The 41748-nt window shown below is 32.4% G+C and carries 45 protein-coding genes, 1 pseudogene and 1 other annotated feature; of the genes and pseudogenes, 3 read left to right on the top strand and 43 right to left on the bottom strand.

Annotated elements, in window-relative coordinates:
- Positions 1 to 156: 156 nt before the first annotated feature.
- The 24 genes from BN350_RS05945 to BN350_RS06060 all read right to left on the bottom strand — a co-directional run bounded on the left by BN350_RS05945 (position 157) and on the right by BN350_RS06060 (position 25158).
- The gene (locus tag BN350_RS05945; RefSeq protein WP_028042768.1) at positions 157 to 465 is read right to left on the bottom strand and encodes a PTS sugar transporter subunit IIA; all 309 of its coding nucleotides are present in this window, start codon (positions 463 to 465) and stop codon (positions 157 to 159) included.
- A gap of 109 nt (positions 466 to 574) precedes the next feature.
- Positions 575 to 1366, bottom strand: a complete 792-nt coding sequence (locus BN350_RS05950; protein WP_028042769.1) for a Cof-type HAD-IIB family hydrolase — start codon at positions 1364 to 1366, stop codon at positions 575 to 577.
- A gap of 88 nt (positions 1367 to 1454) precedes the next feature.
- Entirely contained in the window at positions 1455 to 2639 is a 1185-nt protein-coding gene (gene tuf, locus BN350_RS05955) for an elongation factor Tu (RefSeq protein WP_028042770.1), read from the bottom strand.
- Between the two features lie 93 nt (positions 2640 to 2732).
- On the bottom strand, positions 2733 to 4811 hold the full coding sequence (gene fusA / locus BN350_RS05960) for an elongation factor G (protein ID WP_028042771.1): 2079 nt from the start codon (positions 4809 to 4811) through the stop codon (positions 2733 to 2735).
- Between the two features lie 30 nt (positions 4812 to 4841).
- Positions 4842 to 5312: a 30S ribosomal protein S7 gene (rpsG, locus tag BN350_RS05965; protein ID WP_028042772.1), complete on the bottom strand. Its 471-nt coding sequence runs from the start codon at positions 5310 to 5312 to the stop codon at positions 4842 to 4844.
- A gap of 19 nt (positions 5313 to 5331) precedes the next feature.
- Positions 5332 to 5745 carry a 30S ribosomal protein S12 gene (rpsL, locus tag BN350_RS05970; RefSeq protein ID WP_028042773.1) on the bottom strand — a complete coding sequence of 138 codons (414 nt, stop codon included), beginning with the start codon at positions 5743 to 5745 and terminating at the stop codon, positions 5332 to 5334.
- Positions 5746 to 5936: 191 nt separating this feature from the next.
- The gene (gene rpoC, locus BN350_RS05975; protein WP_028042774.1) at positions 5937 to 9632 is read right to left on the bottom strand and encodes a DNA-directed RNA polymerase subunit beta'; all 3696 of its coding nucleotides are present in this window, start codon (positions 9630 to 9632) and stop codon (positions 5937 to 5939) included.
- 13 nt (positions 9633 to 9645) lie between these two features.
- Positions 9646 to 13308: a DNA-directed RNA polymerase subunit beta gene (rpoB, locus tag BN350_RS05980; protein WP_028042775.1), complete on the bottom strand. Its 3663-nt coding sequence runs from the start codon at positions 13306 to 13308 to the stop codon at positions 9646 to 9648.
- A gap of 167 nt (positions 13309 to 13475) precedes the next feature.
- Positions 13476 to 14069, bottom strand: coding sequence for a class I SAM-dependent methyltransferase (locus tag BN350_RS05985; protein ID WP_028042776.1), 594 nt, complete (start codon positions 14067 to 14069; stop codon positions 13476 to 13478).
- Between the two features lie 54 nt (positions 14070 to 14123).
- A complete protein-coding gene (gene rplL / locus BN350_RS05990; RefSeq protein WP_028042777.1) occupies positions 14124 to 14498 on the bottom strand; it encodes a 50S ribosomal protein L7/L12 in 375 nt (124 codons plus the stop codon).
- A gap of 31 nt (positions 14499 to 14529) precedes the next feature.
- On the bottom strand, positions 14530 to 15048 hold the full coding sequence (gene rplJ, locus BN350_RS05995) for a 50S ribosomal protein L10 (RefSeq protein ID WP_028042778.1): 519 nt from the start codon (positions 15046 to 15048) through the stop codon (positions 14530 to 14532).
- A 39-nt stretch (positions 15049 to 15087) separates the two neighbouring features.
- Positions 15088 to 15208: a sequence feature (ribosomal protein L10 leader region), on the bottom strand.
- A gap of 12 nt (positions 15209 to 15220) precedes the next feature.
- Positions 15221 to 15901, bottom strand: coding sequence for a 50S ribosomal protein L1 (gene rplA, locus BN350_RS06000; protein WP_028042779.1), 681 nt, complete (start codon positions 15899 to 15901; stop codon positions 15221 to 15223).
- 23 nt (positions 15902 to 15924) lie between these two features.
- Positions 15925 to 16344 (bottom strand): 50S ribosomal protein L11, encoded by a 420-nt coding sequence (gene rplK, locus BN350_RS06005; protein ID WP_028042780.1) that lies wholly within the window; start codon positions 16342 to 16344, stop codon positions 15925 to 15927.
- A 205-nt stretch (positions 16345 to 16549) separates the two neighbouring features.
- The gene (gene nusG / locus BN350_RS06010) at positions 16550 to 17107 is read right to left on the bottom strand and encodes a transcription termination/antitermination protein NusG (protein WP_028042781.1); all 558 of its coding nucleotides are present in this window, start codon (positions 17105 to 17107) and stop codon (positions 16550 to 16552) included.
- A gap of 1 nt (position 17108) precedes the next feature.
- A complete protein-coding gene (gene secE / locus BN350_RS06015) occupies positions 17109 to 17297 on the bottom strand; it encodes a preprotein translocase subunit SecE (RefSeq protein ID WP_028042782.1) in 189 nt (62 codons plus the stop codon).
- A 10-nt stretch (positions 17298 to 17307) separates the two neighbouring features.
- Complete coding sequence (gene rpmG / locus BN350_RS06020; RefSeq protein WP_028042783.1) at positions 17308 to 17457, bottom strand: 50S ribosomal protein L33; 150 nt, start codon at positions 17455 to 17457, stop codon at positions 17308 to 17310.
- 37 nt (positions 17458 to 17494) lie between these two features.
- Complete coding sequence (locus BN350_RS06025) at positions 17495 to 18106, bottom strand: LuxR C-terminal-related transcriptional regulator (RefSeq protein WP_028042784.1); 612 nt, start codon at positions 18104 to 18106, stop codon at positions 17495 to 17497.
- Positions 18107 to 18118: 12 nt separating this feature from the next.
- Positions 18119 to 18850 (bottom strand): 23S rRNA (guanosine(2251)-2'-O)-methyltransferase RlmB, encoded by a 732-nt coding sequence (gene rlmB, locus BN350_RS06030; RefSeq protein WP_028042785.1) that lies wholly within the window; start codon positions 18848 to 18850, stop codon positions 18119 to 18121.
- Between the two features lie 42 nt (positions 18851 to 18892).
- Positions 18893 to 19285, bottom strand: a complete 393-nt coding sequence (locus tag BN350_RS06035) for a Mini-ribonuclease 3 (RefSeq protein ID WP_028042786.1) — start codon at positions 19283 to 19285, stop codon at positions 18893 to 18895.
- A 1-nt stretch (position 19286) separates the two neighbouring features.
- Positions 19287 to 20624, bottom strand: coding sequence for a cysteine--tRNA ligase (cysS, locus tag BN350_RS06040; protein WP_028042787.1), 1338 nt, complete (start codon positions 20622 to 20624; stop codon positions 19287 to 19289).
- 244 nt (positions 20625 to 20868) lie between these two features.
- Positions 20869 to 21384 (bottom strand): hypothetical protein, encoded by a 516-nt coding sequence (locus tag BN350_RS06045; RefSeq protein WP_028042788.1) that lies wholly within the window; start codon positions 21382 to 21384, stop codon positions 20869 to 20871.
- A 100-nt stretch (positions 21385 to 21484) separates the two neighbouring features.
- Entirely contained in the window at positions 21485 to 22912 is a 1428-nt protein-coding gene (glgA, locus tag BN350_RS06050) for a glycogen synthase GlgA (RefSeq protein ID WP_028042789.1), read from the bottom strand.
- Positions 22912 to 24018 (bottom strand): glucose-1-phosphate adenylyltransferase subunit GlgD, encoded by a 1107-nt coding sequence (gene glgD / locus BN350_RS06055; protein ID WP_028042790.1) that lies wholly within the window; start codon positions 24016 to 24018, stop codon positions 22912 to 22914. The genes glgA and glgD overlap by 1 nt, the downstream gene beginning before the upstream one ends.
- Before the next feature lie 12 nt (positions 24019 to 24030).
- Positions 24031 to 25158: a glucose-1-phosphate adenylyltransferase gene (locus tag BN350_RS06060; protein WP_028042791.1), complete on the bottom strand. Its 1128-nt coding sequence runs from the start codon at positions 25156 to 25158 to the stop codon at positions 24031 to 24033.
- Between the two features lie 203 nt (positions 25159 to 25361).
- Here BN350_RS06060 and BN350_RS06065 point away from each other — a divergent pair, with 203 nt between their 5' ends.
- Both BN350_RS06065 and gerQ read left to right on the top strand, forming a co-directional pair.
- Positions 25362 to 25790 (top strand): cell wall hydrolase, encoded by a 429-nt coding sequence (locus BN350_RS06065; protein ID WP_044600165.1) that lies wholly within the window; start codon positions 25362 to 25364, stop codon positions 25788 to 25790.
- Between the two features lie 8 nt (positions 25791 to 25798).
- Positions 25799 to 26101 carry a spore coat protein GerQ gene (gene gerQ / locus BN350_RS06070; protein ID WP_028042793.1) on the top strand — a complete coding sequence of 101 codons (303 nt, stop codon included), beginning with the start codon at positions 25799 to 25801 and terminating at the stop codon, positions 26099 to 26101.
- A 97-nt stretch (positions 26102 to 26198) separates the two neighbouring features.
- Here the strand turns inward: gerQ and BN350_RS06080 are convergent, their stop codons facing one another.
- The 11 genes from BN350_RS06080 to BN350_RS06130 form a co-directional block, all read right to left on the bottom strand.
- The gene (locus tag BN350_RS06080; protein ID WP_028042794.1) at positions 26199 to 27413 is read right to left on the bottom strand and encodes a bifunctional folylpolyglutamate synthase/dihydrofolate synthase; all 1215 of its coding nucleotides are present in this window, start codon (positions 27411 to 27413) and stop codon (positions 26199 to 26201) included.
- A gap of 2 nt (positions 27414 to 27415) precedes the next feature.
- Positions 27416 to 28066, bottom strand: coding sequence for a uracil-DNA glycosylase (locus BN350_RS06085; RefSeq protein WP_028042795.1), 651 nt, complete (start codon positions 28064 to 28066; stop codon positions 27416 to 27418).
- 2 nt (positions 28067 to 28068) lie between these two features.
- Positions 28069 to 28887, bottom strand: coding sequence for a Cof-type HAD-IIB family hydrolase (locus BN350_RS06090; RefSeq protein ID WP_028042796.1), 819 nt, complete (start codon positions 28885 to 28887; stop codon positions 28069 to 28071).
- A gap of 1 nt (position 28888) precedes the next feature.
- On the bottom strand, positions 28889 to 29710 hold the full coding sequence (locus BN350_RS06095; protein ID WP_028042797.1) for a Cof-type HAD-IIB family hydrolase: 822 nt from the start codon (positions 29708 to 29710) through the stop codon (positions 28889 to 28891).
- 12 nt (positions 29711 to 29722) lie between these two features.
- Positions 29723 to 30499: an alpha/beta hydrolase gene (locus BN350_RS06100; protein WP_028042798.1), complete on the bottom strand. Its 777-nt coding sequence runs from the start codon at positions 30497 to 30499 to the stop codon at positions 29723 to 29725.
- 42 nt (positions 30500 to 30541) lie between these two features.
- Positions 30542 to 30835 (bottom strand): FtsB family cell division protein, encoded by a 294-nt coding sequence (locus tag BN350_RS06105; protein WP_028042799.1) that lies wholly within the window; start codon positions 30833 to 30835, stop codon positions 30542 to 30544.
- On the bottom strand, positions 30796 to 31218 hold the full coding sequence (gene yabQ / locus BN350_RS06110; protein ID WP_028042800.1) for a spore cortex biosynthesis protein YabQ: 423 nt from the start codon (positions 31216 to 31218) through the stop codon (positions 30796 to 30798). The genes BN350_RS06105 and yabQ overlap by 40 nt, the downstream gene beginning before the upstream one ends.
- Positions 31218 to 31514, bottom strand: coding sequence for a sporulation protein YabP (gene yabP / locus BN350_RS06115; protein WP_028042801.1), 297 nt, complete (start codon positions 31512 to 31514; stop codon positions 31218 to 31220). The genes yabQ and yabP overlap by 1 nt, the downstream gene beginning before the upstream one ends.
- Before the next feature lie 76 nt (positions 31515 to 31590).
- Positions 31591 to 31854: an RNA-binding S4 domain-containing protein gene (locus BN350_RS06120; protein WP_028042802.1), complete on the bottom strand. Its 264-nt coding sequence runs from the start codon at positions 31852 to 31854 to the stop codon at positions 31591 to 31593.
- Positions 31845 to 32363 (bottom strand): AbrB/MazE/SpoVT family DNA-binding domain-containing protein, encoded by a 519-nt coding sequence (locus BN350_RS06125; RefSeq protein WP_028042803.1) that lies wholly within the window; start codon positions 32361 to 32363, stop codon positions 31845 to 31847. The genes BN350_RS06120 and BN350_RS06125 overlap by 10 nt, the downstream gene beginning before the upstream one ends.
- A gap of 9 nt (positions 32364 to 32372) precedes the next feature.
- Complete coding sequence (locus tag BN350_RS06130; protein ID WP_044600166.1) at positions 32373 to 33062, bottom strand: glycerophosphodiester phosphodiesterase family protein; 690 nt, start codon at positions 33060 to 33062, stop codon at positions 32373 to 32375.
- 56 nt (positions 33063 to 33118) lie between these two features.
- Here BN350_RS06130 and BN350_RS06135 point away from each other — a divergent pair, with 56 nt between their 5' ends.
- The gene (locus BN350_RS06135) at positions 33119 to 33907 is read left to right on the top strand and encodes a Cof-type HAD-IIB family hydrolase (protein ID WP_028042805.1); all 789 of its coding nucleotides are present in this window, start codon (positions 33119 to 33121) and stop codon (positions 33905 to 33907) included.
- Positions 33908 to 33938: 31 nt separating this feature from the next.
- Here the strand turns inward: BN350_RS06135 and BN350_RS06140 are convergent, their stop codons facing one another.
- The 8 genes and pseudogenes from BN350_RS06140 to BN350_RS18620 all read right to left on the bottom strand — a co-directional run.
- Positions 33939 to 35579, bottom strand: coding sequence for a putative manganese-dependent inorganic diphosphatase (locus tag BN350_RS06140; RefSeq protein WP_028042806.1), 1641 nt, complete (start codon positions 35577 to 35579; stop codon positions 33939 to 33941).
- 10 nt (positions 35580 to 35589) lie between these two features.
- Positions 35590 to 36249, bottom strand: coding sequence for a helix-turn-helix transcriptional regulator (locus BN350_RS06145; protein WP_028042807.1), 660 nt, complete (start codon positions 36247 to 36249; stop codon positions 35590 to 35592).
- Between the two features lie 128 nt (positions 36250 to 36377).
- On the bottom strand, positions 36378 to 36743 hold the full coding sequence (locus BN350_RS06150) for a DUF2085 domain-containing protein (protein WP_028042808.1): 366 nt from the start codon (positions 36741 to 36743) through the stop codon (positions 36378 to 36380).
- Complete coding sequence (locus BN350_RS06155; protein WP_028042809.1) at positions 36736 to 37125, bottom strand: zinc ribbon domain-containing protein; 390 nt, start codon at positions 37123 to 37125, stop codon at positions 36736 to 36738. The genes BN350_RS06150 and BN350_RS06155 overlap by 8 nt, the downstream gene beginning before the upstream one ends.
- 92 nt (positions 37126 to 37217) lie before the next feature.
- Positions 37218 to 38498 (bottom strand): galactokinase, encoded by a 1281-nt coding sequence (locus tag BN350_RS06160; protein ID WP_028042810.1) that lies wholly within the window; start codon positions 38496 to 38498, stop codon positions 37218 to 37220.
- Positions 38498 to 39511 (bottom strand): aldose epimerase family protein, encoded by a 1014-nt coding sequence (locus tag BN350_RS06165; RefSeq protein WP_028042811.1) that lies wholly within the window; start codon positions 39509 to 39511, stop codon positions 38498 to 38500. The genes BN350_RS06160 and BN350_RS06165 overlap by 1 nt, the downstream gene beginning before the upstream one ends.
- 12 nt (positions 39512 to 39523) lie before the next feature.
- Positions 39524 to 41026: a UDP-glucose--hexose-1-phosphate uridylyltransferase gene (locus tag BN350_RS06170; RefSeq protein ID WP_044600167.1), complete on the bottom strand. Its 1503-nt coding sequence runs from the start codon at positions 41024 to 41026 to the stop codon at positions 39524 to 39526.
- A 178-nt stretch (positions 41027 to 41204) separates the two neighbouring features.
- A pseudogene (locus BN350_RS18620) lies at positions 41205 to 41748 on the bottom strand (hypothetical protein); the annotation flags it as partial.

The following is a 41748-nucleotide window of genomic DNA, read 5'->3' on the forward strand; positions in this document are numbered from 1 at the left end:
TGTCGAATCTCTCTTGAGCCGACTTCCATAGTTTACACAATTCCAAGAAAATTGTCAACAACTTTTTTAAAAAAATTTCAAAATTATATTTATATCTATAATAAATAAAAAAGGAATTTCCATTATGGAAACTCCTTTATTAAAATTTGTTAGAAATTAACCAACTTTTTTGTATAAGTCTACAAATTCTTGAGCTAAATCAATTACAACTAATGCAGTCATTAAATGGTCTTGAGCATGTACCATTAATAAATTTAATGGAGCTTTTTCTCCTCTAATTTCTGCTTGAATTAATTCAGTTTGTGCATGATGTGCTTCATTAACAGTTTCTTTAGCATTTTGTAAAGATTCTTCTGCCTTATCTAAGTCTCCAGCTTTTGCATATTGAATAGCTTCAATTGCAGAACTACGAGCGCTACCACTGTTTACGATAAGGTTAATTACAACTTGTTCTTGTTCATCCATTTTTTATTTCTCCTTTGATAAGCAAAATTCAGATTTCATCTGTATCTATATTCTACCAAATTGACACCAAAATTTCAACAACTATCATTAAATAATCACTTTATCTTGTTTATATCAGAGAAAAATGATGAAGGGCTTTCACAATACCATCCTTATCTACATCATCAGTCACATATTGAGCAACCTCTTTTGCCTCTATGGCAGCATTTCCCATCGCAATAGATAATCCTACATGAGAAAGCATTTCTATATCATTTCTTCCATCACCAAAAGCAATAGTATCTTTCATATCTTTTCCAAGTGCTTCAACTAATTTCTCAATTCCTTTAGCTTTAGACTCTCCTTTTAATGTAAGATCAAATGAAAATTCTGATTGATGACGCTGAATATCAAAATAAGGAGATAAACGTTCTACCATAGGTTGAATGTCATCCTTTGAATTGACAACAATCATACCTATATATGTTTCAATTGAATTGACATCAAACTGATCAACAATCACTTCTTCCTTCATACCCCAATTATCCTTAAACTCAATATGTTTAGGATTTGTCTTATTAAGAATATAGATATGATCATTTCCTTCAAAATAATATGCCATATTTCTCTCTTTGCACAATTCATGTGTCTTCTTGATAGCCTCTGCACTAATAATCTTTTTATAAACAGATTTCCCTTTATATTCAACATATGCTCCATTACATGTCACATAGCCACTAAAAGGATAATCCATTACACCATCTAAGATAAAACATTTACAGCGCCCAGTTGCTAAAAAAACATCATCACCTTGATCTTGTAATTGACTCAAAGCATTTCTTGTTGACTCTTGTATCGAATATATATCTTTATTACATTCAATTAGTGTCCCATCTATATCAAAGAAAAATAATTTACTCATATAACTTCCTCCATGATACACATTTTATCACATCTTTTATCAGAAAAATATAAAAAGGTGTCCTAAGACACCTTTAAGTTTAAATTGATTATTCGATAACTTCTGAAACGTTACCAGCACCAACTGTTCTACCACCTTCACGAATTGAGAACTTAGTTCCATTTTCGATAGCGATAGGAGCAATTAATTCAACTGTTAATTCAACGTTATCTCCAGGCATAACCATTTCTACACCTTCTGGTAATTCGATAACTCCAGTTACATCAGTAGTTCTGAAATAGAATTGAGGTCTGTAGTTAGCGAAGAAAGGAGTATGACGTCCACCTTCATCTTTTGATAAGATATAAACTTGAGATTTGAATTTTTTGTGTGGATGTACTGAACCAGGTTTAGCTAATACTTGTCCACGTTGAATTTCTTCTCTGTTGATACCTCTTAATAATACACCTACGTTGTCTCCAGCTTCAGCATAGTCTAGTAATTTACGGAACATTTCAATTCCAGTAGCAACTGTGTTAGCTGTATCATGGATACCAACGATTTCGATTGGATCGTTTAATTTTAATTGTCCTCTTTCAACACGTCCAGTAGCAACTGTTCCACGTCCAGTGATTGTAAATACATCTTCAACTGGCATTAAGAATGGTTTGTCAGTGTCACGAGTTGGAGTTGGAATATATGAATCTACAGCTTTCATTAATTCATGAATAGCTGGAACCCATTTTGGATCTCCTTCTAATGCTTTTAAAGCTGATCCACGGATGATTGGTGTATCATCTCCAGGGAATTCATATTCATTTAATAATTCACGAACTTCCATTTCAACTAATTCGATTAATTCTTCGTCATCAACCATATCACATTTATTTAAGAATACGATGATGTATGGTACACCTACTTGACGAGATAATAAAATATGTTCTCTTGTTTGTGGCATAGGTCCATCAGTAGCAGCAACTACTAAGATAGCCCCATCCATTTGTGCAGCACCAGTGATCATGTTTTTGATGTAGTCTGCATGGCCTGGACAGTCAACGTGTGCATAGTGACGAGTTTCAGTTTCGTATTCAACGTGTGCAGTGTTGATTGTAATTCCACGTTCTTTTTCTTCTGGTGCAGCATCGATAGCAGCGTAATCCATTGCTTGAGCTTGTCCATCTTTAGACAATACAGTAGTGATTGCAGCTGTTAAAGTTGTTTTACCATGGTCAACGTGACCAATTGTTCCGATATTAACATGCGCTTTAGAGCGGTCAAATTTTTCTTTAGCCATTATAAGCTTCCTCCTATATAAGTTTATTAAAATTTTTACATATACATTCTAAATGATTTAACAAGAAATTGCAATAACTTCTTTCACTAGAATTTAATTGTTTCCACCATTTTTCTTAATGATTTCTTCTTTAATTGATTTTGGTACTTGTTCATAACGATCAAATTTCATAGAATAGTTTCCACGACCTTGTGTAAATGATCTTAAATCAGTAACATACCCGAACATTTCAGATAAAGGTACACTTGCTTGTACTAATACAGCATTACCTCTTTCTTCCTGTCCTTCAATCATTCCACGTCTAGATGAAATATCACCCATAACGCTTCCTAAATATTCAGATGGTGCAGTAATTTCTACTGCCATGATTGGTTCTAAGATAACTGGATCACATTTTTTAGCAGCTGCTTTTAAAGCCAAACTTGCAGCAACCTTGTATGCCATTTCAGATGAATCGACATCATGGTAAGAACCATCGAATAATGTTGCTTTGATATCTAATATTGGATATCCAGCAATCATACCATTTTGTAAAGCATCTTCAAGACCAACTCTTACAGAACTAATATATTCTCTTGGTACTGTTCCACCGACAACGGCATCCACGAATTCAAATCCTTTACCTTCATTAGGTTCAAACTTAATCCATACATGTCCATATTGTCCACGACCACCAGATTGACGTACAAACTTACCTTCACAATCAGCAGCTTGTCTAATTGTTTCTCTGTAAGCAACTTGTGGTGCACCAACGTTAGCTTCTACTTTAAATTCTCTCTTTAAACGATCTACAATAACATCTAAGTGTAATTCACCAACCCCAGCAATAATAGTATCACCAGTTTCAGGATTTGTTGTCACTCTGAATGTTGGATCTTCTTCAGCTAATCTTGATAAACCATTACTTAATTTATCTTGGTCTTGTTTTGTTTTTGGTTCAATAGCCAATTCAATAACTGGTTCAGGGAATTCCATTTTTTCTAAGATGATGAAATTCTTTTCATCACAGATAGTATCCCCAGTTGTTGTATTTTTGAAACCTACTGCTGCAGCGATATCTCCAGCGTAAACTTCATCAATTTCCTTACGTGTATTAGCATGCATCTGCAAGATACGTCCTAAACGTTCTTTCTTATCTTTTGTTGAGTTCAAAATATAAGATCCAGATGCAACAGTTCCTGAATAAACACGGAAGAATGTTAATTTTCCAACGAATGGATCTGCCATGATCTTAAATGCTAATGCAGAGAATGGTTCATCATCACTTGGATGTCTTTCTACTTCATTACCATCTTCATCTTCACCTTTAATTGATGGAACATCAGTTGGTGCAGGTAAGAAATCAATAACAGCATCTAACATACATTGAACACCTTTATCTTTGTATGCAGACCCACATAATACTGGGAATAATTCAACAGCTAATACACCTTTACGGATAGCAGCTTTGATTTCTTCTTCAGTAATATTGTCATCTTCTTCTAATACCTTCATCATCAAATCATCATCATATGAAGCAGCAGCTTCAATCATTTTTTGACGGTATTCTTCAGCTTGAGCTTTCATATTTTCAGGGATTTCAGAATAAACAACGTTTTCTCCTTTTGTTCCTTCAAAATGAACAGCTTGCATTTTAATTAAGTCAATTAATCCTTCAAATGTATCCTCAGCGCCAATTGGCAATTGAATAGCAACAGCATTTGCATCTAATCTCTTTCCAATTGATTCTACTGACATAATAAAATCTGCACCAGTTGCATCCATTTTATTACAGAATACAATTCTAGGTACTCCATAAGTTGTTGCTTGACGCCAAACTGTTTCAGTTTGAGGTTCAACACCAGCCTTTGAGTCTAATACAGTAACAGCACCATCAAGTACACGTAATGAACGTTCTACTTCAACAGTAAAGTCAACATGGCCCGGAGTATCAATAATATTAACACGATATCCATTCCATTGTGCAGTAGTAGCTGCAGAAGTGATTGTAATACCACGTTCTTGTTCTTGCTCCATCCAGTCCATTTGTGAAGCACCATCATGTGTTTCACCAATCTTATGAATTTTTCCTGTGTAATAAAGAACACGTTCAGTTGTTGTTGTTTTACCAGCATCAATATGAGCCATGATTCCAATATTACGAGTTTTTTCTAACGAAAATTCACGAGCCATAATTTTCTCCTTTCGATTATTTTCTTTATATTACCAACGGAAATGTGCAAATGCTTTATTAGCTTCAGCCATTTTATGAGTATCTTCTTTTTTCTTTACAGAAGCACCAGTACCATTAGATGCATCAATGATTTCATTAGCTAGACGATCAACCATATTCTTTTCGTTTCTTAAACGAGAATAGTTGACTAACCATCTTAAACCTAATGTCATTCTTCTTTCTGGTGATACTTCAACTGGCACTTGATAGTTAGCTCCACCAATACGTCTTACTTTTAATTCAAGTACAGGCATAATGTTGTTGATAGCTTGATCAAACACTTCCATTGCTGGATTACCAGTCTTTGCTTCAACTTTTGTAAATGCTTCATATAAGATGTTTTGAGCAACACCTTTTTTACCATCAAGCATAATATTGTTAATTAATTTTGTAACTACCTTTGAATTATAAATTGGATCTGGTAGTACATCTCTTTTTGCTACGCGTCCTCTTCTTGACATCAGTTTTTCCTCCTATCTCTTATTTTTTAGGTCTTTTAGCTCCATAACGAGAGCGTCCTTGCATACGATCTTTAACTCCAGCACAGTCCATAGTACCACGAATAATATGGTAACGAACCCCTGGTAAATCCTTAACACGTCCTCCACGAATTAACACAACACTATGTTCTTGTAAGTTGTGCCCAATTCCAGGGATATATGCAGTAACTTCCATTCCGTTTGATAAACGAACACGGGCATATTTACGTAAAGCCGAGTTAGGTTTCTTAGGTGTCATAGTGGCAACACGTGTACAAACACCACGTTTTTGAGGTGCACTAATGTTAGTTGGCTTTTTTAACAATGAGTTATACCCTCTATTTAACGCTGGTGATTTTGATTTTGAAGTTTTTTCACTACGTCCTTTTCTGACTAATTGATTAATTGTAGGCATATTTTTCTCCTTTCCTTTCTTCTTAACACACAATTCCGGGTGTTTCATTTTTTATCAGAATAAATGTACTCTATATCGAGCACCGAAGATGATTATAGTTTAATCATTCTGAAATGTCAATATTTTTTTTAAAAATATTGACAACATCAAACAAAAATGCAACAAGGGTAAGTTTCCTTACCCTTGTATCATTATTCTACATTTGTAAACTGTTCTTCAGTATCAGTACTTAATAAATCTTCTGAAAGAGTTTCAGCTTCTAGCTTTTCAGCCTCTTCCAATTCTCTTTCCTTACGTGCTTCCTCTTCTTCTCTTGCAATTGTCTCAGGAGATTTTAATGGTCCACGAAGTCCAGTACCAGCTGGTAATAATTTACCAATAATAACATTTTCCTTAAGACCAGTTAAAGTATCAACTTTTCCTTTAATTGCAGCATCAGTCAAGATTTTTGTTGTTTCCTGGAATGATGCAGCTGATAAGAATGATTCTGTCTCTAATGAAGCTTTCGTAATACCTAATAAGATAGGTCTACCAACAGCAGGATGTTTACCATTCTTTAATACATCAGTATTTAAATCTGTAAACTTTTGTACATTAACATGAGTTCCAGGTAACGCTCCAGTATCCCCACCTTCAACAATACGAATTTTCTTTAACATTTGACGTACAATAACTTCTATGTGCTTATCAGAAATTTCAATACCTTGTAAACGGTATACCTTTTGTACTTCTTTTAGGATATAGTTTTCTACAGCTTCAACATCAGCAACAGCTAATAATTCTTTAGGATCAATAGAACCTTCAGTAATCTTAGAACCAATACCTACTTCATCACCTACAGAAACTCTTAATTTTGCACCATAAGGAGCTAAATAACTCTTTGTTTCTAATATATTAGAGACAACAACTTCAGCACGTCCATTGTTATCAATAATATTTGAAACTTCACCTTCAATTTCAGAAATAATAGATTTTGCTTTTGGATTTCTTGCTTCAAATAATTCTTGAATACGAGGTAACCCTTGAGTAATGTCAGCACCACCAGCAACTCCACCCATGTGGAATGTACGCATTGTTAACTGTGTACCAGGTTCACCAATAGATTGAGCAGCCATAATACCAATAGCTTCACCTAATTCTACTTTTTCACCTGTTGCTAAGTTACGTCCATAACACTTTCTACAAATTCCGCCTCTCGCTTTACATCCAAGAACAGATCTGATTTCAACTTCTTTAATACCTGCATCAGTGATTTCTCTTGCTGATGTTTCATCCATCATTTCACCAGCTTTGATAATGACTTCACCAGTTACAGGATGAATAATATCTTTTTGAGAATAGCGACCAACAAGTCTATCATATAAAGGCACAATAATAGAATTGTCAGAAGTGTTATATAATTCTGTTACCATGAATCCTCTATCAGTTCCACAATCATCTTCAGTAACAATAACTTCTTGTGCAACATCTACTAAACGTCTTGTTAAGTAACCAGAATCGGCAGTTTTCAAAGCAGTATCAGTAGATCCTTTACGAGCTCCATGGGTAGAAATAAAGAATTCAGATGCAGTTAAACCTTCTCTAAATGATGATTTGATAGGCAACTCAATCGTTTCACCTTTAGGGTTAGACATCAACCCACGCATACCAACTAATTGTGTAAAGTTGGAAATATTTCCACGGGCACCTGAGTCAGACATAATGAAGATTGGATTCTTAGTGTCAGCTTCGAATTCTTCCTTTACGACACCTTGAACTTCATCTTTAACACCTTCCCAAAGTTTAACGACTGTATTCTTTCTTTCTTCTTCAGTTAACTTACCTTTACGATATAACTTTTTAATAACTTCTAATTTATCATCAGCTTTTTCAAATAAAACATACTTACTTTGTGGAACCTGAATATCATATACAGATACAGTAATTCCAGCAATTGTTGAATAATAGAATCCTTGATCCTTTAATTTATCAAGCATTGCAGTAATTTCTGTTGTTTTATTTAATTTAAATGCCTCATCAATGATATTTCCTAATGCTTTCTTACCTAATGGTTTAATAATAGGTTGTTCAGCAATATGTTTTCTAATATCAGTTCCCAATGGAACAAAATATTTATCAGGAGTTGATTCTAAGTTTTCTTTACTTGGATCATTAATGAATGGGAAATTCCCATCAAAGATTTGATTAAATATAATCTTACCAACAGTTGTAATTAAATAACTATTATTTTGAACTTCATTAAATGTCTTGTTATTTAAAGATTTTCCTCTAATAGCGACTCTTGTATGCAAGTGAACAGCCTTTGCATCATAAGCCATGAGAACTTCATTCACATCAGCAAAAACAGTTCCTTCACCAATCTTACCAGCTTCTTCTAATGTTAAGTAGTAGTTACCTAACACCATATCTTGAGATGGTGTAACAATTGGTTTACCATCTTTAGGTCCTAAGATATTCCCTGACCCCAACATCAATTGTCTTGCTTCTTGAATTGCTTCTTCCCCTAAAGGTACATGGACTGCCATTTGGTCACCATCGAAATCGGCATTAAATGCAGGTGTAACCAATGGATGAAGACGAATTGCACGTCCTTCAACTAACTTAGGTTCAAATGCTTGAATACCTAATCTATGAAGTGTTGGTGCACGGTTCAATAAGACTGGATGTTCTTTAATAACCTCTTCAACGATAGGCCAAATAGCATCATCCATTTTATCAATTAATCTTTCAGCAGCTTTGATGTTTGTCGCAATCTGCTCTCTTACTAATCCACTAATAACAAATGGTTTGAATAAATTTAAAGCCATCTCACGTGGAATACCACATTGATACATCTTTAAGTCAGGCCCTACAGCGATAACTGAACGTCCTGAGTAATCAACACGTTTACCAAGTAAGTTTTGGCGGAAACGTCCTTGTTTTCCTTTTAAAGTATGACTTAATGATTTTAATGGTCTACCACCAGCACCAGTAATTGGTTTAGAACGACGTCCATTATCAATTAAAGCATCAACAGCTTCTTGTAACATACGTTTTTCATTTTGTACAATAATTGATGGTGTTCCTAACTCTAATAATTTCTTCAAACGATTATTACGCGTAATAACACGTCTATATAAATCATTTAAGTCACTTGTTGCAAAACGTCCACCATCCAATTGTAACATTGGACGTAAATCAGGTGGAATCACTGGAAGAACATCTAAAATCATCCATTCGGGTTGATTTTGAGAAGTTCTAAAAGCTTCAATGGCTTCTAATCTCTTCAACAACTTTGCACGTCTTTGCCCTTGAGCTTCTTTTAATTCTCTCGTAACAGTTTCAAATTCTTCATCAAGATCAACTTTTTGTAATAAAATTTTAATCGCTTCAGCTCCTGTTTTTGCCTCAAACTGATGACCAAATTTTTCATAACAATTACGATAATCTCTTTCAGATAAAACTTGTTTGTATTCTAATGGTGTACTTCCTTTATCAGTTACAACATAAGATACGAAATAGATAATTTCTTCTAATTGTTTAGGAGACATATCAAGAATAAGACCCATTCTTGAAGGAATTCCTTTTAAATACCAGATATGAGCAACTGGTGTTGCTAATTCAATGTGTCCCATACGTTCACGACGAACTGATGATTTTGTGACTTCTACACCACAACGATCACAGACAACACCTTTATATCTGACTTTCTTATACTTACCACAGCTACATTCCCAATCCTTAGATGGTCCAAAGATTCTTTCACAGAATAGACCATCTTTTTCAGGTTTTTGAGAACGATAATTAATAGTTTCAGGTTTTTTAACTTCACCATAAGACCATTCACGAATTTTTTCTGGAGAAGCTAATCCAATTTGGATTGCTGAAAAGTTATTGACATCTGCCATTCATTGTTTCCTCCTATTCTTCGTTACTTTCTTCATCATCAGTAAAGAGATCATCGATGACAGAATCTAAATCATCAAATGATTCATCTTCTTCAGTGAAATCGCCTTCTACCTCTTCTTCTACAACTTCCTGAGTTATCTCTTCAGGTTCTTCAGGATTAGTATCAATAGAAGTAGGGAAACGACGTTCTTCATCTTCAATCTTTCTTTCATCTAATTCATTGCCATCTTCATCTAGCATTTGAATATCTAATGCCAAAGCTTGTAATTCTTTTTTCAAGACTCTAAATGATTCTGGTAATCCAGGATCTGGTAATTTTTGTCCCTTAACAATCGCTTCATAAGTTTTTACACGACCAACAACATCATCAGACTTAACAGTTAAAATTTCACGTAATGTGTATGCAGCACCATAAGCTTCAAGTGCCCAAACTTCCATTTCCCCAAATCTTTGTCCACCATTTTGAGCCTTACCACCAAGTGGCTGTTGTGTAACTAATGAATAAGGACCAACAGATCTTGCATGTAACTTATCATCAACCATGTGGGCTAATTTAATCATATACATAACCCCAACAGAAACTTTTGAATCAAAATATTCACCAGTACGACCAGAGATAACAGGTTGTTTACCATCAACTGGCATTCCTGCTTCTTTCATAATGTTTTCCAGATCTTTTGCATTAATACCATCAAAAGCTGGTGTTGCAAAATACATTCCTAATTCTCTCGCTGCATAACCTAAATGCAACTCAAGAACTTGTCCGATATTCATACGAGATGGTACCCCTAATGGATTTAACATAATATCCAATACTGTTCCATCTTCTAAGTGTGGCATATCTTCGATTGGTAAGATTTTAGAGATAACCCCTTTATTACCATGACGACCAGCCATTTTATCTCCTTCAGAAATTTTACGTTTTTGAACGATATAAACTTTCACAACCTTATTCACACCTGGTTGTAATTCATCGCCTTTCTTTCTTTCAAAGACTTTAATATCATGAACAATCCCAGCACCACCATGAGGAACTCTTAAAGAATTATCTTTAACTTCTCTAGATTTTTCACCAAAGATAGCTAATAATAATTTTTCTTCAGCTGATAATTCAGCTTGTCCTTTAGGAGTCACCTTACCAACTAAGATATCTCCTTCTTTCACCTCAGCACCAATCATAATAATTCCTTCGCTGTTTAAGTTCTTACGAGCCTCTTCACCAACATTAGGAATATCTCTTGTGATTTCTTCTGGGCCTAATTTTGTATCACGACATTCAATACTATACTCTTCAATATGAACAGATGTATAAACATCTTCTTTCACTAATCTTTCAGACATGATAACAGCATCTTCATAATTATAACCATTCCATGTCATGAATCCTACTAAAACATTTTGACCAAGCGCTAATTCACCTTGTTCCATTGATGGACCATCTGCTAAGATTTGTCCCTTCAGAACTTTATCACCAGTTTTTACTATTGGTCTATGATTAATACATGTACCAGCATTCGAAATTGCAAACTTAGTTAAACGATAAGAATGCGGTCCTGTATCTTCTTCAACTATAATCTTCTTGGCATCAACATAAGTCACAATACCTTCTTTTTTAGCTACAACTGCAGCTCCAGAATCTCTTGCTGCCTGATATTCCATACCAGTTCCGACAAAAGGTGTGTGTGGTTTTAATAAAGGAACGGCCTGACGTTGCATGTTGGCACCCATTAAAGCACGTGTTGCATCATCGTTTTCAAGGAATGGAATACAAGATGTCGCAACAGAAACAATTTGTTTAGGTGAAATATCGATAAAATCAACTTCATTGGGTTTTGCCATAATATTTTCACCTAAGTGACGAGCAATAACCTGTTCATCTAAAATTTCACCATTCTCCCCAATCTTTACTTTTGCTTGGGCAATTATATAATTTTTTTCTTCATCAGCAGTTAAATAACGGACATCACTTTCATCAATGAGACTATTATTCACTTTACGATAAGGTGTTTCAATAAAACCATATTTATTTATTTTAGCATAAGAAGCCAATGTAGAAATTAACCCGATATTTGGACCTTCAGGTGTTTCAATTGGACAAATACGACCATAATGAGATGGATGGACATCACGTACTTCATAACCAGCTCTATCTCTTGATAACCCACCTGGTCCTAATGCAGATAAACGACGTTTATTCGTCAACTCAGCCAAAGGATTAATTTGATCCATGAATTGAGATAATTGTGAAGATGAGAAGAATTCTTTCATCGCTGCAGTTAATGGACGAATATTTGTTAATGATTGAGGTGTAACACTATCAACTTCAGATAATGACATTCTTTCTTTAACAACTCTTTCCATTCTTGATAAACCAATTCTAAACTGATTTTGAATTAATTCGCCAACAGAACGAACACGTCTATTTCCCAAATGATCAATATCATCTAATAATCCAATTCTACTCATTAAATTGACTCTATCATCACTAGCTAAATCTAATGAATCATAAATATCAACAAGATTAAGCATATATGAATAAGCAGCTAACATATCAGAGATTGTAATATACTTACAATCCAAAGATAAATCAGTACCTACAACTTTCATTTTCTTAGATTTTGACTCATCTACATAAACCTCTAAAACTTGGATTCTGCCATGTGATTTTAAGAAGTCATTTGTTTTCACATCAACACTATGTGCTCCAGCAGTAAAAACTGGTGCTAAAATATCAACTTTATCTTTCGTTAATAAAGTTCCTGCTTCCATCACAACATGACCGTTTACATCTTTAACATCTTCAGCTAATACACGATTTGTAATACGATCAATAAGACTTAATTTTTTACCAAGTTTAAAACGTCCAGCACGAGCAAGATCATATCTTTTCGCATCAAAGAACTTAGCGTATAGTAAAGTATTCGCACCCTCTAAAGTAGCTGGTTCTCCTGGTCTTAATTTGTTATAAATTTCAATTAAAGCTTCATCAGTGTTGTGAGTTGTATCTTTCGCCAAAGTATTTCTAATAAACTCATGATCACCTAAAACTTCAATAATTTCTTCGTCACTACTCAATCCTAAGGCACGTAAAAGAATTGTACCTGGAATTTTACGTGTACGATCAATACGTACATTTAAAATATCTTTTGCATCATTTTCAAATTCTAACCATGTTCCTCTTGAAGGAATCACACTTCCAGTAAACACAGTCTTACCACTTTTATCCATAGCATCTGCAAAATATGCTCCTGGTGAACGTACTAATTGTGAAACAATAACACGTTCAGCACCATTAATAATAAAAGTTCCTGAATCTGTCATTAGTGGGAAATCACCCATAAAGACTTCATTCTCTTTAATTTCTCCAGTTCCGTTATTTACCAAACGAAGAGTAGCACGAATTGGCGCTGAATAGTTAGCATCTCTATCCTTCGCTTCATCTACTGAATACTTCGGCTCATCAAAACGGCAATCAACAAACTCTAATGTTAATGTTTCATTAAAATTGCTGATTGGATAAACATCATTAAACACTTCTTTAATACCCTCATTCTTAAACCAATCATAAGAATTTGTCTGAATTTCTACCAAGTTAGGAAGTTCTAATGAACCACTAATTCTTGAATAATTACGACGATTAATACGACTTTTTGCTTGAGTTACATTCTTTTCCAAGTCCGCTTCACTCCTTATTAATTATCTCTATCTTCACTTCAAAGCATAACGAAAAACACTGCTTTTTATACATGAGTAGGCATTGTATTATACTAGCATAGAGACTAGTTGAAGTCAATACCAAATCAAAAATTTCAAAATTTCTTTTGAAAGTATAAAAATCAGCGTTATTTCACTGCTTTTAATATAAAATATCCTTTATCTCTTTTTAAAATCTCACAATTCCCAAAGACTTCTTCCATCTTCTTCTTTGCTGATGGTGCCCCTTGCTTTTTTTGAATAACAACAATCAATTCACCATGACCATTTAAATGATCGTAAGCCTTTTCTAATATTTCAAAAACAACTTTTTTACCAGCTCTAATTGGTGGATTGGAAACAATCACATCAAATGAATCTGTCACATTTTCATAAATATGACTGACATATGCACAAATATTTTCTACATCATTGCATAAAATAGATTCATTTGCAAGATGAACAGCTCTTTCATTGACATCAATCATATCAACGTGTAACCATGGATATTCTTTTTTTAATGAAATACCTAACGTCCCATAACCACAACCAACATCCAATAGAGAATTCTGTTCTTTAGTGATGTTCATACATTCAAGCAAAACACGCGATCCATAATCAACACGTTCCTTAGAGAAAACACCAAAATCACTCACAAAAGTCATTTGATGTTTTCGATATGTAAAAGGAATTCGTATTTCTTGAGATTTCAAGTCAACGTTATTTGTATAATAATGTGTCATCTTTTTTCTCCTTAAAAAAGAGCCCCTTGTAAGGGCTCTTCATTAGTGTAACAATTATTTAACTTCTACAGTTGCTCCAGCAGCTTCTAATTGTTCTTTAATCTTAGCTCCTTCTTCAGCAGGAACATCTTTTTTGATTTCAGCAGGTGCTTTGTCAACTAAACCTTTAGCTTCAACTAAACCTAATCCTGTGATTTCTCTTACAGCTTTGATAACAGCAACTTTAGTAGCTCCAACATCAGTTAATGTTACAGTAACATTAGCAGGTGCTGCATCAGCTCCAGCTGCATCTCCACCAGCAACAACAGCTACAGGTGCAGCAGCAGTTACATCAAATTTTTCTTCAATTGCTTTTACTAAATCATTTAATTCTAAAATTGTAGCTTCTTCTAAGTAAGCTAAGATATCTTCATGTGTTAATTTTGCCATTTTTATTTCCTCCATTTATATTTTTAATTAACTATTCAGCAGCAGGTGCTGCTTCTTCTCCACCTTGTGCATCAGCAACAGCTTGAATAACTCTTGCCACTTTTGCAACAGGTTCTTTCATACATGCAAGTAACATTGAGTACATACCTTCACGATTAGGTAATTTTGCTACTGCCATAACTTCTTCTTGAGGTAAGAATTTACCTTCAACATAACCCGCTTTAATTTGTAAAGCTTCATGTTTTTTAGCGAACTCTGCTAAAATTCTAGCAGGAGCCACTGCATCATCATGCCCAAAAGCAATTGCATTAGGACCAACAAGATAATCATTAAGTTCGCTCATACCAGCTTCTTCTGTAGCTCTTTGCACTAATTTGTTTTTATAAACTTTAAATCCAACATTTTCAGTTCTTAAAGTTCTACGTAACTCAGTGATGTCAGCAACAGTTAATCCACGGTATTCAACAACAACTGCTGATTGTGAATTCTTTAAATTTTCAGCAATTTCATTAACAACTTGTTGTTTTGCCTCTAAAATCTCTTTTGACATTGTTACACCTCCTATAAAATTTTTTATATATGCAACAATATATCCGTTAAAAAACTCCCACGTAAAAACGAGGGAGTTTGTCAATGTGAGTTGACAATATCACCTCGGCAACTGATTAAGGTTTCCCCGTTGCTGTCTACGGTATATTGATTGCGCCTTTTTGTTTTACTTCTTATCCTTGAACTTTAACGCTTGGTCCCATAGTTGTTGAGATCACAACGTTTTTCATATAAGTTCCTTTAGCAGAAGCAGGTTTTGATTTTAATAATAAATCAAATACTGTTCTAAAGTTTTCAACTAATTTTTCATCATCAAATGATACTTTACCAATTGGCATATGAACATTACCATCTTTATCTGTACGGTAAGTCACTTTACCAGCTTTTGTTTCTTGAACAGCTTTTGTAACATCCATAGTTACTGTTCCTGTCTTAGGGTTAGGCATTAAACCTTTAGGTCCTAAAATACGACCTAATTTTCCTAATTCAGCCATCATATCAGGTGTAGCAATCATAACTTCAAAGTCTAACCAACCTTTTTGGATGTCCTCTAAAATTTCTTTTCCACCTACAATATCAGCACCAGCAGCTTTTGCTTCTTCAACTTTAGCCCCTTGAGTGATAACTAATACTTTTTTTGTTTTTCCAGTTCCATGTGGTAACACAACAGCTCCACGTAATTGTTGATCTGCATGTCTTGTATCTAATCCTAATTTGAATGCAACATCAACACTTGCATCGAATTTTAAATTACTTGTTTTCTTTACTAAAGCAACTGCTTCTTCAATTGGGTAAGCTTTACCTTTTTCAATAAGAGCAGCGGCTTCTTGATATCTTTTACCTTTTTTAGCCATTTTCTTTTCTCCTCTTCATCAAATTAGGCATCTAAGCCTTCAACTTTAACACCCATATTACGAGCAGTACCAGCTACGATTTTCATCGCACCTTCTAAATCATTTGCATTTAAATCTGGCATCTTGTACTCAGCGATTTCTTTTAATTTATCAGCTGATAAAGTTGCAACTGTTTGCTTTGCATCAGATGCAGCTTTCTTAATTCCACATGCTTTCTTAATCATTTCAGCAGTTGGAGCAGTTTTTAATGCAAAATCAAAGCTCTTATCTTCATAGATAGTTAATACAACTGGTACAGTTTCTCCCATACGATCTTTAGTTTGATCATTGAAAGCAGTACAGAACTTTGGCATTTGAATACCAGCACCTGCTAAAGCTGGACCTGGTTTTGCCCCACCAGCTGGGAATTGAATTTTCATAACTCTTACGACTTTCTTGCTCACGCGACACACCTCCTATTAAAATTTGTCCGTGCTGTGGTCAGTTGGATATCAATCCTCCCACGCATAGTAACACATATTGCGTCGAATAAATATTATACACATACTTTTCAATAATGCAAGCATTTTATTGAATTTAACAAACTTTTTTAATATAGACATTAACTATATCTTTTTCAAAAAGAAAAAGGTCATCAAGACCTTATCATTATAATTCTGCTTTTTCTAATTGAATTAATTCAATTTCCATTGGTGTTGAATTTCCCAAGAAATCAACCAAGACAGTTGCAACCTCTTTTTCTTGATCAATTGATTCAACTTTCCCTTCTTTTCCTGCAAAAGGACCAGAAAGAACTTTAACCTCATCACCAACTTCAAAATTAACTTCAATTTTTGAAGTTTGAATACCCATTTTCTTTAAGATAGGATCAATCTCATGATTTTGTAATGGGAAAGGTTTTGCCCCACCACCTGAAGAACCAATAAATCCTGTAACACCAGATGTATTACGTACAACATACCATGCTTCATCAGTCATAACCATTTCAACAAGAACATATCCTGGAAACATGTTTTTTGTTTTATTAATTTTCTTACCATCTTTAATTTCTGTTTCAACATGTTCTGGAATAACAATATTAAACAAACAATCTTGTAATCCCATAGATTCAACACGTTTTTCTAAATTTTCTTTAACTTTATTTTCGTGACCAGAATATGTATTAACAACATACCATCGTCTTCCTTCTTCATTCATTCCTGGCATACTAGTTCATCCCCAATGCTTTCAAAATTATAGCGATAATCGCATCGCTACCATAAAAATAAATTCCAAATAAAAAACAGAAAATCAAAACAATCATTGAATTATATGCCAATTCTTTCTTTGTCAACCAATGAATATTCTTGATTTCAGCACGTACACCTTTAAGCGTACACCATTCCTTGATCTTCATGACCTACCTCCTATTTTGTTTCTTTATGCAGAGTATGTTTTCCACACTTTTTACAATATTTTCTTAATTCCAATCTTTCTACATTTACACGTTTATTTTTAGTTACTGAATAATTACGTGACAAACACTCTGTGCATACCAAAATAACTTTTTGTTTCATGTCCATCACTCCTTTTCGTTCTTATAATTTAACACATTTATTCTAACTCGTCAATGGCGAGTACCTTTTTATGATAACGATAAACCGCATTATACACACTTTTTATCGAAATATCCAATCTATCTGCAATTTCTTTTTCATCAAAGCCCGCTTTTTTATATGCCATAACTTCTCTTTCACGCAAAGAAGTTGTTTTATGAATTTGAGCATTATAATCTAATCTTTTTTCTTTAACTTTTAAAGCAATATCAGGATAATCTCTTTTCATAGGATCACCAATAATATCTTCATATCGCATACGTTGGTCATCTCCTATGTAACTATCCAAAGAAACGACCATACAAGTAGAATAATATTCATCTTTAACTATTCGACTCAAACTTAATATTCTTCGAATAATTGATCGTTTCATAAACGTCTTTAAACTGGTTTTTTGATCCAGACGATAACTATCAATAATATTAGAGAAAGTTGCCATTGCAAATTGAAGATAATCTTCAAACTCCCATCCTTCAACCCGATGATAACAATATGGACGAATCCATCCAGCTACTTGACGATAATAACTTTTATATAAAATATCTTCTGCCTCCTGGCTACCACAACGCATTAAATAAATCAATTCATCATCATTTATGTAACGTTCCACGTTACCTCCCTTCTACTTCAAAGGATGACGAGAATTGTAAACTTGATAAAGAATTAGTGCTGTTGCAACTGATGCATTAAGTGATGTGACATGACCTGTCATCGGTAATACAACATTCATATCACAATGTGATTTAACCAATCGTGAAATACCAAAACCTTCTGATCCAATGACAATCACCAATGGCATATTGTAATCAATAGAACGATAGTCCTGAGATTCATTCAAATCACATCCAACAACCCAAAATCCTTTTGTTTTTAGGTCTTGCAGTGTTCTTGAAAGATTTGTCACCTGTGCAACTTTCACATAATCAATAGCACCTGTTGATACCTTAGCAACTGTAGGTGTTAATCCTACACTACGATTTTTACCAATAATAATACCATCGACTTCAATCGCATCACTCGTTCTTAATATAGCCCCTAAGTTATGCGGATCTTCTAATCCATCAAGCATTAATAATAATGGCTGTTTGCCAGAAGGAATAGCTGCTAAGATATCATCTACCTCATAATAATCATAGCCTTCAACCTGAGCAACAATCCCCTGATGAACAACATTTCCAACCATTTGATTTAAGACACCCTTATGAGCGACTATATTCACTTTTATATTCTTAGCTTTTGCCAAAGATATCAACTTCTCATCCATTACATTCTTCATCAGATAAATCTCATAAACAGGTTTATCTCCCTTTAAAGATTGTAAAACTGTATTTTTTCCATAAATATATTGTCTCATATTTTACTCCTTTGTGCGTCTCAAATTTGTCTCATTTTTGTTTCATGAATTTCTCATAACATAGTCTTTATACAATTCAAATAGTTCTTCAATACGTGATTCATTTTTTAATAGATAAAGGTGTCCAATCAAAGCCTCAAATCCTGAAGATTGATTATGCGTAATAATACTTGTGTTTTTTATTGCACGACGACCTTTCGCATTACGTCCACGTTTATAAATTAAAATTTCTTCTTCACTCATCCATTGTCTTTCTATTGCCTCTTTCATAAAACCAGCCTGTGCAACCGCACTTACAAAATCAATAGCTTCTTTCTGTAATAAATCTGGTTTAGTAATATTTTTTTCAACAATGAGATATTCTCTTACATAAACTTCAAAAATAGCATCTCCCAAATAGGCCAAGGCCAATGGATTGATTAATTCCGGTCTCATTCTATATAATTCCTTTTCTCTGTAACTCTGCTCTTAATATATCAGCTTTCTCATAATTCTTATTTGCTTTTTCATTCATCCAATCCTGATACATTGCAATATCATCATCACTCAATTGTTTTGTCTGATGAATAAATCCCATAACATCTAGCATATGCAATAATGTCTGATACTCTCTTGCAATCACAGCATTATCCTTATCACGAACACGCATTGCCTGATTTAATACTTTCACTTGTCCTAAAATCTGTGTCAATGCTAATGAAGTATTCAAATCATCGGCTAAAGCTTCCACCATTTTATCAACGTCTTCCTTGTAGTATTCATCATTCATACAATGATTAACTTGCAAATAAAGTGATGCCTGTTTGATGATATTTTCTACTTTTTCAACTTCCTTTTTAACATTCATTAAAACTTCATCCGTAAAGTTCAGTGGATTACGATAGTGTGTGGACAACATCAACCATTTATAAACATTGCACCCTAGTTCTTCTAATAAATCTTTCGCCCACAATACATTTCCTAATGATTTAGACATTTTTTGATTATTAATATTAATCATCTGATTATGCATCCAAACATTCGCAATTGGATGATGATGACAAGCCATTGACTGTGCAATCTCATTTTCATGATGTGGAAATTTCAAGTCCTGTCCACCACCATGAATATCTATACGTCCATTTTCAAAAATATCATTAATCATCACAACACATTCAGTATGCCACCCCGGTCTTCCTTTAGACCACGGACTATCAAACTGAATTCCTTCATCCGTTTTCTTCCATAAGGCAAAATCCGTAGAGCTTTCTTTTTTATCATTATCATCAACACGTTCACTCGCTCCAGCAATCAAATCTTCAACCTTAATTCCTGATAACATACCATATTCTTCAATCTTCGTCACTCTAAAATAAACATCACCATCAACTTCATAAGCATAACCCTGATCTACAAGATCTTTAATAAAATCTATAATAGGTTGCATTGTTTCAGTCACACGTGGTGCATATGTTGGAAATAATAGATTCAACTCACGTCTCACATCTTCATAAGCTTTAACATATTTATCAGTTAATTCTTTTTCAGTTATTCCTTCAGTTTTTGCCGCCTTAATAATTTTATCATCAACATCAGTAAAATTAGATACAAAAGTTACTTTATACCCCAAATACTCAAAAGTTCTTCTCAAAACATCAAAAACAATCATTGGTCTTGTATTCCCAATATGGACATAGTTATATACAGTAGGTCCACATACATAAATACTCACTTCTCCCTGTTTAATTGGTACAAAATCTTCTTTTTTGTTTGTTAGTGTATTAAATACTTTCATACTTCCTCCTTCAAATAAAAAAGCAAATGATAAAGAACACCTTGTGTCACCCACTTTACCACATGCTTATAGTCTACTTTTAACGCAAGTTAACGTTCTTTCTTTTCAAAAGACTCAGGCAAGGGCATCCAAAATCATCCATTAAGCCATTTCCACCATCAGGCTCTCTCTATAAATATCATTCCTTCTTCATTCTTGCCTATAATTTATTATACTATAACAAATTCACTTTTATTAATCAAGTTTAATGATGTACAGTTAAAGATTCTAAAAATTGATTTACAACTTGAATATTCTCATCATAAAACTTTTCAGGGGCCTGATAAGCAAGAACATATGTCGCAGTATCTGTAAAATAAACCATATGTTCAAATTTTATTCCAGTAGACATATAACTGCCTGTAAATTCTTGACAATTTAGCCCACTTTTAATTTGAATATTCTTAAATGCAACATTCTCTGCACCATCCTCTTCTAATTGTCCGGCATAAAGTTCTGGCAAATCATCAAGTTGATTATCTGTATCATCAGAAATAGTCGTATAAAAAATGACTTCTTCTTCCTTGACAAAACGGACAATTTGCTGGTTATCAGATTTTGTATCTAATTCATAATCTTTAGGATAATAGAACGAAGCGAGATCAGCAATCTTATATTCAGTTCCTTCTTTTTCTAAAGAAACATTTTTATATTTTCTACCACATGCAAAAAAACTCAATAACAAGACAATAACAGTTAAAATCTTTATTTTTGTTCGCATCATATCTCCTCCTACCAACCTATTGTACTAAACAAAAGATAAGAAAGCAAATAAAAATCAATTTCATATAAAAGAGATAGGTTCCCCTATCTCTCTATAGTTAATCAAGCAATGAATTAAAAACCTTCAAATAGGCATCAGCACTTTTATCCCAGTCAAGCTTAGCATTCATTGCACGATGTACTAATCCTTGCCATTTTTCTTTATCCTTATAAACTTCTAATGCATAATCAATAATACTCATCATTTCATGTGCATTATAATTTGTAAAGCTAAATCCAGTACCAGTATCAGCAAATTCATTATATGGTTCAACACTATCTTTTAAACCACCAGTTTCTCTAACAATAGGAATTGTTCCATAACGAAGAGACATCATTTGTGATAAGCCACATGGTTCAAATAAAGATGGCATCAAGAACATGTCACATCCAGCATAAATACGACTTGATAAACCTAAATCATATTTTAAATTCAAAGATAACTTTTGATTATGATAAGCTGCAATAGCTTTCAAAGGCTCTTCATATTTCTGATCACCAGCTCCAAGAATAACAACCTGTACATCACGTTTCATTAATTCGTCCATACGATTAATAATTAAATCCAATCCTTTTTGCCAAGTTAATCTTGTCACAACACCAATCATTGGAATATCAGAATTAACTGGTAATCCACATTCTTCTTGTAATGCAGTTTTATTCAAGACTTTCTTCTCATCAACTGTATCAATATCAAAATGTTCAACAATTTCAGGATCAGTTTCTGGGTTGATTGTTTCATAATCAATACCATTTAAAATACCATACAAATCATGTCTACGCATTTGTAAAATACTTTGTAATCCTTCACCAAAGCTATCTGTTAAGATTTCCTGTGCATACGTTGGTGAAACAGTTGTGATGACATCACTATAGAAAATAGCAGCCTTCATCATATTAAAGCATCCATCATTACGACAGTTTCCATTATAATAAAGATAATTATCTAATCCAAAATGATCACTTAATAATGCTGGATCACATTTTCCCTGATAAGCAATATTATGAATGGTAAAGACAACTTTAATACCTTGATAGTATTCATAGTATGCATATCTTTCTTTATAAAGCGTTGCTATCATAGCTGTTTGCCAATCATGCAAATGCAATATATCAGGCTTAATATCAACATGTGATAATAATTCTAATACTGCAAAATCAAAGTATGCAAATCTCTCATTGTCATCATCATACCCATAAAGACCAGGTCTTCTAAAATATTGTTCATTATCAATGAAGTAATAAGTCACACCATCATATTCAGTCTTAAAAACACCACAATAACATTTTCTCCATCCAACCCAGATATCATAACTATCTACATACTCAAGAGTCTCTGCCAACTTCATATCTTGATATTTTGGTAAAACAACAATACACTCATGTCCTTTTTGTACCAATGCTTTAGGTAAAGACCCTAAAACATCAGCCAAACCACCTGATTTGATAAAAGGATTTGCTTCACTTGTTGCAAAAACAATTCTCATTAAACGACATCTCCTTCTTTGACATAAAGTGGTTCACTATCACCAATTAACTCAGTTTTCTTTTCAATACGAGCATCTTTATCAATAATAACATTTTCCAAATGTGCCCCAGGACTTACCTTAGAACCATTCAAAATAATACAATTCTTAACAACGGCATTCTTACCAATAGTGACATTACGAGAAAGAATGCTTCCTTCAACTTCACCATCAATAATAGCTCCATTTGCAACAAATGATTTCTTTACCTGAGCATTCTTTAAATACTTTGTAGGTGGTGTATCATTTGTATTTGTAAAAATCGGCCATGTACTCTTAAACACTTGCGTAGAAACATCCATATCTAAGAATTCCATGCTTACTTTATAATATGCATCATAAGAATCAATACATCTTGCAAAACCTTTATATTCATAAGCCATAATTTTTCTTTCATCACATAAATATGCTAAAGTATCTTTTAAATCAAAGAATGAACTAATCTTTTTTGCATATCCTATTAATTGTAATAAGACTTTTGTATTAATAACATAAGTTTCTAAAGAAATATTTCTTTCTTTACGATTCCCTTTATTTTGTTTAATTTCAGTCACTTGTTTACCTTTTAATCTCAAATAATCAGAACCTACAAAAGATTCATGAGCATTATTAATTCTTTGATAAACCATTGTAATTTCAGCACCAGATCTTGCATGAGCATCAATAACTTCTGCATAATTCATAGTTGTAATAATATGTGCTGGTGCAATGACAACATAATCTGCTTTCGCTTTTTCAATAAAAGCAATATTTTCTACAAGATTATTAATATCATGATTATACATTGTATTATTTGCATACTTTTCATTGTATAACAATGAAACACCACCAGATTTAGAGTTAAAATTCCATGAATTACCATTACCTAAATGTTTAAATAAAGATCTTGGTTTTTCTTTAATCAAAACACCAACAGTATCAACATTAGAATTTGACATATTTGATAAAACAAAATCAATAATACCATATCTTCCTAAAAAACTTACAGAAGCTACTGGACGTCTTTCAGTTAAACCTTTATAAGAAACATCAGAATGTAAATTTACTAAACCAACTACTTTTGCCATTGTCTTAACCCCCTATTTCGCATTGTCACTAACAAGTTCGACTTCTTTAGCTTCCTTGTTGACAACTTTCTTAGCTTTAATAACAACACCCTCATCAACGATAGATTTATAGATTTCTGCGCCTTCTTCTACCAATACACCTGGCATAAGAACTGAGTCAACAACTTTAGCACCTTCACCAATATAAACGTTATTGAACAATACAGAACCCTTGACATCACCATTGACAATACATCCTTGTGTAACAAGTGAATTCTTAACAGTTGCTTCTTCACCAATAATCTGAGGTTTACTTAATGTATCTTCTGTGTAAATCTTCCAGTCTCTTTTAATATTATAAAGATCTAATTCTTTATCATCTAACAAATCCATGTTAGCCTGCCATAAACTTTCAACAGTCCCAACATCTTTCCAATATCCAGCAAATTCATAAGCATACAACTTTTTACCATCATTTAACATCATCGGAATAATGTTCATACCAAAATCATGTTTACTGTTTTCATCTTTTGCATCTTCAATTAAATATTTTCTTAATTCCTTATAAGTGAAGATATAAATACCCATAGAAGCCAATGTAGACTTAGGTTTTTCAGGTTTTTCTTCAAACTCATAAATTGTTCCATCTTTATTTGTATTCATAATACCAAAACGACTTGCTTCTTTCATAGAAACATTTAAAACTGCAACTGTTAAATCAGCACCTTTTGCTTTGTGAGCAGCTAACATATCAGCATAATCCATCTTATAAATATGGTCACCTGATAAAATCAATACATACTCAGGAGAATGTTGATCTAAGAACCCAATATTCTGATAAATTGCATCAGCAGTACCAGCATACCAAGTTGCTCCTACCTCTCCTCTTTCACGGGCTGGCAAAATAGCCGCAAGTGATTTGTTTCCATCCAATCCCCACTTAGAACCAGCACCTACATAAGTACCTAATAGAACTGATTCATACTGTGTCAAAACTCCAACAATATCAATACCAGAGTTTGCACAGTTACTTAAAGGAAAGTCTATAATTCTATACTTCCCTCCGAAGTAAACAGCAGGTTTTGCAACTTTAGCTGTTAAAGCTTCAAGACGTGTCCCTCGACCACCTGCTAAGATCATCGCAACAATTTCTTTACTCATAATTTTTCCTCCTAAACTTTGAATGTGAAAGTGCTTACCTATATTTCTATTTTAACACAAAGCTGTTTAAAAAAACACAATTTCGTGTCATTTTAAAAAAGAATTTTTTGATGTATTCATTAAAGTTGAAATAACATTGAAGAAAACAAACTTTTTCAAATTTAGCAACTTTTTCTTTTTCCTACATATATTAAAAAGAGGTGATGAACTTGTCCCCAAGAATTTCATATAATGACTCAGATATTGACTTATTAGCCCGTATCATGAAAGCCGAAGCATTAGGAGAAGGTGAAGAAGGTATGCTGATGGTAGGTAATGTTGTTGTCAATCGCGTTGTTGCTAACTGCGACGTATTCAAAAACACAAGAACAATATCTGAAGTCGTCTATCAGAAAAATGCTTTTTCTGGTGTCGGACAACCCTTATTTAATCAGCCAGTCAATGCCAAAGAAAGAGAACTTGCATTACGAAACATTGATGGCTATCGAATTGAACCAGCAACGAACGCTTTATGGTTTAAAAATCCTGGTTCCAAAACTGCTTGTCCTGAAAAATTTTTTGGTGAATTAACAGGACGTTATAAAAATCATTGTTTTTATGCCCCAGGGGCAAAATTAAATTGTGACTTGTAGGAGGGTCTATGGATACAAACAATCAATCTATTTTACAAGGAAGTCAAACTTCTTCTTTACCAACACCTATTGCAGAACAAACTTATTTAGAAAATATTTTACGTCTCAATATTGGAAAACTGGGAACATTCTATTTTACTTATACTGGAAGTAGTGACTGGCGTGATCGAGCATATAAAGGAATTATTGAACAAGTCGGCAGAGATCATTTTATTGTTCGTGATCCAAAAAATCAAAAATATTATATTTTTCAGTTTGTTTATTTTGATTGGGCAGAATTTGATGAACCTATTCTTTATAACACAAGATAGCCTCAACTGATAGAATCAGATAAATATGTTGACTTCATTATGTCCTTAGCATTCATTATTGATTTCATAGTATATGTAAAAGGGAGAATAATTTTCATTATCCTCCCTTATTTGATTCCACAAGATACTTACGTACTCTTGATATAAAATGTAGTGAACCAGTAATCACAATATGATTCTTTTTAATATAAGCTGTCTTTAATGCCTCCATAAAACTATCAACAATAACTAAATGTGGTCGAGATTCAATCTTTGATAAATCAATTGCTCTTTCATCATTAAAAGTTGTTAAATAAACAGTATATCCTTCTTTCAACATCAAATCTAACATTGGATCAATATCTTTATCATTTAAACAAGAGAAAATAATGCTTATATTTTGTTCTTTTTTAACTCTTAAAGTTTGAATTAAAGCTTTAATCCCAGGCAAATTATGTGCACCATCTATTTCCACTGTACCAGTATGATAAGGTAACGTTTCATAACGCCCTTTCCATGAAGCATTTTCAATAGCAGAAGTTGTCAAATTAGCATCAAGACGAATAAGCTTAGAAGCAATTGTTAATGCTAATCTGGCATTCGTCACTTGATAAATACCTTGATTTTTTAATGTAAAAGCCATATCTCGATAACGAAAATGAAAAGGGTAACGAGAAACTTGATATTCTGGCACAACATACATAATAGCTTCCATAACATCACATTGTTCCTGCAAACGTGCAAGGATAGTTCCTTGTGTTTCACTTGTTATAAACATTTGATGAGGTTTAATAACCCCCATCTTTTCATTAATAATATCATAAATGCTTTCACCTAACTGTTTTTGATGATCCATCCCAATATTTGTAATCGCACTAATAATCGGATCTATAACATTAGTCTTATCATTTAAACCGCCAATTCCAGTTTCAATAATACGATAATCCAAATCCAAAGACTCAAAATACGCCAGCATAATTAAAACATCTATTTCAAACATAGATAAACCATCAGTTTCAATAATTTCATAATACTGATTAATATATTTTAATAGTTCTTCATCACTAATAGGTATATCATCAACACGAATACGATCATTATGACAAATAAGATAGGGTGAAGTAAAAGTTCCAACACTATAGCCATGAGCATTTAAGATACTCCTTAAATAATTAACAGTTGACCCTTTCCCATTCGTCCCTGCAATATGAATCATATTCTTTTGTTTCATAGAAATTTGACACTTATTTAATGTTTCTCTAAATTCATCAATTGTTCTTTTACTACGTTTAGACTCTATGTACGTTATTGCATCTTCTACACATTCAAACATCATTAAATCCTCCAATCTATCGGTTCAATTCCCTGACTGATTAAAAATTGATTTGTTTTAGAAAAAGGTCTAGAACCAAAAAATCCTCGATAAGCAGATAATGGTGAAGGATGTGGGCTTGTAATCACACAATGTCTACTTTGATCAATCATTTTCGCTTTATCAATTGCTTGTCTTCCCCATAATATAAAAACCAAAGGCTTTTCTCTTTTGTTCATAACTTCAATAATATGATTTGTAAAAATTTCCCATCCTTTATCTTTATGTGAATTTGCACGATGTGCTTGAACTGTTAAAACAGTATTTAACAATAATACCCCTTGATGAGCCCATGCTGACAAATCACCGTGGCGTGGAATATCAATTCCAACATCATCATGCGCTTCTTTATAAATATTAACAAGACTTGGCGGAATCTGTACTCCTAGTTCAACGCTAAATGCTAAACCATTTGCCTGATGTTCCTCATGATAAGGATCCTGTCCAATAATTACAACCTTAATTTCATCATAATCTTTAAAATTAAAACAATGGAAAACTCTATTTCTTGGTGGATAAACAGTATGTGTTTCATACTCCTTATTAACAAAAGATTCTAATTCTTTATAATAAGGCATTTGTTTTTCTTGTTGAATAATTGTCTTAAAATCCATAGTTATAAAATATACCTTTCAATAATTTCTGCAATAACACCTTCGTTATTATCCGCTTTTGTTGTTATATCACAAACCTTCTTCACATCATCCACTGCATTACCAGCTGCCACTGATAGCCCTGCAACACATAACATTGGCAAATCATTATAATTATCTCCCACTGCAATACATTCGCTTATATCAACACCTAAAAGGTCTGCCAAATGTTTCAATCCAGCACCCTTATCAATACCAATACGATTAAATTCCATATATCGATTCGAAGAATAACTTACCGCACATTGACCTTCCCAGATGTCTTTCATCAATGGTTCTAGACTCATTAAATAAGGAACATCAGTATTTTGATATAATATCTTAGAAATAGGTTCATCCTTTAAAAAATCAATAGAATTTTCTGTCATAATAATACAATCAACTTTTTGATTTTTAATTCTTTCAGCCTCTGATTCAGAAAGATTAAAAACATAAACTTTATCTTTTGTATAAACATGCTGACACACATCACAGTTTAAACCAAACTCAAATATTTCCTTTGTCTTTTCAAAAGATAAACCTTCAAAAAACAATAAACGATTATTTTTATTTTCAGTTAAAGCTCCGCCATTAAACGACAATACATACTCATTTTCTTCATCATAAAGCCCTAAAGTCTTTAAATCATGCTGAATAGACATAAAACCTCTGCCTGTTGCTGGTACAAATTTCACACCCTTTTCCTTAGCTTTTTGAATCAAATCAATATTTCTTTGACATATTGCATGCTGATCATTTAATAGTGTTTCATCCATATCACTTGCAATTATCTTATAAGCCATATTATTCATCCTCCATTATAAACTTTTCAATAACTTCTTTAACAGCACCTTGATCATAATCAACAGAAGTCACATAGTCTGACATTTCCTTAATATCATCTGTTGCTCCATCAACACAGACACCCAATCCTGCAACTTCTATCATAGAGGTATCATTATAATTATCTCCAATTGCAATTGTCTCTTCAATTTCTATATGTAAATAATCCGCTAACCACTTTAAAGCCGCTCCTTTATTCACCCCTAATGGATTAAACTCTAAATAACGATACGAAGAATAACTTGCTGCAAAACGTCCATCTATTAAAGGTTTCAATTCTTGTTCAATATTCTTCAAATAAGACATATCACGTCTTTCAAATAATATTTTAGCAATCTTATCGCCCTTTAAAAAATCCATATTATATTCATCAACGACTTTAAATGGAGCTTTTTGTACAGTTTTTCTTTCTACTTCATCAGGATCAGCATTAAAAATATAACAACAATCCATTGTAAAAATAAGTACACAGACATCATAAGTTGCACCAGCATTAAATAATTCCTTTGTTTCTTCAAAAGATAAACCATTAAAATAAAGAACATGATTATCTTTATTTTCAACAATTAAACCACCATTAAAACAAATAGAATACTCATTTTCCTGCTGATAAGTTCCTAATTCCTGTAAAATTTCTCCAATCATATTGTAAGCTCTGCCTGTCGCAGGTACAAACTTCACATTTTTATCTTTCAAAGATTGAACTGCCTTTTGATTCACTTCAGGAACATGATGATTCACCAATAACGTCTCATCTAAATCAGATAATATTAACTTATACATTCTATCCACCCTCTATTTATATAGAAATTCCATAAACATTGGAACCCTTTCTCGCCACTCACCTTCATTATGCTTGGCACCTTCAAAATAATGATACTCCAAATTTTTCATTTTGTCTTTCAATAAACAATAAATTCTATTATTACTTTCAATATACCATTCATCTATAACATCATCACCACAACCTTCAAATTCTCCCAAATCAAAATAAAAGCGATTATCTATAGAATATTCATGATTTTCAATAACATCTTCAAATTCATTCATATAAAACCAAAACGCTGTAGATAAAGATGCACATTTTCTAAAAACTTCAGGGTAGTTCAATGCTGCATAAGCACTAATCACACCACCCATCGAACTTCCAACAATTGCTGTATCATCAGCAATTGTTCGAAAACGTCTATCTATATAAGGTTTCAATTCCTCAATCATCCATTCAACATAGGCTTTCCCTTCTCCACCAATAATCTTATCTTTTATTTGAGTTTCCTGATAAGAGAGTTCTGAATTAATGAGCCATGGTCCATACTCATCCATTCTTTTGAAACCTGTAAAATTACATGGAATCGCAACCATAATTACATCCAAATGCATCATCTGAACATAATCTAAAAATCCCCAACTCACTCCACAAAAAGATAATCGATCAAAAAAGGCATTTTGACCATCTTGAATATATAAAACAGGATAACGTTTTTCCTGATCATAGTAGTCATCAGGCAAATAAACAGTTATCTTTCGATCTCTCTTTAATTTCTCCATATCAAAACGAAATGATACAAACATACTTTTCCTCCTTTTATATAACACAAAAAAATAAGCGCAAGCTTATTTCTTAGTATCTGGCAATCTGACAACTTCTTCTCCATCTTTAGGAAAGATATACTCATCTCTAGCATATCTTGCAGCATAATCATCATCCGTCAATAAATCAACCTTTTCAGATAAAGCTTTCTTTTCTTTCTCTAATTCTGCTTTTCTTGTCTCTAAACGTACCAATTCTTGTTTTTGATTAACAACACGAAATGCATTCACTGCTAAAGTATAAATTAAAACAGCCGAAATGCCAATATATATAAGACCTAGGAATTTTTTGTATCTGGGTTCTTTTGTTTTTGCCATTTTAACTTCACCTTCTTTACTCTTTTTTGTATTATACCATTAATATACCGAAAAAAGAAGATAAAAGGTGCGATTATTCTTTTCAAAATACGAACAAATATTTCTAAATGATACAAAAGATAGTAGGCATAATACTTCTGATAAAACAGATAACCTAAAAACATCATCATAAAGAAATAGAATCTTAAAATACCATCATTGAGAATCACTAAACCATAAAAATAGAGAATACCAAATCCAAAACCAATTCCTACCTGTATAAGATAACGCATAAAGATAGGGATTCTCATTAACAATCGATTGATAATATGATAGACTCCACTCATTACAAAGCCATATCCAAAAGAATAAAACAAACATTGAAATTGAACTAATAAATCCATTATTTCAATAGTTTATTAAACATCTTATCTTTTTGATGTGGTTTTTTCTTTTCAGAAACATAACTCATACTATCAATATTTCCTTTAATACTCACTTCATTTTGATCTTGATCCAATCTTACCAAAGTTAAATCACTACCCGTAATATTTAAATATCCCAATGAAGTTTCAATCAGAAATTCAAAAGAATCAAAACTTTCTATTTTCTTAACACCAGTCAATTCAAGACTTTTCCGATCTTTTAAACATATATGATGATAAGGTGTCTGTTCAAAATGTAAACTATTATTATCCATATTCTTACCTCCTAATCAACTATATGTCTTTACTCCTTAGAATATGCAAAAGACTTAACGATATCTCGTTAAGCCTCTATACTTCTACTTTCTTCTTTTCATCAATAATTTCATATAACATAGAACTATCATCTTTTAAGACATGTTCTTTTAAATCTAAAACTCTTACAGTTAAAAAGCTACGACCAAATTCAATCTCAATTTCATCACCGATCTTTAACTGAGTAGAAGGTTTGGCTACTTTACCATTAACCTTCACACGTGAAGATTCACTAATCTCTTTAGACAGTGTTCTTCTTTTAATAATTCTTGATACTTTTAAAAATTTATCTAAACGCATGCTTCAATCTCCTGTTCAATCACATCCTTAATGAACTCAAGTAATGTTTCATCCATCATGTAATAAGGTGTTTGCTCACTAATCATAAGCAGTGCTCCCTGACACTCTTGTCCATTAACCAATGGATATATTGTTACTTTTTTTGTTTCATTAAAGAAATCCATTGTGATTTCAATTTGTTTTTCTTGTTTTTCAATCAATAAGGATAAATCCTTTGGTATTGCTTTTCTTTGATATTTAGCAAGTCCATCAGATGAACTCGATATAACATTATGCAAATCACATATCATAAATGTATTATGATATTTTGTATATAACCCTTCTAATAAGACCTGTACTGTTGGTCCCATTTTATTTAACATTGAAAATTTTGTAAGGATGATTCTATCATCCTCTAATGAGAAAGAAATACTTTCTCCTTCTTTCATCATTAACTGTTTTCTCATTTCTTTAGGAATTACAATTCTTCCTAATTCATCAATTCTTCTAACCATTCCTGTTGTTTTCATAATAGTACCTCACTTAAAATATTCGTTTGATATTATTATGTCCACTCCTAAATTTTTTAATCTTTGATATTCCTTTAAATTTGGAACTGTCCATGCTGCAATCTGGATATGATGAGACTTAAGAAACTGAATTCTTGTTTCATTGAGAAAGTTATATCTAGGATGAATGGCATTCAAATCTGTTTCTAAAAGTTCATTACATTTCTTTTTATAACTATATTCAATAAGATAACCAGCATAATTATGCTTATCTAATGCTTTGATTTTTTGAACAGATGACAAATAAAAAGAAGAATAATAAATTTGTTTTTCAACACCCATATCTTGTACCAAATGATATACTTTTTCTTCAATACCATCATATTGAATAACATCAGTTTTTAATTCAATGTTAACCATAAAATCTTTACCTTTAATGAATTCTAACAATTCTCTTAATGTTGGAATGTCATAATATCCATAAGTTTTATGATTAAAATTAAATTGTCGTAACTCTTCTAACGTATAATCCTTGACATACCCTTCACCTGTACTTGTTCGATTGATTTTCTCATCATGAATCAAAACCATTTCTCCATCTTTGGTTAAGTGAACATCAGTTTCTACACCATCAAATCCCTGCTCATAAGCTTTTATAAAAGCCACCATGGTATTTTCTGGATACTTGGCACTATAACCCCTATGTGCTAACTTTTTCATCACTACACCCTCACTTTATGATATAATGATTATACTACAAAATGGAGGTCAAACAAATGATTAAAGCTATCTTTTTTGATATTGATGGAACAATTTTATCACATCACACAAAACAAGTTTGTGATTCAACAAAAAAAGCATTGCATCAGCTTAAAGAGAAAGGCATTTACACTTTTATCGCGACAGGACGACATATCTCTGAAATGCGAGATCTCCCTATTCAAGATTTAGAATTTGAGGGTTATATCACTTTAAACGGACAATATTGTTATAATCATAAAGAAGTTATTTACGATTTACCAATTCATCAAGATGATATTCGAAATATTATTCAACTCATCAACAAACATCCTTTTCCATGTATATTCGTTGAAGATGAACTGATGTATATCAATTATCACAATCAGGCAGTAAAAATTGTACAAGATGCTATTTCAACCGCTTTACCAGATATTAATGATCTCAATAGAGGATATACCCATCCCATATATCAAGTGATTCCATACGATATAACAATTGAAACAGAAGATCACATTTTACAATGTATGCCCCACTGCAAACGTACACGCTGGCATGAACTAGCCATTGATATTATTCCACAAAATGGTGGAAAACAAAACGGAATTAAAGAAATATTACATTATTACAATATCAATCAAAATGAAACAATGGCTTTTGGTGATGGCCTCAATGATATCGATATGTTTGAATATGTAGAATGTGCTATTGCGATGGGAAATGCATCAGATGAAGTCAAGAAAGCAGCTGATGATGTGACTGATGACATCGATCAAGATGGTATCATGAAAGCATTAATCAAACATCATATTCTTGATAAATATTAAAATCTCTCTTCTCATTTGAAGAGAGATTTTTTTATTGCGCTAATGCTTCTGTAATGACAGGAACAACTTGTTTCTTTCTAGAAATAACACCAGGTAAACTTGCTTGCTGATTGACAAGTTCAACTTTAAATGCTGTTTCTACATAATCAGGACGAGGTCCTGCTACAAAGACTTCACTTGTTGCATTAATCACATCTGTCAGTAACAGCATCGTAAATTCCATATGATTATCTTTAGCAACTTCTGCCATATAATCAAGCATTTCTGCCTTATAAGATGCAAAACCATCAATATCCATAGTATTGACTTGAGCAACCCCCACAGATAAGTCACCAAAACTAAATTTCTTATAATCCTGATTAAAAATCTCTTCAACAGTTTTTCCAGCTAAAGAAGTTCCAGCTTTAAACATATCCATTCCAAATTCCTGAATATCTACACCTGCAATTTGCGCAAGTTCTCTAGCCATCTTTGTATCAGTTGGTGTACATGTCGGAGATTTAAACAACAATGTATCACTAATAATAGCCCCTAACATCAATCCTGCCATATCTGCTGGAATATCAATATGGTTTTCTTTATAACATTTTGCAACAATTGTGGCAGTACATCCTACTGGTTCAGCTCTAAAAAGAACTGGTCCAATTGTTTGAATATCAGCCACTCTATGATGATCAACAATTTCTAAAATCTCTGCTTCTTCAATACCATCAATAGATTGAGCTCTTTCATTATGATCTACTTGAATCACTTTCTTTTTCATACCATTTAAGACTTGAAAACGTGAAACAGAGCCTACAACTCTACCCATAAAATCAAGAACTGGATAACTTCTATAACGTGTCTCACTCATCACTTCTTTAACATAATCAACAGTATCATCAGTTGAAAAAGTTGTTAATCCACCTTTTTGCATAACATATTCCACTGGAATAGACTGAATAATTTGTTGTGATGCCATAAAAGTATTAAATGGAGTAGATATAATGCTGATATGTTCACGCATACATTGTTTTAATAAATCTTCTGAAATCGTTAATGAACCTGTTAAAATAATTAATGAAACTTTTGCTTTTATCAAATGTTCAATTGCTTCATCTCGATCTCCACCTACAATCACAACATCATTTTCATGAACACGTTTCATAGCTTCTTCACCAGTCATCGCTGCAATATGTACTTCACCTTTGATTGTTTTTAAATTTTTATCTAAATATAAAATACCAGCATCTAATGTATCAATAACATTTTCAATAGGTGTTTTAGCATCTTTTAAGATTTGACTATCCCATTCATCCATATAACCTTCGATAATATTAGAAGTCGATAACAAGCCTAGTAATTGACTATGATCATCTAAAACAGGAGCACTCTTTAAATTTTGTTGCTTCATTAAAGACCATGCTGTTTTTAAAGTCAATTCCTTAGAAAAAACAGTCACCTTATCATAATCTAGATCTTCAACTTTTTGTTTCACTGTTTTTAATAAAACAGGTATTTCAACATGAAATCTTTTTAAAATATACTCTGTTTCTTTATTAATATCACCTAATCTTACAGGCACTGCATTATAACGTCCAATTGTAAATAAGAAATCTGCATAAGCAATAGCACTGCAAATAGAATCACTATCAGGATTCTTATGTCCACTTACAAAAACAATATCCTTCATTTTTATCCTCCTACATTTTCTTTAAATAACGATATATTGTTGGTTCACTCACTGCTAATTTTTCAGCTACCAAAACTATTGCACCCTTAACTTTAAACGTCCCTTTATCTTGTAAATATTTAACAACCTTAATTTTTTCTTCAACATTTAATCTTTCAACCAAGAAATAACTTGGAAATCCCATTTGTTCCAAACATTCCTTAATATAAAGATCAATCATCTCATCTAAAGGAGAAGAAAGAATTTCAATTGGGTTATCCAATTTAAATTCAACATCTTTACTTTCCTTAATTCCTAAAATTCTCTTTAAAGTTGATTCCAAATATTCATAATCAGAAATATTCACATTGACACACAACATACCAATAGGCATTTCCTTATTATCTTCCTTAATAAAATATGTTGCAGAACGTAACAGTTTCCCATCGGGTCCAGTAGTTTTATAATTCATGACATAATCATGATCTTTATATTGTTTTGTTTCTAAATAATGAATTGATAAATTAGAAAGTTTAGCGCCTACTTCTCTACCAGAAATATGACTATTAGCAATAGCAACAATTTCCTGTTCTTGAGAAGTTAAGTCATGTAAAGCAATTTCAACATTATCACCCAATGCTTCACCTAAAAACTCAACTAATTTCCCATATGGTTCTAATAATTTATACATGATTTTTTTCGCCTCCGATAGTCATTATACACTATATTTATAAAAAGTCATAGCCTTTTTTATCATGATAAAAATTAATAATTTTTTACTAGATAATAAACATTTTTCAGACAAAAAAGAAAAGAACATCAAAATGTTCTTTCATCCATATGCATATATAGAATCGCAATAAGCCCTGCTAAACCAAATCCAAAAAAACTACCAGTCAGTGCTCTGCGCCAATTCTCGCTCATAACTCCAAAGAATGTCTGCAAACTTCCATCCACAATCATTGGCACCATACATAATATCAATAACCATATTGGCAATTTCACTTTCTTGTGATAGAAAATCAATAAAGTGATAAGGAAAGCAAGAATAATAAATGTACATCGATAGCATAACAAAAAACAATATCCCATAAAATGCGGTGCTCTTTCAGCTATGCCATTACATATTGGAATTTCACCAATATGTGAAAAACGATATACCAAAAATGCAATGATTTTACTCATATGGAACAGTCTCTACAACTGTATTATAATAATAATCATGGTCATATTCATGTGATGCAATTCCAGCAAAGGCACTCATCATACAACAGATACCTATAACATATAAAGCAATGTTAGCAATAAAACCTCTCAAACATGATTTCGCTTTTAATGGATATTCTTTATTCCAGACCAAATATAATACCAAACCTACAACTGGTATTAAAAATGATAACAAGGCAAAACCAAAACTTGATTCATCCTCTTCTCGATGATAAGGCTGAGTGTCTATTGGACGATAACCACTCTGTTGAGTTTGTGCACGACCCTCTAACTGCGCCCCACAATAAGGACAATACTTCACATCCGAATTAACTTCTTTTCCACATTGATGACAATACATATCTATCCCCTCCTACTTGTATTGTACTAAAATAATAGATTATTGAAAAGAAAAAAGACTTCATTTAGTCTTTTCTCATAAAATATTATATTTTAACCTATAACTTTCACCCCACCATATTTACGAACTTTTAACACATGACAAGATCCTTCACCAAAATATTTTTCAATTTCTTTTTGATATATTTTCACATATTCATCTTCAACAAATGCTTGAATCGTTCCTGCAAAGCCACCACCATGTACACGGCAAACACCATGACTATCTAAAATTTGTTCAGATAAAGCCAAAGCTATAGAAACCGCCTGTTTATCTGTATAATTATTTGAATAGATATTTTGTAAATATTTAAATGAACTTTCTCCTGATGCCTTAATAATATTTTTAAATGTATCAAAATCTCCATCATTTAAAGCAGACACAGCTTTTTCTACTCTTTTATTTTCTTCAAACAAATGAATTGTTCTTAAAACCGCACGATCATTTGTTGCTATTCTTACTTCTGGTAATTTTTCATAAAACTCTTTTTCATTAACATCTCTTAAGAATTCTTTTCCAAAGAATTTTGCTACTTTTTTCATCTCATAAGGAATAGATGCATAATCATTTGTTAAATCAGCATGAGATGCATGAACATCAACAATACATAAGCTATGTTTAAACTCTGGAAAATCAACTTCAATCTTCTCAACAACTGGATGCTGATTATCTTTAAAGTCAATATGAATTAAACTTCCCACTGAACAAGCGCATTGATCCATTAAACCACATGGCTTTCCAAAATAAACATTTTCTGCATATTGCCCTACCTGTGCAATTATAACAGGATCAATAGCCATTTCATTGTATAATCCGGAAAGAATTGTTCCCACACCAACTTCAAAAGCTGCTGAAGAAGATAAACCAGACCCTTGTAACACATCACTTGTCATATAAGCATTAAATCCACCAATCTGATATCCTAATTCCTGATACCTTGCACAAACGCCTCTTATTAGTCCTTCAGATGTTTCAACTTCTTCATCTCTCTTTGATAAATCATGAATATCTACACCTTTGATATCATAATCATCAGATAAAACTTTAATGACATGATCAGTAGGTGCAACAACTGCGATAATATCCAAATTAATAGCAGCAGCTAAAACCTCACCATGTTGATGATCAGTATGATTTCCACAGACTTCACTTCTTCCAGGAGTACTATAAATGTCTACTTCCTGATCACCATATAAAGATATAAACTTCTCAACTGCTGATTGATATCTTATTTTTTGTTTAGCTATCAGACTTTCATCAATATATATTTCCTTTAAAAGAGAATGATACAGCTCTGTTTTTAACTCTTCTATGATTAAACTTGCTTTTTTCATTATTTAATAACCTCAAATTTATATGATGTTATTACATCATAAATTTCACCTTTCTTTAATATTGTTGTTGGATTTTTTTCAATATGAATCGCATCAGGTAAATTCTGTGTTTCTATACATACAGCATCTCTTTCAAAATAATGATGTCCATATTTACCTAAACGTCCATCTAAATAATTTGCTGTATAGATTTGCGCTCCTGGTAATGTTGTAGAAACTGTTAAACGTCTTCCAGATGCTAAATGTTCTAAAATAACTTGATTTTCTTTAGTAGTGAATATGAAAGGGTGATCAAATCCCTTTCCTAAAAGTAATTGTTCATCAGATTGTTCTACACGTTCTCCAATCAATGCAAATTCATTAAAATCAAATGCTGTATCTTTCACATCACGGAACTCTCCGGTTGGCAAACCATCTTTATCAATACATGCAAAACAATCAGCCTTAACCATCAGTTGATGATTATAAATATTTTCTTTTTTACCAGATAAATTAAAATATGAATGATTGGTAATATTGATGAGTGTATCTTGATCTGTTGTTGCCTGATACCTTACACTAAGTGTATCATCTTTTAGCTGATAAGTGACTTTTAAATCTAAATTTCCAGGATACCCTTCTTCACCATCTTTTGATAAGTAATAAAATTCAATGGTTTCATTATCTTTAATCTCATAATCAAATATTTGATAACTAAAGCCCTTTATACCGCCATGTAAATGATTAGGTCCATTATTAATAGCTAAAGAATATTGTTTATGATTTAATTCAAAACAACCTTTTTTTATTCTATTCGCAACTCTTCCTACCAAAGCACCAAGATAAGCATCTCGTGTTTGATATTGATGAAAATCATCATATCCTAGCACAACATCATCAACATTTCCTTCTTTATCTTTCATCAAGACTTTCATAATTGTACATCCAAAATTTGAAACAACAACTTCCATTTTCTCATTTTTCATTGATAATACATCAATACCATCATTGAATTTATCAATTACACATATCATATATTTTTCCTCCTATTCATCGATAGATTTTACAAATTGAACAAATGCATCAATGCCCTCATCATTCATTTTAAACACACCTGCATCTTCTAACACATTGACAAACTTCTGCGTTAAAGCATTTGCTATGAGATCATCAACATTTTCTTCTTTTATTATACGACTTTCTTTTAATTCTTCATACCACAATCGATGTTTTTGTAAATTTTCATATTCTTCAATCTTTTCTTTATCCAATAAACACTCTTTAAGTATTGCTAATTCATCTTTCAAACGTGCAGGTAATACCGCCAATCCCATAACTTCAATTAATCCAATATTTTCTTTTTTGATATGATGTAAGTTTTGGTGAGGATGGAATATTCCATCTGGATATGTTTCATTTGTACGATTATTACGTAAAACAAGATCCATCTGATACTTATTATTTTTCATTCTTGCGATTGGTGTAATTGTATTATGTGGTGTCTCATTACTGTGTGATAGGATATCTAAATCAGGTGCTGAGTAATTTTTCCAGCATGTCAGTGTTTCATCAGCAAAATCAATAAGACTTTGTTTATCAGAAGAAGTGACTCTAATTGTTGATAATGGCCATTTGATGACTTCTATTTTTAATTTTGGATATTTCTTAAGAATCACTGTTTCAATCACTTCTGCCCCTTCTATTGGAAAAGTATATCTTCCTCCTTGAAAATGATCATGGCTAAGAATAGAACCACCAACAATAGGTAAATCAGCATTTGAACCTAACATATAATGCGGAAAAGATTCAATAAATGTTAATAAATGAGTAAAGGTTTCTCTATTAATAACCATAGGTTTATGTTCCTGATTCAAGACTATACAATGTTCATTGTAATAAACATAAGGAGAATATTGTAAATAATATTGACTGCCATCTAATTCAATAGGAATAATACGATGTGTCTGTCTTGCAGGTCGATTAAAATCCCCACGAAATCCAACATTCTCTTTACAAAGCAAACACTTTGGATAACCACTAGATTTCATAAGTTTTGCTTTAGCAATTTCTTTAGGATCTTTTTCAGGCTTTGATAAGTTAATCGTTATTTCTATATTTCCATATTTATAAAACTTTTTAAAACGAATATTTTTATCAGTACGACTCTTACGAATATAATTAGAAGCAATTGATAGATCATAAAAATAATTCGTTGCTGCTTCTGGACTTATTTTGTAAAGTTCACGAAACGTCCCAATTACTTCACTAGGACGAGGCATTAAACAATTCATTATACGTGTATCAAATAAGTCTTTTGAAGTAATACTATCCTCTATTAGATGATTTTCAATCGCATACGCTAACATTGGTTCTAAGATTGGTGTTGCATCTGGTAAAAACTCATGAATATCCTCTTCTTCAAAAGTTTCTAATCCAAATAGATCTAATAATAAATTAATTGCATAATGAACATCCTCTTCAGACAACATCTTATGATGTAAAGCAAAATTAATTAATCTGTTAATTTCATGATTTATCACTATATTCATTCCTCCTTTTTTCTTCAATCAACATTCTATCACAACTTATGTTAATGTCAAATAAATTTACTAAATTAATTTAAATATTTACTAATTATATGTTAATTATTTACTAATATTTATATTTGGCCAAGAAAAAAAAAGATTTCAATAAATGAAATCTCTTTGCCCAATACAATCTAAAATTCTATATTTCCATTATTTGTTCTTTAAATTCCTCATAACTTATATTTTCAAAAATAATCATATGTATTCTATCTAATTGTGCTTCAGTACAATCATATAACCATTCTAACTCATGTATTCCATACTTTGCATAAATGATTTTCTTGATTTCTTCTATTTTTCCTTCTTCTTTTGAATCCCTCATTCCTTGCTCAATGACCCTTCTCTCTCGTTCTATATGACAATAGATCATAAAGTCTTCTGAATGCAAATATCTATCATATAATGCTTTTATATCCTTTCCTAATTCTGTCTTTGCCTTTTTCTTATGATTACTCTCATCGGAAAACATCCAGAACGCCTCCTGTATATCTTGATATCTTACATCCATTTTCATTTCCTCCAATCTTTGTATTTGCAATATATGGAATTCTAATAATCCTCTTTCCATCAGCACCTGATAATCATGTTCAAAGTTCTTAATCAGTGGTCCTGTATAAATAATGAATTGTCTAACCTTCTTAACCTCTTTATAATTATTTAATTCTATCATTTGTCTTGAGATC

Source organism: Candidatus Stoquefichus massiliensis AP9 (assembly GCF_000455285.1).
GTDB classification, from domain to species: domain Bacteria; phylum Bacillota_I; class Bacilli_A; order Erysipelotrichales; family Coprobacillaceae; genus Stoquefichus; species Stoquefichus massiliensis.

Bases quoted from the DNA above. Each gene is read 5' to 3' on its own strand.
- BN350_RS05945 (WP_028042768.1), bottom strand. From the start codon at position 465: ATGGATGAACAAGAACAAGTTGTAATTAACCTTATCGTAAACAGTGGT.
- BN350_RS05950 (WP_028042769.1), bottom strand. From the start codon at position 1,366: ATGAGTAAATTATTTTTCTTTGATATAGATGGGACACTAATTGAATGT.
- tuf (WP_028042770.1), bottom strand. From the start codon at position 2,639: ATGGCTAAAGAAAAATTTGACCGCTCTAAAGCGCATGTTAATATCGGA.
- fusA (WP_028042771.1), bottom strand. From the start codon at position 4,811: ATGGCTCGTGAATTTTCGTTAGAAAAAACTCGTAATATTGGAATCATG.
- rpsG (WP_028042772.1), bottom strand. From the start codon at position 5,312: ATGTCAAGAAGAGGACGCGTAGCAAAAAGAGATGTACTACCAGATCCA.
- rpsL (WP_028042773.1), bottom strand. From the start codon at position 5,745: ATGCCTACAATTAATCAATTAGTCAGAAAAGGACGTAGTGAAAAAACT.
- rpoC (WP_028042774.1), bottom strand. From the start codon at position 9,632: ATGGCAGATGTCAATAACTTTTCAGCAATCCAAATTGGATTAGCTTCT.
- BN350_RS05985 (WP_028042776.1), bottom strand. From the start codon at position 14,069: ATGACACATTATTATACAAATAACGTTGACTTGAAATCTCAAGAAATA.
- rplL (WP_028042777.1), bottom strand. From the start codon at position 14,498: ATGGCAAAATTAACACATGAAGATATCTTAGCTTACTTAGAAGAAGCT.
- rplJ (WP_028042778.1), bottom strand. From the start codon at position 15,048: ATGTCAAAAGAGATTTTAGAGGCAAAACAACAAGTTGTTAATGAAATT.
- rplA (WP_028042779.1), bottom strand. From the start codon at position 15,901: ATGGCTAAAAAAGGTAAAAGATATCAAGAAGCCGCTGCTCTTATTGAA.
- nusG (WP_028042781.1), bottom strand. From the start codon at position 17,107: ATGCCAGGAATGAATGAAGAAGGAAGACGATGGTATGTTGTTAATACA.
- secE (WP_028042782.1), bottom strand. From the start codon at position 17,297: ATGAAGATCAAGGAATGGTGTACGCTTAAAGGTGTACGTGCTGAAATC.
- rpmG (WP_028042783.1), bottom strand. From the start codon at position 17,457: ATGAAACAAAAAGTTATTTTGGTATGCACAGAGTGTTTGTCACGTAAT.
- rlmB (WP_028042785.1), bottom strand. From the start codon at position 18,850: ATGAGACAATATATTTATGGAAAAAATACAGTTTTACAATCTTTAAAG.
- BN350_RS06035 (WP_028042786.1), bottom strand. From the start codon at position 19,285: ATGAGACCGGAATTAATCAATCCATTGGCCTTGGCCTATTTGGGAGAT.
- cysS (WP_028042787.1), bottom strand. From the start codon at position 20,624: ATGAAAGTATTTAATACACTAACAAACAAAAAAGAAGATTTTGTACCA.
- BN350_RS06045 (WP_028042788.1), bottom strand. From the start codon at position 21,384: ATGCGAACAAAAATAAAGATTTTAACTGTTATTGTCTTGTTATTGAGT.
- glgA (WP_028042789.1), bottom strand. From the start codon at position 22,912: ATGAGAATTGTTTTTGCAACAAGTGAAGCAAATCCTTTTATCAAATCA.
- glgD (WP_028042790.1), bottom strand. From the start codon at position 24,018: ATGGCAAAAGTAGTTGGTTTAGTAAATTTACATTCTGATGTTTCTTAT.
- BN350_RS06060 (WP_028042791.1), bottom strand. From the start codon at position 25,158: ATGAGTAAAGAAATTGTTGCGATGATCTTAGCAGGTGGTCGAGGGACA.
- BN350_RS06065 (WP_044600165.1), top strand. From the start codon at position 25,362: ATGAACTTGTCCCCAAGAATTTCATATAATGACTCAGATATTGACTTA.
- gerQ (WP_028042793.1), top strand. From the start codon at position 25,799: ATGGATACAAACAATCAATCTATTTTACAAGGAAGTCAAACTTCTTCT.
- BN350_RS06080 (WP_028042794.1), bottom strand. From the start codon at position 27,413: ATGTTTGAATGTGTAGAAGATGCAATAACGTACATAGAGTCTAAACGT.
- BN350_RS06085 (WP_028042795.1), bottom strand. From the start codon at position 28,066: ATGGATTTTAAGACAATTATTCAACAAGAAAAACAAATGCCTTATTAT.
- BN350_RS06090 (WP_028042796.1), bottom strand. From the start codon at position 28,887: ATGGCTTATAAGATAATTGCAAGTGATATGGATGAAACACTATTAAAT.
- BN350_RS06095 (WP_028042797.1), bottom strand. From the start codon at position 29,710: ATGTATAAGTTAATATTATCTGATTTAGATGAGACGTTATTGGTGAAT.
- BN350_RS06100 (WP_028042798.1), bottom strand. From the start codon at position 30,499: ATGTTTGTATCATTTCGTTTTGATATGGAGAAATTAAAGAGAGATCGA.
- BN350_RS06105 (WP_028042799.1), bottom strand. From the start codon at position 30,835: ATGGCAAAAACAAAAGAACCCAGATACAAAAAATTCCTAGGTCTTATA.
- yabQ (WP_028042800.1), bottom strand. From the start codon at position 31,218: ATGGATTTATTAGTTCAATTTCAATGTTTGTTTTATTCTTTTGGATAT.
- yabP (WP_028042801.1), bottom strand. From the start codon at position 31,514: ATGGATAATAATAGTTTACATTTTGAACAGACACCTTATCATCATATA.
- BN350_RS06120 (WP_028042802.1), bottom strand. From the start codon at position 31,854: ATGCGTTTAGATAAATTTTTAAAAGTATCAAGAATTATTAAAAGAAGA.
- BN350_RS06125 (WP_028042803.1), bottom strand. From the start codon at position 32,363: ATGAAAACAACAGGAATGGTTAGAAGAATTGATGAATTAGGAAGAATT.
- BN350_RS06130 (WP_044600166.1), bottom strand. From the start codon at position 33,062: ATGAAAAAGTTAGCACATAGGGGTTATAGTGCCAAGTATCCAGAAAAT.
- BN350_RS06135 (WP_028042805.1), top strand. From the start codon at position 33,119: ATGATTAAAGCTATCTTTTTTGATATTGATGGAACAATTTTATCACAT.
- BN350_RS06140 (WP_028042806.1), bottom strand. From the start codon at position 35,579: ATGAAGGATATTGTTTTTGTAAGTGGACATAAGAATCCTGATAGTGAT.
- BN350_RS06145 (WP_028042807.1), bottom strand. From the start codon at position 36,249: ATGTATAAATTATTAGAACCATATGGGAAATTAGTTGAGTTTTTAGGT.
- BN350_RS06150 (WP_028042808.1), bottom strand. From the start codon at position 36,743: ATGAGTAAAATCATTGCATTTTTGGTATATCGTTTTTCACATATTGGT.
- BN350_RS06155 (WP_028042809.1), bottom strand. From the start codon at position 37,125: ATGTATTGTCATCAATGTGGAAAAGAAGTTAATTCGGATGTGAAGTAT.
- BN350_RS06160 (WP_028042810.1), bottom strand. From the start codon at position 38,498: ATGAAAAAAGCAAGTTTAATCATAGAAGAGTTAAAAACAGAGCTGTAT.
- BN350_RS06165 (WP_028042811.1), bottom strand. From the start codon at position 39,511: ATGATATGTGTAATTGATAAATTCAATGATGGTATTGATGTATTATCA.
- BN350_RS06170 (WP_044600167.1), bottom strand. From the start codon at position 41,026: ATGAATATAGTGATAAATCATGAAATTAACAGATTAATTAATTTTGCT.